General features: G+C 48.4%; 50 protein-coding genes (2 of these 50 cut by a window edge). 22 read left to right on the forward strand and 28 right to left on the reverse strand.

Features of this window, described 5'->3' with window-relative positions:
- Positions 1-429, reverse strand: the 5' portion of a protein-coding gene (gene tsaA / locus COW20_01130; GenBank protein ID PIW50913.1) for a tRNA (N6-threonylcarbamoyladenosine(37)-N6)-methyltransferase TrmO. Its footprint begins 276 nt before the window's first position; 429 of the gene's 705 nt are visible here — the first part of the coding sequence; the start codon lies at positions 427-429; its stop codon lies off the left edge, out of view.
- A 195-nt stretch (positions 430-624) separates the two neighbouring features.
- Between tsaA and COW20_01135 the strand changes: the two genes are divergently transcribed.
- A complete protein-coding gene (locus tag COW20_01135; protein PIW50853.1) occupies positions 625-963 on the forward strand; it encodes a peptidylprolyl isomerase in 339 nt (112 codons plus the stop codon).
- 63 nt (positions 964-1,026) lie between these two features.
- Here the strand turns inward: COW20_01135 and COW20_01140 are convergent, their stop codons facing one another.
- Complete coding sequence (locus tag COW20_01140) at positions 1,027-1,425, reverse strand: DUF2809 domain-containing protein (protein PIW50854.1); 399 nt, start codon at positions 1,423-1,425, stop codon at positions 1,027-1,029.
- 67 nt (positions 1,426-1,492) lie between these two features.
- Positions 1,493-2,395: a transcription termination factor Rho gene (locus tag COW20_01145; GenBank protein ID PIW50914.1), complete on the reverse strand. Its 903-nt coding sequence runs from the start codon at positions 2,393-2,395 to the stop codon at positions 1,493-1,495.
- 177 nt (positions 2,396-2,572) lie between these two features.
- Here COW20_01145 and COW20_01150 point away from each other — a divergent pair, with 177 nt between their 5' ends.
- The 6 genes from COW20_01150 to COW20_01175 all read left to right on the forward strand — a co-directional run bounded on the left by COW20_01150 (position 2,573) and on the right by COW20_01175 (position 10,888).
- The gene (locus COW20_01150; GenBank protein ID PIW50855.1) at positions 2,573-3,283 is read left to right on the forward strand and encodes a hypothetical protein; all 711 of its coding nucleotides are present in this window, start codon (positions 2,573-2,575) and stop codon (positions 3,281-3,283) included.
- A gap of 78 nt (positions 3,284-3,361) precedes the next feature.
- Complete coding sequence (locus COW20_01155; GenBank protein ID PIW50856.1) at positions 3,362-4,483, forward strand: hypothetical protein; 1,122 nt, start codon at positions 3,362-3,364, stop codon at positions 4,481-4,483.
- Positions 4,443-4,814: a DUF4440 domain-containing protein gene (locus COW20_01160; GenBank protein ID PIW50857.1), complete on the forward strand. Its 372-nt coding sequence runs from the start codon at positions 4,443-4,445 to the stop codon at positions 4,812-4,814. Before COW20_01155 ends, COW20_01160 begins: the two co-directional genes overlap by 41 nt.
- 270 nt (positions 4,815-5,084) lie before the next feature.
- Positions 5,085-8,747 (forward strand): hypothetical protein, encoded by a 3,663-nt coding sequence (locus COW20_01165; protein ID PIW50858.1) that lies wholly within the window; start codon positions 5,085-5,087, stop codon positions 8,745-8,747.
- Positions 8,748-8,857: 110 nt separating this feature from the next.
- On the forward strand, positions 8,858-9,208 hold the full coding sequence (locus tag COW20_01170) for a thiosulfate sulfurtransferase GlpE (protein ID PIW50859.1): 351 nt from the start codon (positions 8,858-8,860) through the stop codon (positions 9,206-9,208).
- A 12-nt stretch (positions 9,209-9,220) separates the two neighbouring features.
- Entirely contained in the window at positions 9,221-10,888 is a 1,668-nt protein-coding gene (locus COW20_01175; GenBank protein PIW50860.1) for a hypothetical protein, read from the forward strand.
- Positions 10,889-10,908: 20 nt separating this feature from the next.
- On the opposite strand, the gene COW20_01180 is transcribed toward COW20_01175, so the two are convergent.
- The 12 genes from COW20_01180 to COW20_01235 form a co-directional block, all read right to left on the reverse strand.
- Complete coding sequence (locus tag COW20_01180; GenBank protein PIW50861.1) at positions 10,909-12,414, reverse strand: nitrate reductase; 1,506 nt, start codon at positions 12,412-12,414, stop codon at positions 10,909-10,911.
- A gap of 59 nt (positions 12,415-12,473) precedes the next feature.
- The gene (locus tag COW20_01185; GenBank protein PIW50862.1) at positions 12,474-12,995 is read right to left on the reverse strand and encodes a GNAT family N-acetyltransferase; all 522 of its coding nucleotides are present in this window, start codon (positions 12,993-12,995) and stop codon (positions 12,474-12,476) included.
- A complete protein-coding gene (locus tag COW20_01190; GenBank protein ID PIW50863.1) occupies positions 12,988-13,707 on the reverse strand; it encodes a kua-ubiquitin conjugating enzyme hybrid localization domain protein in 720 nt (239 codons plus the stop codon). Before COW20_01190 ends, COW20_01185 begins: the two co-directional genes overlap by 8 nt.
- A gap of 120 nt (positions 13,708-13,827) precedes the next feature.
- Positions 13,828-14,958: an N-methyl-L-tryptophan oxidase gene (locus COW20_01195; protein ID PIW50864.1), complete on the reverse strand. Its 1,131-nt coding sequence runs from the start codon at positions 14,956-14,958 to the stop codon at positions 13,828-13,830.
- On the reverse strand, positions 14,955-15,812 hold the full coding sequence (locus COW20_01200) for a hypothetical protein (protein PIW50865.1): 858 nt from the start codon (positions 15,810-15,812) through the stop codon (positions 14,955-14,957). Before COW20_01200 ends, COW20_01195 begins: the two co-directional genes overlap by 4 nt.
- Before the next feature lie 7 nt (positions 15,813-15,819).
- Entirely contained in the window at positions 15,820-16,170 is a 351-nt protein-coding gene (locus COW20_01205) for a histidine triad nucleotide-binding protein (protein ID PIW50866.1), read from the reverse strand.
- A gap of 53 nt (positions 16,171-16,223) precedes the next feature.
- On the reverse strand, positions 16,224-17,603 hold the full coding sequence (locus tag COW20_01210) for a hypothetical protein (protein PIW50867.1): 1,380 nt from the start codon (positions 17,601-17,603) through the stop codon (positions 16,224-16,226).
- A 67-nt stretch (positions 17,604-17,670) separates the two neighbouring features.
- Positions 17,671-18,540 (reverse strand): hypothetical protein, encoded by an 870-nt coding sequence (locus COW20_01215; protein ID PIW50868.1) that lies wholly within the window; start codon positions 18,538-18,540, stop codon positions 17,671-17,673.
- 2 nt (positions 18,541-18,542) lie between these two features.
- Complete coding sequence (locus COW20_01220) at positions 18,543-19,436, reverse strand: hypothetical protein (protein ID PIW50869.1); 894 nt, start codon at positions 19,434-19,436, stop codon at positions 18,543-18,545.
- A 120-nt stretch (positions 19,437-19,556) separates the two neighbouring features.
- Positions 19,557-20,255, reverse strand: coding sequence for a hypothetical protein (locus tag COW20_01225; protein ID PIW50870.1), 699 nt, complete (start codon positions 20,253-20,255; stop codon positions 19,557-19,559).
- Between the two features lie 75 nt (positions 20,256-20,330).
- A complete protein-coding gene (locus tag COW20_01230; protein PIW50871.1) occupies positions 20,331-21,779 on the reverse strand; it encodes a 2-hydroxymuconic semialdehyde dehydrogenase in 1,449 nt (482 codons plus the stop codon).
- 3 nt (positions 21,780-21,782) lie between these two features.
- Complete coding sequence (locus tag COW20_01235) at positions 21,783-22,442, reverse strand: hypothetical protein (GenBank protein ID PIW50872.1); 660 nt, start codon at positions 22,440-22,442, stop codon at positions 21,783-21,785.
- A gap of 51 nt (positions 22,443-22,493) precedes the next feature.
- On the opposite strand from COW20_01235, the gene COW20_01240 reads away from it, so the two are divergent.
- The 3 genes from COW20_01240 (at position 22,494) to COW20_01250 (ending at position 24,302) form a co-directional block, all read left to right on the forward strand.
- Positions 22,494-23,054 carry a hypothetical protein gene (locus COW20_01240; protein PIW50873.1) on the forward strand — a complete coding sequence of 187 codons (561 nt, stop codon included), beginning with the start codon at positions 22,494-22,496 and terminating at the stop codon, positions 23,052-23,054.
- A gap of 69 nt (positions 23,055-23,123) precedes the next feature.
- Positions 23,124-23,630, forward strand: coding sequence for a cupin (locus COW20_01245; GenBank protein PIW50874.1), 507 nt, complete (start codon positions 23,124-23,126; stop codon positions 23,628-23,630).
- 105 nt (positions 23,631-23,735) lie between these two features.
- Positions 23,736-24,302: a hypothetical protein gene (locus COW20_01250; GenBank protein PIW50875.1), complete on the forward strand. Its 567-nt coding sequence runs from the start codon at positions 23,736-23,738 to the stop codon at positions 24,300-24,302.
- 57 nt (positions 24,303-24,359) lie between these two features.
- Here COW20_01250 and COW20_01255 read toward each other — a convergent pair whose 3' ends face one another.
- The 3 genes from COW20_01255 to COW20_01265 all read right to left on the reverse strand — a co-directional run bounded on the left by COW20_01255 (position 24,360) and on the right by COW20_01265 (position 28,317).
- Entirely contained in the window at positions 24,360-25,301 is a 942-nt protein-coding gene (locus COW20_01255; protein PIW50876.1) for a hypothetical protein, read from the reverse strand.
- Complete coding sequence (locus COW20_01260) at positions 25,301-26,674, reverse strand: hypothetical protein (protein PIW50877.1); 1,374 nt, start codon at positions 26,672-26,674, stop codon at positions 25,301-25,303. The genes COW20_01255 and COW20_01260 overlap by 1 nt, the downstream gene beginning before the upstream one ends.
- A 140-nt stretch (positions 26,675-26,814) precedes the next feature.
- Entirely contained in the window at positions 26,815-28,317 is a 1,503-nt protein-coding gene (locus tag COW20_01265; protein ID PIW50878.1) for a hypothetical protein, read from the reverse strand.
- A 319-nt stretch (positions 28,318-28,636) separates the two neighbouring features.
- Here COW20_01265 and COW20_01270 point away from each other — a divergent pair, with 319 nt between their 5' ends.
- Complete coding sequence (locus COW20_01270) at positions 28,637-30,862, forward strand: hypothetical protein (protein ID PIW50879.1); 2,226 nt, start codon at positions 28,637-28,639, stop codon at positions 30,860-30,862.
- Positions 30,859-31,662 carry an AmmeMemoRadiSam system protein B gene (gene amrB, locus COW20_01275; protein ID PIW50880.1) on the forward strand — a complete coding sequence of 268 codons (804 nt, stop codon included), beginning with the start codon at positions 30,859-30,861 and terminating at the stop codon, positions 31,660-31,662. The genes COW20_01270 and amrB overlap by 4 nt, the downstream gene beginning before the upstream one ends.
- Here amrB and COW20_01280 read toward each other — a convergent pair.
- The 6 genes from COW20_01280 to COW20_01305 are packed head-to-tail and all read right to left on the reverse strand — an operon-like array spanning position 31,640 to position 39,399.
- On the reverse strand, positions 31,640-32,860 hold the full coding sequence (locus COW20_01280; protein ID PIW50881.1) for a hypothetical protein: 1,221 nt from the start codon (positions 32,858-32,860) through the stop codon (positions 31,640-31,642). The two genes, amrB and COW20_01280, sit on opposite strands and share 23 nt — an antisense overlap.
- On the reverse strand, positions 32,857-34,509 hold the full coding sequence (lnt, locus tag COW20_01285) for an apolipoprotein N-acyltransferase (GenBank protein PIW50882.1): 1,653 nt from the start codon (positions 34,507-34,509) through the stop codon (positions 32,857-32,859). The genes COW20_01280 and lnt overlap by 4 nt, the downstream gene beginning before the upstream one ends.
- A complete protein-coding gene (locus COW20_01290) occupies positions 34,506-35,549 on the reverse strand; it encodes a hypothetical protein (GenBank protein PIW50883.1) in 1,044 nt (347 codons plus the stop codon). Before COW20_01290 ends, lnt begins: the two co-directional genes overlap by 4 nt.
- 4 nt (positions 35,550-35,553) lie before the next feature.
- A complete protein-coding gene (locus tag COW20_01295) occupies positions 35,554-37,242 on the reverse strand; it encodes a ribonuclease J (GenBank protein ID PIW50884.1) in 1,689 nt (562 codons plus the stop codon).
- Positions 37,239-38,138, reverse strand: coding sequence for a 4-hydroxy-tetrahydrodipicolinate synthase (locus COW20_01300; protein ID PIW50885.1), 900 nt, complete (start codon positions 38,136-38,138; stop codon positions 37,239-37,241). Before COW20_01300 ends, COW20_01295 begins: the two co-directional genes overlap by 4 nt.
- A 43-nt stretch (positions 38,139-38,181) precedes the next feature.
- On the reverse strand, positions 38,182-39,399 hold the full coding sequence (locus tag COW20_01305) for a hypothetical protein (protein ID PIW50886.1): 1,218 nt from the start codon (positions 39,397-39,399) through the stop codon (positions 38,182-38,184).
- A gap of 271 nt (positions 39,400-39,670) precedes the next feature.
- Between COW20_01305 and COW20_01310 the strand changes: the two genes are divergently transcribed.
- The 4 genes from COW20_01310 (at position 39,671) to arsC (ending at position 43,661) form a co-directional block, all read left to right on the forward strand.
- A complete protein-coding gene (locus tag COW20_01310) occupies positions 39,671-40,255 on the forward strand; it encodes a hypothetical protein (protein PIW50887.1) in 585 nt (194 codons plus the stop codon).
- Between the two features lie 80 nt (positions 40,256-40,335).
- Positions 40,336-41,652, forward strand: a complete 1,317-nt coding sequence (locus COW20_01315; protein ID PIW50888.1) for a hypothetical protein — start codon at positions 40,336-40,338, stop codon at positions 41,650-41,652.
- 138 nt (positions 41,653-41,790) lie between these two features.
- Entirely contained in the window at positions 41,791-43,299 is a 1,509-nt protein-coding gene (locus COW20_01320; GenBank protein PIW50889.1) for an aspartate aminotransferase family protein, read from the forward strand.
- 17 nt (positions 43,300-43,316) lie between these two features.
- On the forward strand, positions 43,317-43,661 hold the full coding sequence (gene arsC, locus COW20_01325) for an arsenate reductase (glutaredoxin) (protein ID PIW50890.1): 345 nt from the start codon (positions 43,317-43,319) through the stop codon (positions 43,659-43,661).
- Positions 43,662-43,674: 13 nt separating this feature from the next.
- Here the strand turns inward: arsC and COW20_01330 are convergent, their stop codons facing one another.
- The 3 genes from COW20_01330 to COW20_01340 all read right to left on the reverse strand — a co-directional run bounded on the left by COW20_01330 (position 43,675) and on the right by COW20_01340 (position 48,893).
- On the reverse strand, positions 43,675-45,699 hold the full coding sequence (locus COW20_01330) for a hypothetical protein (protein PIW50891.1): 2,025 nt from the start codon (positions 45,697-45,699) through the stop codon (positions 43,675-43,677).
- A gap of 105 nt (positions 45,700-45,804) precedes the next feature.
- Positions 45,805-47,874, reverse strand: coding sequence for a phenylalanine--tRNA ligase subunit beta (pheT, locus tag COW20_01335; protein PIW50892.1), 2,070 nt, complete (start codon positions 47,872-47,874; stop codon positions 45,805-45,807).
- Complete coding sequence (locus COW20_01340; GenBank protein ID PIW50893.1) at positions 47,874-48,893, reverse strand: phenylalanine--tRNA ligase subunit alpha; 1,020 nt, start codon at positions 48,891-48,893, stop codon at positions 47,874-47,876. The genes pheT and COW20_01340 overlap by 1 nt, the downstream gene beginning before the upstream one ends.
- A gap of 244 nt (positions 48,894-49,137) precedes the next feature.
- Between COW20_01340 and COW20_01345 the strand changes: the two genes are divergently transcribed.
- Entirely contained in the window at positions 49,138-50,073 is a 936-nt protein-coding gene (locus COW20_01345; GenBank protein PIW50894.1) for a hypothetical protein, read from the forward strand.
- Positions 50,074-50,299: 226 nt separating this feature from the next.
- Here the strand turns inward: COW20_01345 and COW20_01350 are convergent, their stop codons facing one another.
- Positions 50,300-52,543: an ATP-dependent RecD-like DNA helicase gene (locus COW20_01350; GenBank protein PIW50895.1), complete on the reverse strand. Its 2,244-nt coding sequence runs from the start codon at positions 52,541-52,543 to the stop codon at positions 50,300-50,302.
- A gap of 136 nt (positions 52,544-52,679) precedes the next feature.
- Here COW20_01350 and COW20_01355 point away from each other — a divergent pair, with 136 nt between their 5' ends.
- The 5 genes from COW20_01355 to COW20_01375 all read left to right on the forward strand — a co-directional run.
- Positions 52,680-53,645, forward strand: coding sequence for a DUF808 domain-containing protein (locus COW20_01355; protein ID PIW50896.1), 966 nt, complete (start codon positions 52,680-52,682; stop codon positions 53,643-53,645).
- Positions 53,646-53,728: 83 nt separating this feature from the next.
- Entirely contained in the window at positions 53,729-54,295 is a 567-nt protein-coding gene (locus tag COW20_01360; GenBank protein PIW50897.1) for an FABP family protein, read from the forward strand.
- A complete protein-coding gene (locus tag COW20_01365) occupies positions 54,288-56,312 on the forward strand; it encodes a hypothetical protein (protein ID PIW50898.1) in 2,025 nt (674 codons plus the stop codon). Before COW20_01360 ends, COW20_01365 begins: the two co-directional genes overlap by 8 nt.
- A gap of 30 nt (positions 56,313-56,342) precedes the next feature.
- The gene (locus tag COW20_01370) at positions 56,343-57,359 is read left to right on the forward strand and encodes a peptidase M48 (GenBank protein PIW50899.1); all 1,017 of its coding nucleotides are present in this window, start codon (positions 56,343-56,345) and stop codon (positions 57,357-57,359) included.
- Positions 57,360-57,376: 17 nt separating this feature from the next.
- A protein-coding gene (locus COW20_01375; GenBank protein ID PIW50900.1) for a dinitrogenase reductase crosses the window boundary here: on the forward strand, positions 57,377-57,671 show its start. Its footprint extends 794 nt past the window's final position; only the first 295 of its 1,089 coding nucleotides appear in the window; it begins with the start codon at positions 57,377-57,379; the stop codon falls past the right edge of the window.

The following is a 57,671-nucleotide window of genomic DNA, read 5'->3' on the forward strand; positions in this document are numbered from 1 at the left end:
GGGCTTGATATCAAAGATGGGGGTCTGGTCTAAGAGATCAGCTCCTGAAACATAGAGCACAGGGCCAAACTTTGAATCCAGCTCAATCCGTTTGAGTTTGACCGATGAAAGCCCGATCGCATTGGGGCGAAAGGGAGAACGCGTTGCAAAAACTCCCATTCTCTTTTCGCCTCCCAAACGGGGAGGACGTACCGTTGGTGACCAGTCTTTTCTTTCTGTTTCTGAAAATTTCCAAATCAACCAAAGGTGTGAAAATCCTTCTAAACCGCGCAGCGCATCGGGGTTGCGAAAAGCGGGTTCAAAAATAATCTGTCCCTCGGTTTCTTCTACAATTCCACTTTGGCGGGGAATTCCAAATTTAGAATGAAAATCAGTACGAATATGGGCAATAATTTTCATTTGATGCTGGTAGAGCTGAGGTTCCAGCATTGTAGTTGAATCTTCAGCTGAATCGCCCTGCTTTTGTTGGGTGTCCATTTTTTGGACCTCTTTGCGTAGTGTTTTCATTGTACCGATTCACTTCAAAACTTGGGGCAAAGAATCAAGATCCAGATTTCTCCCAATACTTGTAAAATAGTAGGCGTATAAACAGGCTAAAAACAGAATATTTATAGGATAGCGAAAATGCCAAGCTCAAACAAAGTCAAAATCGAAGATATCACGATAGGAGAAGGCCCTGGGGCAGAGGCAGGAGATTTCATCCGGGTACACTATATTGGCAAACTTGAAAATGGGAAGGTATTCGATAACTCCTACGAACGAAGCCACCCACTTGAATTTCAGCTGGGGTCTGGTGAAGTCATTCAAGGCTGGGATCTGGGCATGGAAGGTCTTCAAGCCAAGGGTAAGCGCAAATTGACCATTCCCCCGGCTCTGGGGTATGGAAAACGGGATATGGGAGAAATACCCCCCCATTCAACCTTGATCTTTGAGGTCGAACTGGTCGAAATTCTGAGTTTTTAAGCATCAAGTTGAACAATAGCTTTTTCAAAGCTGACACAATGAGCAGGAAAATGCTCAGAGCCGTTATTCGACTCCCATGGGTCTTTCCTGCTTTTTATTCAACTTAGATTCTAACCAGAGGATTAAAACGGCACCTAAAGTATAGCTCAGAATATCCAGCCAATCGAAGGTTGTGCCAATCAGAACTCGCACCCAAAAAAATTTCTCAAGGCGCAAAAGCCCAACCAAATTCAGGGCCTGTAAAAACTCTACCCCACAGGCAAACCCCCACACGCCCCAGAGAATGTTTTGGTATTTCACGCTTAGAAAACTTTGAAAAAAGCAATACATCAGAAAAACAACCAACATATCTCCTAAAAAGGGACGCACAAAATCATCGTGAACAAAAACAGCGATCAAGAATTCGATCCATAAGATTGCCCCAAAACTCAAAAAGTAAAAGGACTTAAATTTGAATTTCATGCTGTAAATCTTTATTCCTTCTTTCAACTATACGCTCAGAACACAATCCCGGCGACACGCATAGAGTTTAAGCAAAGTGCGCCAAAAGTTCTCGATTTGTGGGAAAGCGATCGATTAATTTTTGCAGGTTTTTCATCGCGGCGACGGGCTCTGAACGGTTTCCGCTTAAATAAGCGCGCAAAGCCTGACGGGAGACATTTTCACTGTCTGAAAAAAAGAGTTCCTCCCGCCGTGTACTGCTCTTAAACAGATCAAGCGCAGGATAAATTCTCTGCTGGGCCAATTCTTTGGATAGCACCAGTTCCATATTGCCAGTCCCCTTAAATTCCTCAAAAATAATGGAGTCCATTAAACTGCCTGTATCCACAAGAATCGTGGCAAGGATCGTAATCGATCCCTGCCCCTCCACATTCCGGGCTGCCCCAAAGATTTTACGTGGTAGCGTCAGGGCCGAAGCACTTAGGCCCCCCGACAGGGTTCGGCCTTTGTCTAGATTCTGTGTTTGAAAAGCACGGGTTAAGCGGGTCAAGGAATCTAATAGGATCAAGACATGCTGCCCTGCTGCCGCAGCAGCGAAAGCTCTGGGCATCATTTCTGCAACCACGGCCTGGTGCTGCTCAGCTGGCTGATCCAAAGAAGAAGCATAAACGGCACCACTGGCGTTGCGGCGAAAATCCGTGACTTCTTCGGGGCGCTCATCTATCAAAAGACAATATATCTGCATCTCAGGATATCCTTTGGCAACCGCACGGCAAACTTCCTGTAAAAGGGTAGTCTTTCCCAAACCTGGAGAGGCCACCAGCAACCCTCTTTGCCCACGTCCGATCGGGCAGATCAAATCCAGAGCCCGCGCGGCAAAAGAAGAACTCCCACGTTCCAAACAAATCTGAGGGGCAGGATATAGCGCAGATCCAGCCAGGAAAGACGCTTCAGCTCCCCCACCGGGAGGATTGTTAAAAGGCTGATTCATTGCGATTTTTTCCATTCTGCACTTAACTTAAGATGCAGCATTATAACTCCTCCCCAGAATACAATCGGGCTCTCCCCTGACTTTCTGAGCGGATCAAACTCACTTCACACGCTATTTTCTTTGGTTCAAAAGAGAGTTAAACTGTTTTACAAACATATAAGAAGATGGGTACCTGCTATGAAAAAGATCGTCATCGGCGTCTATGCTTTATGCAGTCTGGGAATGGGTTTGAATCTCAGCTTGTCAACCACGGCTGCCTGGGCCCAGGAAACCCCTCAAACCTCTCTTGATTGGATTGAAAAGGGCATCATCCTCTATGACCATCAAGATTACAAAGGGGCCTTGGAAGCACACAACCAAGCCATACTGCTCAATCCAAATCTGGCGCGGGCCTTTATTGAAAGAGGATTGACCTACCATGCCTTGGGCCAATACAAAGAAGCCCTTGCCGATTATGATCAGAGCCTGAAATTAGATCCTCAAAATGCCATGGCTTATAATAACCGGGGCTATACCTATCAGGTTCTCAAGCAATATCAAAAATCAATTGAAGATTTAAACCACGCTATTCAGTTTGATCCCAAACTTACGATTGCCTATATTAACCGTGGATTGACTTATTATTATTTAAAAGATTTAACGAAATCCTCCGCAGACTATTCAAAGGCCATTCAAATCAGTCCTCAAAATGCCAAAGCCTATAACAACCGGGGCTGGAATTTTTATCAACTCAAACAATACAAACAAGCTCTCGCGGATTTTGATCAAGCGATTCAAATCAACCCCAATTATAAAATTGCCCTTTATAACCGAGGAGATTGCTTCAAGGCCATGGGAAAACTCACCCAAGCCGAAGCAGATTATACGCGGGCCGAAAAGCTGAAATAAGCGAGAAGAAAATCTCTCCCAGTTCTGGTTTCAGGAGCAAATACCATAGATACTCAGCATGATCTCCCCAAGCCACGCTTGAAATCTTTCTATTCGCTGCAAAAAAAATTAGAGAACTTCTCTGATCAAGAAATGATTGCGCTGATAGATTTCTCTAATCTTCAAGCAGGATGGGGCTGGAACCAAACCCTGGAAATAGAGGGCCAGAAAGTCTTTGTCAAAGGCATTCCCCTGACAGCACGTGAAATGGAGAATCCCACTTCAACAGCCAACTTGTTTCAGTTGCCAGAATATTATCACTATGGGGTGGGTTCTGCCGGGTTTGGGGCGAGGCGGGAACTCTTGGCCCATCTGAAAACCTCAACAATGGCTGAAACAGGGGTCTGCGAAAATTTCCCCCTGCTTTACCATTACCGGCAGGTGCCCCGGCATCCAGAAGCAGGGAAGCAAACACAAAGCAAACCTGATGCCTATTTCAGCTACTGGGCTCAGAATCAAGCCATTCAAGAATATGTAAAGGCGCGAGAGCAGGCCCCTGCTGAATTGCTCTTGTTTATTGAATATTTTCCCCATTGTCTGCATCAATGGTTATCTGCGCATCAAGAAAAAACTCCAATGTTTTTGACCCAGATGGAAACCGCCTGTCACCACCTCAAAACCCAGGGCCTCTTGCATATGGATGCGCATTTTAAAAACATCATGACCGATGGAGAGCGCTTTGTGCTCACGGATTTTGGCATGCTTCTGGATCAAGCATATGAACTTGATTCCGTAGAACAGCAATTTATGCAGCGACACCGCGACTATGATTCCCATCAAATTCTGCTGAGTTTGGGCCTTGAAGCCTACCAAACCTTTCTCAGACTGGAGCAAAACCAGAAAATTCGGCTTCAACAAAAATTGAACCCTTTTTCCGAAACAGAGAAGACTGAAGCCGCCTGGTTTCTAGAAAATATTTCAGATCCTGAACTTCAGGCTATCTGTGGCATTGTGCCATTTTTAGCAGAGGTGCTTGGCACCCATCAAGCAAAGCTCCTGGCTTTTTTAAGTTTTTTTTCAGATCTGAGGGCAGACCCAAACAAGCAGGCACGGTATGATAACTACTTAAAAGCAGCCCCAGGCAGTCCATTGACCAAGAGCATTTCAGGGAGAAAAATCGATGTCGGAACTCAAAAACACTTATTTAGAACTGATTCATAAACTTTTTAAAACTTTTAAAACGCAAAACTACCATGAAGCAGCTTCCCTCCTGTCTCCTGAGTTTAAATTTACAAGCCCCTACAATGATGCCATCGACAAAACCAGTTATTTTGAGAGCTGTTGGCCGAATGCGCATTTATTGCAAGATCTCACCTTGGAACGGATCATGATCGACGGCCCCGCAGCCTTTGTCAGCTATGAAGCCAGCACCTCTGAGGGTATCAAATTTCGCAATACCGAATTTTTCAGCTTTGAAGGTGATCAAATCAGCAGCATTGAAGTGTATTTTGGAGCTGCTTACCAGAATGGAATTTTCAGCCGCATGCGCTGAACGCCGATTATCTGGCTAAAATATTTTGCCATAAACGCTTCGCGTTTCAGTTATAGGAACTCTTTTCTGATGGCGGGGTTCAGCAAAGTATTGCCTGAACAATCTAAACCCGGCATGTTCGGTAAATCACAGGTTAATTTTCGATTCTCGGTGAAAGGTTTCTGTTTCAGTTCAGAATTTTGAGACGTTCTGTGAATAAAAGAGTGGAGATCAGAAATTTTGCCCCCTGATTGGATTCAAACCCACGTGCTGGAATGGTATCGTGAATAAATGAGCGACGCAGATATTCACCCTTCACTTGAAGCAAATCAGCACAACGCAACAGAAGAGGCTGAACTGCTTGAGTTTCTGCTACGCGAACTCAATATTGATCAGGCAATTGTCGATCTCTTGCTTCAGGATCAACGCACACGCTTCGACAAAGCCCTCGAAAAGCTTCAGGGAATCGCCTATCTCTTCGAAGTGGAAAGCCGAACACTTTGTATACAGGACTATCTCAGCGGTGAAATTATCAACCAGATTCCTCTGATCGCTGAAAACAGCAGTGTTTTTTCGATGAGTGGCCCCCCCAGCTTAGACACAGAACACTGGGAAGCCTGGGCTTCTGCCTATTGTTATCTTGATCGCAGGAATGGAGATATTGAACATATCCACAAAGTCTCTCCCCATGCGCAATCACATCGTTATGGCCTGGTAAAAACAGAAAGCGCTTGTTTTCAATACACTTCACATCCCTATCAAACAGAAAGGCTGGCCCAAACCCGGCAGAGCCTTTTCCATCAAGTACATAAATCAGGCCCTTCTCAGACTGCCTACGATCTTTATTTATCAGAAGACGGTTTGTTCTTATGCCTCAGTGATCGCGAAGCCGGAATTTTGCATATTATTTCAACCGAGAGTAATCAATGGCTGGGTCAGGTCGCGATTCGCAATCCAGGCAGTACCAAGGCGCTTAATCTGGCCTTTGATTATTACGAACCCAAGGTCTATATTACGGATAACCAGTCGCCTGTTCTGTATTGCCTCAATCTTCAAAGCCTGGAAATCGAAGAAGTGATGCGCGGTTTTACCGGGCAAATATTTGGCAATATCGTGCGCTCACCCGATATTCGTTTTTTGTTTATGCTTCAGTATCATCCCGGTGTCACGCTCCAATATGTCAATATTGAAACAGGAGAATATGAAGAGGAGATTGCTTTAAAGGGCAACTTATTCAGTACCCAGCAAATCGATCCCTGTGATTTAATCACCCTGAGCCCGGATCTCAATTTGCTCTTTGTCGTCACCAGTCACAATGATCCCACCCCCTTTACGCCCCTGATCACCGTGATTGACCCCCACCAGTTCCAAGTCATGCACGCCCAAAGCATTCCCAATGCGCTCAAAGAACAGACCAAACCTTTGGGCTTGGTTTTTTCAATCCACAACCAGATCGTTCAAGAGCAAAAATCCGCACTCGAACTGCTGCAGAGAAGTGGCTGGATTCCCGCTGAGACCCTGCCAGAATTAAAAGACAAACACCAACTGCAGTCAGCACAAGATTTGGCAGAGACAGAACGTATTGCCTCTGAAAAAGGAGATTTGGGACAAGGCAATGTTCCTGCTCTGGCACCCGTTGAGGCCGAGTATATGGCGCTCAACGCCAAATTGGCAATTCCTGCGATTCTTTACGCTTTGAGTCAAAAGCTCTATCAACAGACAGAAATCGAACTCTCGTTTCACGATGAAGAAAATACCCGCTTTAAACAACTCAGTGAAGCATACCGTCAGACTTTAGAAACCCATGATCTGGTCGAAGTCCTGATTCCCGATATCCTCGGCGAACACTGTTTAGAGACGGTCTTGACCCGCCAGGACATTCTCAGCTTGATGGCCAATGTTTCGGCTGATACGCAACGTATCGCGCGTCCGCCCCATGCCTGTCCTGCCTGTAATACAGCCTTAAAAGGCAATTGGGACTGTCCGCAATGTTTTTTAGAATTGGAAAGCCCCCATCGCGCTGAGCGGAAAAAACGCTCCTCGCTCAATAGTTTGGGAGCCTTGCCCCGCTTTCACCTTTTGCTGGCCGATCCCAAACGCCGCCGCCTGCTGATCCTGGATGATCACAAAACCATTGATTGGGAACTCAGAGCCCAAGAAATGGAACAGGAGGGAGATGAGCGTAAAATCAATTTTTGGAATGCCCTGTGGCTGAATAAACAGAATATTCTCGTAGTTGATAAACTTGCCAACCAGGTGTTTGAATGCAGCCCCATGGGCACCATCAGTTGGTCAGTGCATCAGGAACTTTCTGAAGATCATGTGCTCAACCAGCCCGTTAAGGCCAGTTTTTACAGCGAAGAATACCAAGAAAGCAAAGGGCTGATCGAAGAGTTCCTGATCGTCGACCAGGGAAATCACCGCGTGCTGATCATCAACCGCAAACAAGAAATTCTCTGGCAATACGGCGTAAGAGGCGAAGCAGGGGCTGAAGCAGGTTATTTAAATACACCCTCCGATCTGCAAAAAACCTATGATGGAACCTATTTAATCGCAGATACAGGCAATCACCGGGTGATTGAGGTCAGAGATCAGGAGATTATCCGCAGTTATGGTTTTAAACAGGGTTTGAATTCTCCCATTTACGCGCAGCGCCTCTTGGATCAAGACACCTTGATTGTCGATGCAGGGCATTTTCGCTTGCTGGAAGTTGAGCTGGATGGCGAAATTGTGCGTGAAACCTATTACTATACCCACGAAATGCCCGCTGAAATGCGCATGGAAACGCCCAGCCGGGTCTACCGCAGAGAAAAACAGAGCATTGTTTTGATGGACGAAGACAAAGTAATTGAAATTCAGCCCCATCAACAGAAATTGATCTGGTCTTCTTTGCTGAAACACCTTTCTCGCCGGATCGAAATCAAACGCGATGCTTTCGATAAACGGGATTCGTATATTCAATCCTTTGATCATTACCGCCTGCCCACGCTTGAAGAACTATTTGAAAGGCTGCGAGAGACCAATCGGCTGCAAGACTCAAGCGGGATCGCAGAAAAAATCATGGAGCGCTTTCAAACCCTGCTCGAAATTCACCGCGAAAATGATCAACAACGTGAACGCAAAACCCAGGTTAAACATATCAATGACGAACCCCTCCAGGATGTCTCCATTTACGTCATCGATCGGGTCAACCACCAAATTATCCGAATCGACCACGCAGGACAGGATCATTGGCATTTTGGAACCGATCCAGCCCATCGCCTACAACGGCCAGGGCATATCTATGAAACCCCCAAGAGCTTGCTGATAGCGGATACTCTGCACAATCTGGTTTTAGAAGTTGCACTTGAGGGGCAGGAAGTGCTACAAATTTTCGGTGAAGAGGGAGAACTTTTAAGACCCCGAAGTGCCTTTCGTACCCTGATGGGCACCACGCTGGTGGCCGATCAGGGCAACCGTCGCCTGGTTGAATTCAATGCCAAGGGCGAAATCATCTGGGAATATAAAAAGCACAGGGAAATTGCCTCGCCTTACTATGCTGAAGCCCTTGGCCAAGGCACGATTTTATTTGTAGATCAGGGGCTGCATATGGTCAAGGAAATTACCCGTGAAGGGGAATTGATTTGGTCCTATGGCCAACCCAGCCGGATTGGCACCGAAGAAAATCAACTCACCAGCCCAGAATTTGCAACCCGCCTGCATTCAGGCGCGATTCTGATTGCCGATACGGGCAATAACCGCATCATCGAAGTTTCGCCCAAACGCAAATTGCTCTGGGAGTTTTCAGGGAATAAAAAACACCAGATCCAAAGGCCGATAGCCTGCCAACGCATGAACAATGGCAATACCCTGATTGTGTATAATTCTTCGCGCAATATGCTAGAGGTCAACCAGCTCGGAGAATCCTGCTGGTTTTTTGAATTGGGCCTTGAACCCATGATCCGTCTGGTATAGAGTTCAAAGCTTCTCGAATTCCCCCCCCTTTCACTGAAGGTCGATCTTCTGCTTGAATAAAAGAATCGACCCATGACCAGCAAGCAAGCCTGAATCAGATTGGAAAAACAATGAGCCCTGAAGAAATTCAAACCCTCTCAGTGGATGAAGCCAAGCCCCTCTTTGAAGATAATTTGGCGATTTTTATTGACGTAAGAGATCCACATAGTTTTAGGGCTGGGCATATTCCCGGCGCAAAACATGTCAACGACCACAATCTTGACGCATTCTTAGAAAATGCCGACAAATCAAAAGCCTATATTGTTTACTGTTACCACGGCTATTCCAGCCAGGGGGGAACCGCTTATTTTCTTGAAAACGGCTTTCAAGATGTGAAAAGCCTGGACGGCGGTTTTAGCGCCTGGCAACAAAAATTTCCGATGCTTACGCAGGCAAAAATTGAATCAGCAGACTCTCAGTGAGCGCACAGCTTTATGTCAAATACCGCACAATTAGAAGAGAAGTTGAAAATCTGTTTCACTCAAGGCCAGTGGGCCGAGGCTGAATCGCTGTGTTTGAAGTTGATCAGCCTGAATCCAGGGAGATCAGACTTTACGCTCAAGCTTGTTAAAATTCGCGCCAAACAGGAACGTTTTGAAGAATCTCTACAAACCCTTGAACCCCTGTTCAACGTGGAACCGAAAGCGGATCTCTATGCCCTAAAAGGACAGATTTTGGCCTTGATGGGGCGGAATGACGAAGCACTTAAAGCCTTAGAAACAGCACTGTCTCAAGGCTCCCATAACGCTGAGGTGCATTATCTCTATGGTCTTTTAACACTTGATCTGGGCAAACTCAACTTGGCCTGGCCACACTTGATTCAGGCCTGGAAATTACAGCCTGAAAACGCCTATTTTGGTTCAGTCGCCTTGTTTCACAGCCTTGCCTATCCAAAGATTGATGATACACAACGTGCTGAACTCTATAAAAATTGGGCAAATCAATATTTAAATCCCCTCACTCCTGCACAAAGCCACTTTAAAAACGCTCCCGATCCCAAACGCAGACTTCGGATCGGCTTCGTATCAGGAGATTTTTGCTCTCATGCGGTCAATACCCTGCTTCTGCCACTGTTTGAAAAACTCGACCGAGACCCTTTTGAAATTTTTGCCTATGCACAAATTTTTAGAAAACGAGATGAAAAAACCGCGCTCTTTCAAAAGCTGTCTGATCACTGGCTTGAAATCCAGAATTTAAGCTCTGATCAGGTCTTTCAAATCATCCAGTCCGATCAAATTGATATTCTGATCGATTGTTCAGGACACACAGAAGGTGAACGACTGGAGGTTTTTGCAAAAAAGCCTGCGCCTGTACAAATCACTGGATTTGGTTTTGTATTTACAACAGGTTTAAAGGCGATTGATTATCTCTTCTCAGATCCCATTGCGATTCCTCCTGAGCGAGAATCCTTGTTTGCTGAACGCATCCTGCCTTTGCCGAGTCAATTGCTTTGGTATCCCAGTTCAAGCCCTATCCAGCAACTTGAACTCACTCCTCTCCCCTGCGAAAGCAATGGCTTTATCACCTTTGGTTCAGGCAACCGACTTTTCAAATTAAATGAAACCGTGATCAAGCTCTGGTCTAAACTGCTCAAGAAGATCCCTCAATCGCGTTTGGTGCTTAAATCGAAAGAATTCGATCAAGCGTGGATTCGCCAGGTCTTTCAAGAAAACTTTGCCAGCCAGGGCATCTCACCCGATCGCCTGAGATTCTATGGAAAAACCGCTTTGACAGAGCACCTCAAGTTTTACAACGAAATCGATATCGCCTTGGATCCTTTTCCTTATAATGGCGGAATTACAAGCTGTGAGGCCCTGTATATGGGAGTTCCCGTGATCGTGCTGAATGATGGAGCACTGCGTACTGGCCCTTCGCTTCTCACGCTGACAGGCATACCTGAACTATTGGCCAAAAGCCCAGAAGATTATCTGAAGATCGCCACTGAACTGGCAAACAACCGCGATCTTCTGCGCGGTTATCGTCAAAATCTACGCACCCAATTGCTCAATTCACCTGTGGCAGACACCCAAGGCTTCGTCAGCCACGTGTCTTCAGCCTTACGTACTGCTTGGCAAACATGGTGTCATGAACAAAGAAGTTAAAATCAAGAAGTGCTGACGATTCATGCCTCTGCTTGGAGAGAAGCTGTATCCGCAGTTCTTTGGCCTAACATCAGCCCCGCATAAACCGCAAACGAAATGCCAAAGCTGATAAACCAGGCGTAATTGTACATCTGAATCCAGATCGGGGCGACCTGAAGCGTACCAATCGTGCCTAAAAAGCCAGGGATACAGGGCAGGATTCCCAAAACCAGAGCAATCACGGCCTTGGGATTAAAACCTCCGCCATACCAATAGGGGCCATTTTTGCGATAGAGCCCCGGCAAGTCCAGTTCAGTTTTGCGAATCACAAAATAATCGGCAATCAAAATGCCTCCGACTGAACCCAGAAGCGAAGAATAGGCCACCAACCACTTAAATATATAGCCAGTGGGGTCCGAGACCAGTTTCCAGGGCTGAATTAAGATCCCGATCACTCCAGTGATATAGCCCCCTGTACGAAAGGAAATCTTTTCAGGCCAGATATGGGCGAAATCATTGGCAGGGCTGACCACATTGGCTGCGATATTGGTCGCCAGGGTGGCAATACCCAAGGAAAGCATGGCAATCACAATCACAACGGGGTTGGTAAAGCGCGCAAGCAGTTCAACAGGATCCCAAATCGCTTTGCCGTAGATCACCACGGTAGCTGAAGTAACGGCCACGCCAATAAATGAATACAAACCCATGGTCGGAGGCAAACCAATCGCCTGCCCAATGATCTGATCTTTTTGAGAATAGGCGTAGCGGGTGAAGTCGGGAATATTGAGTGAAAGCGTGGCCCAAAAGCCCACCATGGCCGTCAAAGCAGGAAAGAAAAAGAGCCAAAATTGACCGGCCTTGGGCTGCCCCGCCGCAAAGGCTGAAGGCTTCGCAAACATCGGGCCAAAGCCCCCCGCAGCCACATAGGCCCAGGCCAAAAGCGCCAAGCCCAAAAGAATCAGGAGCGGCGCTTTGATATTCAAAAGTACGCGGATTGAGTCAATGCCCTTATAGATCACGAACATATTGATGGCCCAGAAAAACAGAAAACAGGCCAACTGTGGCAAACTGATTCCCAAAATAAATTTGGGCAGGGAGGCCCAACTGGGGTTATAGACTTCGAGCATTTTGTAGATCGCCCAGCCCCCAATCCAGGCCTGAATACCAAACCAGCCACAAGCCACCAAAGCCCTCAAAAGCGCAGGGATATTGGCACCCAGCACGCCAAAAGAGGCACGGCAATAGACAGGAAAAGGAATGCCGTATTTGGTACCGGCATGGGCATTGAGCACCATGGGCAGCAGCACAATAATATTGCCAAGAAAAATGGTAATAACTGCCTGCCACCAGCTCATGCCCTGCTCAATCAAGGAAGAAGCCAGCATATAGGTGGGCACACAAGCCGACATCGAAATCCAGAGCGCAGCGATATCTCGGGTGCCCCATTTGCGTTCACTGCGTCCTGTTGGCGCCATATCTGCACTGTAATAGGGAGAAGCACTGACGTCTTCTTTTAACTCTCGAATTTCATCTTGCGCTTGGGCCATGATCACCTCAGATTGCGGTAAATTTTTTACAGCATAGCATTTTTTTCAAAAAAAGCCACTCAGCCGAGCCAAAGATAACCTGTTTCTGCAATTTGGAACCCCGCAATCTGTAACTCACGTTCACGCAGAGCTTGCCCTCCCTGAAGGGCATAGAAGCGGGAAGCATGTAGATTCTCACGGGCGACCCAGACCAAGATTCCCTGATAGCCTGCCTTGTGCAATTCTTCAAACCCCTTGTAAAGCAGAGCTTTCCCAATTCCCAACCCCTGAGCTTCAGCCAGAAGATAGAGAGCATAGATTTCTCCCTGGGCCTCTGGCTCTTGCGAACGCTCAGGCCCGCCGCTGACAAAGCCCCAGATTTTGCCCGCCTTCTCAGCAACCCAAACCCAGGCCATGGCTTGAGATTCCAGCCAGTCCTGCCAGTTTTGCGTTCGTTTTTCAAGGGATTGCATCTGGAGCAGGGCGTCGGGCAAAATGCCCCGGTAGGTCGTTTCCCAGGAAGCGACATGTACAGCCGCAATCTGAGCGGCATCCTGAACTTGGGCAGGACGCAGCTTCACATTCAGAGCCGATTCAAACATCGGCACTCTTGGCGATGCCAAGCCGGGCTAAGAACTGCTCAAGGCGGTGAAAAAACTGAATTTTGTGCAAAAATGGATTCATCCAACCCGTGGTAATACAATAATATTTTGCGAAAGGAGGAGTATGGTGCACCTGGTGATGTTGGGTTTCCAGAATCAGTCGTTTCTGCTGTAAAAAGAGCATCCAAATGGGTTTTTGAGGACGATGGGCCCATTGGTGAAAGAGATTGGTCAGCACCAAAAAAAGTGCAGCGGTTGCGGCAAAGATCAGCCCAAGATCCGTAAACAAAGATTTGGGTAAAACGGCCCAAAGCCCGCCCATGCCAAGGCCCATGGGCAAGATCCAAATACAGACATGTCCGACGGTAAAAACCAAATTGCTGTGGCAGATGTCTTCAGGCAGATCATGGTGAACCCGAAACAATTCAATCGTGGGGCCAAAAACCGGCGTTTGGGGAGAGCCATAATTGTCAAAGAACCAATGGAAAAGCCCCGAAGTAAAATCACTGAGCAAGATACCCAGCAGCAGAAGCAAAGGTAGAGCCCAGGCCCACCCCCGCGCAAACAAATCCACTGCAGGAAAAAACAGACAAGCCGCCATCACAGGCCAGGTCAGCCAAACAGACAGATGCAATAGCAAGGTATAAACAGGATGGTTTTCTTCGACACGGGCAGGTGCCTGGAGATTTTCAGATTCACGGATGATAGACATGGCAAAACTCTTGCAAAAGGATTTAAAAATTATAACATAGGACTTTCCATGCAATTGAGACACCCAGGTTCCAGACGGCTTTAACAAACGCAATCAAACCAGCCCTGCCTCAGTAAGTTTTTATAAAAATCTGCCGGGTCGATTGCGAAACAAATTCAACTCAGCAGCAGGCTGCCCAGAAATCACCCAGTCTGCCACGGTTTCGCCAAGCGCACTTGCAAATTTAAAGCCATGACCGGAACAAGGGCTGACATACCAAAGCTTTGAAAATTCAGGGTGGGTATCGATCAAGAAATGGCCATCTGGGGTATTGGTATACATGCACACCGCTGATTTAACCAAGCGCGGCTTGAGTGCAGGAAAAAAGGGGTGTGCCAGCGCCAGCATATCAGCGACCTCAGTCTCAGTGACCTGGCTTTCAGCCAGGCGATCGGGCTGAATCGGCTGACCGGGCACATGAACTGCCAGTTTAAAACCCTCTCCCTCATCGGGAAAGCCATAGAGGTAGTGATCGGGCTGATACTCCAGCAGAAAAATTGGAAATTTTCCCAAAGCAAAGGGATTGGGCTGGGGGGTTTCAAACCAGAAAAGCGTCTGTCGGGTCACCTGCAAAGGCAAATTCAGTTCGGCCAGCCATTCTGAAAGCCAGGCACCTGTGCTCAGAATTAATTTTTCGCATTGGTAATCCCCCTGAGCTGTTTTCAAGAGAAAGCCGTCAGATTGGGCTTTCCAACTGAGCAGGGGTTCGTTCGTGCGAAGCTCTGCCCCCTGGGCTTGCGCCAAACGCAGGCAGGTCGCAATCGCTTTTTCAGGGTAGAGATAGCCTGCCCGTTGCTCTTCAATTCCACCAAAATGAGGGGGCAATTGAAAAGCCGGATAAGTTTGGGCCAGCAGATCTGCATTTAAGACCCGATACGGAATATTCCATGTTTCTGCGCTCGTTTGCGAGCCCTTCAGCAGAGTAGAATCTTGGGGGCCTAACATCAGACCCCCTGTCTTCTGCAAAAGCGTTTGGCCTCCCCGCAGCTCAAGGTCTTCCCAATTGCGGTAGGCCCTGCGCAATAGGGGAACATAATCCGGGTGTTCAAAATACGCTTCACGAATCACACGGGTCTGGCCATGCGAAGAGCCCCGATCATGGGGAGGGTCGAAACGATCCAGCCCCAAAACTGAAACACCCCGTTGGGCAAGATAGGCGAGTATCGCACTGCCTACAGCCCCTAAACCGACTACGGCAACCTCAGCCTTCATCCAAACACCTCCTGCTCTCGCGAATCCAACCACCACAGTATGGCATATCCCACACCTGCCATCAGCGCAAATTGAGCAAAATTCCAGGCAGGGTCAAAATGCCGGGTATGAAATAGTGCAGGGGTGCGAATCGGGGAGGGCTCATAACTGAGAATCAGAAAAGCAAAGAGATTGGTGGCCAAATGCCAGCCCATTGCCCGCTCTAGCCCCTTGTCTGTCAAAACCAGGAACCCCGCTAAAAGCGCGAAGAGAAAATAATAGCCCATAACCAACCAAGCTGTTGCAGAACCCATTTCTGGATTTTGCAGATGCACCCCAGTAAAGCACAGAGCAGCAAAAATCACTGCAAAAACAGGCTGAGGCCAGAGACGATAGACAAAACGGGGAACCAGGGTTCTAAAAAAAATCTCCTCTGCCAGTACCTGAATCGGAGTCAACAGGCAAACAGCCACGATATACGCGAATTGTTCGCCCTGCATCGCCTGGAATGAAATACTTTGGGGAAAGATCAGGGTTTCAATCAAGGTGCCCAAAATCAGCAAGCCACTCCAAAGGCAAAAGGCCTGAGTGAAACGTTCCCAGCGAAAGGGCTGCATGCCCAAGAGCAGAGAGAGCTTCTGTTTGAGAATAAAAATCTGCACCCACCCGGTGGAGATGAAGAAAAGAACAAAACCCGCATGCACAGCCAGAAAAAAATAGAGCGAAGAACCCGTAAAAAAGGTAACCTGCCAAAACTCCATCAACCCCAGGCTGGCTACACTGCCCAAACCCCACCAGGAAAATAGCACGAACAGGATTGATAATATCCACCGGCCCAAGCCGATACGCGGGTTCTGCTCTAAAAATTCAGCCATAAACGCTTTAGCCAGGAGGCCACTGCATTTGACGGCCCGCCAAGAGATGGGCATGAATATATTCCACGGTTTGCTGGCCGTCCCGGCCATGGTTAATCACCACACGGTAGCCATTTTCAGCCAGCCCCAATTCTCGGGCAACGCGAGCGACCCCCGTAAACAGCTGGCCACAGAGTTCAGGTGAAATATCTGCAAGCTGATCAAAGGATTGCTGTTTGATTTTGGGAATCACCAGGACATGCACAGGGGCCTGCGGATGAATATCGCGAAACGCGAGAATATGTTCGTCTTCATAGACAATATCAGCGGGAATTTCTTGGGCCAAGAGGCGATCAAAAAGCGTGATCGAATCAGACATAAACCACTCCTTCAGACAGATAGACTTCAGCCTATTGTACCTGAATTACGGGTTCAGTTTGCCTGGGGTTTTTCGCCTGACTCCAGAACAATATAGCCGTTCTGGTGCACAAGCTGTTTGACATAGCCCAGGTCAATGCCACTCATGCCATCAATCGCGACCCCGTTCCCATAGGGAGTGCCCGTTTTGACAAGCTTTTGAACCTTGCTGCCGACAAATCCGCTGGGAAGAGGAATAAACCCAAAGGCCTTGGGGCTGACAGGGGTAAACATGATTTTACCTGTATCGGTGCGATCAAATTGCAGATTCATGGAAACCGGAATTGCACCCAAGAGTTTTCCTTGAAGATGGGCACCATCTTTTTTAAGATTGGTATCAATCTCTGTGAAATCTTCTGTTTCACCAATCTCATCTTTAATCAATTCTTCAAAGCGCCAATCGGTAATGCCGACGAAACCGCTTTTGACCTGAATGCTTTTTTCCTCGCCCTGATAATTCAGATTGAGCGGGCTGCCGGGGGTCAGGTCATAGATATTGATTGCCCCATTTTTAACAAAGAAACCATCGATATAGGCATGTCCCGCAGTGGCTTTGACGAAGGCAGGCTCTTTGGCCTGTTTTTCACGCAAGGCACGGGCTGCGTCTTCAGGCGTATCGCCCACCACCAGATTGAGCCGACCCAAATGGGTGCTGATATCTCGCACGGTTAAATCCATGCCGGGAGCGCCATCCAATTGGCTGATGGTTTGTCCCAGATTCAGAACCAGGGAATTACCACTGGTATAGTAACCTTCGCTGGGGTTCCGCAGTTTCAGCAATTTATCAAGGTTCAGGCCCATCACAGACATCAGGCCATTTACAGGCATGCCTGCGACTTTGGCTTTGCCCAAGTCATAGCGAATTTCACCCGCATTGCCAGCTGAAACTGAACCCTTGACGGCGAAGGGCAGGTTCATTCCCAAGGCCTTTACCTTGCCTTCGACCCGAATCTGATTGTTGGCGTCAAAGGCGACGCGCAGATCTTTGACCGGTGAGGCTTTGCCCTTGCTTGCCGCACTGCGGTTCAAGAGTTTTTCAACGGTCAGGGTCGCATCTACATCTGAAACAGAAACAGCCCCAGAGCGCACATGCAGATTAAAATCTACTTCTTCAATATCAATCGGGTTTTCAGGGGTTTTATCGGTGAAACTGGCTTCAATATAGTCGGCCTTTAATCCGAGTGTTTTATCCAATAGGCGCAAACCGACGTTTTTGCCTTGGGCTTGAATGGTATTGTTTTGCGTGGTTTTCCAACTGTCAGAGGTATAAGGTGAATAGGCCAGATTGGAGGCAGGCCGAGGAATGGCCGCAGCTACAGCACGCTGTGGAGCCTGTTGAACAGGTACAGGTCTGAACTGAATTTGTGACAGAGTTGAAACGCTATTGACGTACACTGCGGGTTCCATTCTAAGGATGTTACGTCTTTATTATAGGTTAGGAATTGATTAAACTTACGTTAATTCAATTATTTTTTTTGGAAAGACAATTTTTACCCCCGCCCGTAAAAACAGTCTGGTAATTCCCAGTGTTTTGACGTTGGAGCACTTCATACCAACGCGCGGTGCGTGAGGTTCCCTGCAAAAGCAGTTTGTCAACCACGGGCCCCGTTGCAAACGAGCTGATAAAATCAAAGGCAAAACATTTCCCCTGATTCAGATCCGCTCGGTATTTTTCAACCCGCGTCAGATAACGTCTTCCCATTTTTTCAATTACCAAAAGCAAAGAATGGCTGGGGCATGCATTCGTGCCGCCCCCGATCACACTGCTGACGGCAAACTGTGTACTGGCCCCATTCTCCATTAAAAAGGGGGTGATTCTGCGAATGCGAATCTGATTGAGCAAAGCCCCTTTCACGCCATGACGGCGGTAGGCTTCGAGTGTCATTTTGCGGGCTTGCTGATCAAAATGATGGGATGGATAGGCCCCCGGAAATTTGCGCGGCCCAGGAAAACCCGCAGAGAAGGCCAGCAAGGGGGTCAGATTTTTATCTGCATGTTTAAACTTACCCTGAAAACTGCCAAAACTGCGACAATTTGGCGCAGGCTCCTGGTAAGGGCCCGTATAGAACATATTTTTGACTTCGCCATTCAGAAAAAGTTCAAGATCTGAGCCCAAGGGTAAATTCTTTTGAAAATAATCCAAGCTCTCGCGCAAATTTTCAGGGGGATTTTTAAGTTTCTGCGATTGCAGCTCCAAAAGTGCGACGGGTTCAAGACCTTCAAAGGGAATGGCTACATAGAGACTTGCTGCAGGCAAGGGTTCAGCAGCCAGGCCTTGTGTCAAAATGCCAGTCAGGCCTGCACACAGAACCGCCAGAAGCATACGCTTCATGTTTAGACTTCCTGAGACTGTTGCACGGCCTCGGGCTTTTGTAGACGCTCCTGCAGCCAGTTTGTCAATAATTGGGTGGTCTCTTTGGCTTGGCGATCCCCCAGGAGCGAATGACCCGACCCCTTGATAATATGAAATTCTTTATCCGAGCTGGCCAGAGCGTCAAAAACGGTTTTACTGAGTGCATTGGGGATCAGGCTGTCTTTTTCGGCCACAATCATCAAAGCAGGCGTATCTACCTTTTGGGCATATAGGACATTGTCCTGAATTTCCATCAGATAGGTGTAATTGTGCACAGAAATTTGAGTCATTAAGAGTTTCTGAGTTTTGGCACGGGCAATCGCTTCAGTACTTGTGTAAATATCTTTTGCTGTGACTTTATAGGGAATATAGCTGTGACGCCCTGTCAATTTGAGCCAGGGTTTGGCTGCATTTGAAAGAAATGCATAGGCCTGTTTCTCAATCGGTTGAACACTCTGGCGAATCTGATAGGGCGGCGCCAATAAAACAGTGGCCTGAACATGGCGGGAAACTCGGGTCGACAAAAAGCGCAATACCGCAGCAGTTCCCAGACTGTGCCCAATCAAAGCAGTTCGGTTTACGTCTACTTCGGGGCGATCGATCAGGGTTTGATAGGCTCTCAGGGTATCATCGAGATGGCTGTGTTCACTGACATAGCCACGGGGGCCTGTGCTTTCACCATGACCACTGAAGTCAAAACTAAGCACTGCAAACCCTTTCTGACAAAGGGCATGGGGCAAAGACATATATTCTTCTTTGCAGGAAGCAAAACCGTGACAGAGCAAAACCCCAGGAAAAACCCCCTCTTCCTGGGGAAGATAGAGTTTTGCCGCCAGGGTGGTCGGGCCAGGGATTCGAATATCTTCTACATGCATAAACAGCACCTCACTTCAGACTGAAAGCCGTTTCCCCAGTTTAAACGAATTCAGAACAAAGCGCAAAGCACCTTCAGACCCGTTTGGCCTGAAGGTGCTTGAAAGTGTGAGTAGGAAAACTCAGCTGACCTGTTGGGTATCCTGGGGTTGAGGAGGCCGATTCGCCAGACGATCTTGAATTTGCAAGGCCGGGTCATTGATCCGCGCCAGAATTGGATTTTCCAAACGCTCCAGCATTTTTTCCTGGGGGTCACGCAGGGTTTCTTGAGATGCCGTACGGGGCTGAATCACCAATTCAGCATGTGCAAAAGAAGAAACTGAGTCGGCATGAATTTCACGGCGATGGGCGTCTACCAAAAAGATATTATTGGGGTCGACCAAAGCAAAGGTTTCAAGAGCATCGCCCCGCTCAACGGCACGGGAAAAACTTTCGATATCCTGAACGCCTAAATTCTTGGCAAGATCAGCAAAGGCTTCGGGTTGTTCACGCAGAGACTGCAGTTTTTCCTGAAGTGCCACAGCGGCTCCTCGGCCATCAACAGGAAAAGCCACTTCCCCATCCAGGGGGGGCAAGGGTAGCCCTGCTTCCGGGGGCTTCACCGGATGCGCAGGTTTGGCTTGGGAATCCCGCCCCGTAAGCTCAACCTTATCTGCTGTCAGCTTGTCAGCAGCAAGATCCTGTTCGGGGGGAGCTTGTACAGGTGCAGCGGGACCCGCCAGAATAAGTTGATCCAAACGTTGACGCTCATTTTCACGTGTCTTGCTGGTTTGATCGTAGGCACCAGAAGAATTCACGCCACTGACACGATGCTGCTCCATTTTAAGCCTCCCTAATTATCTGAGAAAATTCACTTCTGTTCTTAGTATACCCAGTCTCTTCAGAAAAAAATCAGCTTAAGGGGGATAGGCCAAACAAATATTCTTGGCTTCGCTGAAAAAACGCAGGGCTTCCCATCCGCCTTCGCGTCCCAAGCCAGAATTTTTAACCCCACCAAAAGGGGTACGCAAATCACGCTCCATCCAGCAATTCACCCAGACCAATCCTGCCTGAAGCTTTTCTGAAAGGCGCAGGGCACGGGCCTGATCAGTCGTCCAAACAGAAGAGGCCAGTCCATAGTCCGTGCCATTGGCAAGTGCCAAAGCTTCAGATTCATTATCAAAGGCCTGCAAAGTCACCACTGGCCCAAAGATTTCTTCCTGATTGGTGCGACAACTGGCTGAAAGCCCTTCAAAAACAGTGGGTTGAACAAACCAGCCCTGGGCACAGCGCCCAGAAAGCTGAACACTTTGGCCCCCACAGAGCAAGCTTCCGCCCTCTTGCTGGGCCAAGTCAATATGCCTTAAAATTTTCTCCTGATGGGCCTGTGAAACAAGGGCACCAATACGGGTATCGGGTTCCTGAGGGTCTCCCACTTTCAGGGCTTTTACCCGAGCGACAAAATCGTCTCGAAAGCGGGAATAGAGCGAACGTTCAACCAAAATCCGGGACATACAGAGACAGATTTGGCCTTGATTTGTAAAGGCTGAACGCACGCTCGTTTCAAGCATATTTTCATAATCGCAATCCGCAAAAACCAAAGCTGCATTTTTACCCCCCATTTCCAGGGAGAGCTTTTTAAAGCGGGGAGCCGCAATCCTGGCGATCTCCGCACCTGTGCGTGTTGAACCTGTAAAGGAAATGGCTTTGATTTTGGGGTGGTGAATCAAAGCGGCACCGGCTTCGCTGCCCAAGCCATGTACCAGATTGAGTACTCCTTTTGGAAAGCCTGATTCAAGCAGAACCTCAGAAAGCAAGACGGCGGTCAAAGGGGTCACCTCTGAGGGTTTGGCGACCACGGTATTGCCCATGGCCAAAGCCGGAGCTATTTTCCAACTCAGCAAATACAAGGGAAGGTTCCAGGGAGAAATACAAGCCACCACGCCAAGAGATTGACGCAGCGTATAGTTTAAAAAGCCTGGCAAAGCATGGCTTTCACTTGAAAAATGAAGTAAGCCAGCTGCAAAAAAACGAAAATTGCGTACCGCACGCGGAATATCTACCTGGCGGGCGAGCCAGAGGGGTTTGCCCGTATCCAAGCTCTCAGCCTGGGCAAAGTCTTCAAGACGCGCTTCAATCTGATCAGCCACTTGAAAAAGGTATTTGGCCCTGTCATCGGGAGCCAACCCCGACCAATCAGCAAAAGCAGTCTCTGCCGCAAGCACAGCAGTTTCGATATCGTCAGCATCAGAACGGGGCAACAGGGCATAAACCCTGCCCTGGGCAGGATCCCAAACATCAAGTGTCTTACCGCTCTCAGCTGGCTGAAAGTGATTTCCGATCAAATTCAGCAGTTGACGTGCCATGTTTTAAGGGCTCGGCGTAGCAGAGGGAGACGCAGAATTCAAATCATCAGACTCTTGAAGTTCAGTGGGACTGGCAACAGGGGCCACAGGCACAGGTTTAGGGGCCGGAGGAGAAAAAACACGGCCCAGAACCAAAACCAACATGACGGTAATCAAAACCGTTAAGGCCTGATAGAGCCAAAATCTTGAAAGAAATTGGTTCACATTCTCAGTACTGGACTGAGCCCCAGAAAGACTGCGTTGAATGACATCAACCGTACGATTCATTTCTTCAACCTGGGTTTGAACTTTGGCAAGATTTTTCTGCTCTTTGACCATTTCGCCCTGGGTATTTTTCAAATGAAATTGCAAACTGACAATTCGCATTTCCATCTGACGCAAGGTTTCCTGCAAAGCCTGTTTGCTGTTTAAATTGCCTGCATCAGGTGCGGCTTTAGCGGGTGCAGCAGCACTTTCAGGTTTGGGAACAGCTCTTGCAATTTCATCGGCTTTCCGGCCAGCCGCATAGAGCGTTTTCACCTGTTTAAAATAGGGAACCCAGCTTTCTGTAAAGAGAGGTTGCCCCGCTTCATCTTTGGGCAAATCCAGGGCAAGTTCTTTTACCCATTGCTGGAGTTGCTCCTGAGACACCTCGAGTGTTTTTGCCAGATCCTGTATTTTCATGCGACCTCAACCACCATTTCATCCAGTTAGATCAAGTAAGATACATTGAAAATGTCTATCTACTTTCCCGAGAAACCTGCCCCATTGTACAGTACCCACCATAGATTTAACAGTCAAATTTCAAAAATTCACGGGAGCTCCCCCATGGGCCGAGACCTATTTTTTACCGCTTTGCTCTTCGCGCTCTTAGGCGGCCTGTGGGTTTTGAACAGCCCAGGTCAGCCAGAAAAGGCGAAACTCAAAGGATTCCTCAAAATCGCAGTCAATCTTTCTGGCAGTTTAATCGGAATCGCTCTGGGTTTGATCTGGGTACAAGCGATTAACCAGTCGGCCTATGAACCCATCATTCGCCCCGGAACCACCCGTTTAAACATCTCGGTTCAAGAATTTGGCAAAACCTGGCCCTTAACCCCCTCTTCAGGCACCTTAGAATGTCTTCCAGATAAAAAAATTGTCTTTCATACCCAAGGTAAAACCTATGCCGTCAATGGCATGGCCAAATTGATGAAACTTCCTCCTCTCGAAAAAATTGCCAAGCAAGATCTCTATATTCCCTCTGCTCGACAGGATTTAAGTAAAATTCACGCGCTGGGCTTGAGATTGTGTCAATAAGTGCTGTAAAAGTGTTACACTGTGCCTTTAATGGCCCATTGATCTAAGCAAAAGACAGGAACTTTTTCCATGAGTGAGAATCAGTCTTTACCCCCCATTGTCAATCTCAAGGATATTGAATTCACCTTGCAACAGCAAGGAGACCATTACCATGCTCAATTTGCACAGCTCGGACAAAAATTGGGATCCCAAAAATTGGGTTCACAGCTGGTTATTCTACCCCCCGGCAAAAAAGCCTGGCCCCTGCATGCCCATTATGTAAATGAAGAGTTATTTTTCATTTTGGCAGGAGAAGGCCTGCTGCGTCTGGGAGAAAAAGAGTATTTGCTTACAAGTGGCGATTTAATTTCGATTCCTCCAGGCCCAGAGTATGCCCATCAAATCATCAATACGGGTTCTGAAGATATGACCTATCTGGCTGTCAGCACCATGGAAGCCCCAGATATTATCGTTTATCCCGATTCGCAGAAAATCAATGTCGTTGCAGGTTCACCTCCTGGAGGCGATCCACACAAGCGCAATTTAAATTATATCGGCCATCTTGAACAGCAAGTGGAGTATTGGGACGGAGAATAAGCCATTTTCAAACAGATTTTCGTTTGACAGGATGTTTTTCGAGAGTTAAAATAAAGTTAAGAGATTGTATTTTTATCTTTAAACTCTTTTTCAGGGGAATCCTCTATGCCTAAATTTTCATTCAAACTTCTTTTACCCATTCTGGCAACCGCTCTTTTGCTGCCTTCCTGCCAACAGGCTCCACTTCTCAACTCCAGCATGCAAATGACGCAACTGCAAAGATTCTCTTTGCCCAGAAGCCCACGAGCAGCCAGTGATTTGGTTGAAGCCCCTGGTTTCAAGGCTGGCGACAATCTCAATGTCAAAGGCCCCCTGTGGTATAGCGGTTCAGGTAAAGTTCATACCCTGACCCCCGATGCTTTTAAAATTGAATTTTCAATTGCCAGCTACCATTTGATTGTTTCTGCTGAACGGATCAACGCCACCCAAGCCAAATTTGTAACCGTAGATGTCAAACAAAACCGCACAGTTGAAGCGATTGGAACCTATTCTCGTGTGGGCTCTACCACGATTTTTGATATGGGCAAGGGCTCAGAAGTTGAAAAACTCACGGTTAAAAATCAACGCAATGGTTATTTTGAAACCGATGTCGTTCAACCCGGTAAATTGAGCCTATTGTCTGAAAATGGCGATCCCAAGGGCAATGTCAATTTGAAATTTACCCGTAAATAATTTAGGCAATGTAAAAGCCCCTGGTTGAATCACCAGGGGCTTTTGCTTTTTAAAGCCTTAATAGCGAGTTGAGACCACCTGATAGACAAAGCGATGAAAATGCTGACCCTGCTTGCCCTGTAAATAAGCATTGATATCATCTTCAATCGCTCGGCGCAGGGTATCTTCGCCAGAATACTGCCAGGCCATGGCCTTATAGACAGGTTTCATGCCTGCAAAACGAGAACGGGCCATTTCCATCGGATAAATCCCCGGATCGACCCGTTTGAGTTCCTCAAAACGAATCCGGAAACGGTGTTGCCAATGCCCTTTTTTCAACTGCATCACGGCTTCATAGAGCGGCAAGTTGCAAAGCCCCCCACTGATCACCTGGTGTTCATACAGTTTCATTTGATCAAAATAACGCAATAAATCGGGATCATCCAAAATTTCCAAGGGCAGTTCCAATTCAGAAATGGAAGTGGTACGGTTCACGACTGGGCCATCATACTTGGGTTTGGCTTCAGGCATGACCGGTTGAATCATGTCGACAGCACGTGAAGCGCTCTGCAAGGTAGAGAGGGTGGTGACCTTGGGTTTTTCGATTTTGGGCTTCTGCGGCTTCGCAGGTGCTTTGGCGGGTGTTGCCTGTTTGGCAACGGGGGCCTGAATCGGAGCTACAGGCGCGACAATATTGGGCACAGGCGCCTTGGGCGCCAAAGGAGGAACCCCAGAAGACGTGCGTGGAGGAGCCACGAGATCCTGATCGATCAGGCCACCGCCTTTTTTCTTGCTACCAAAAAGATAATCAGCAGCATCGTTGACCAGATTGTCAAGCTTGCCAAAAACATTGTCGACAACTTTTCCCACCTGTTCAGGTACATAGTCGTCAGCTTTGGGATCTTTGGCGGCCGGTGCGGCAGGCTTCGCAGGAGCCACTGGTTTTTTGGCTTGGTCACCTGCCTTGGCTCGTACAAAAGAGTCCTTGTGATATTCTGTGAACTCTTCTTCTATGGACATCAGCGCCCACCTCTTTCTTTCAGAAACTCGGAGAGATCCTCCATGCGGTGCTCTAAAGTCAGTTCATCGTCTCCTATATTATGTCGTTGTAGGTGCTTATTCTGCAAGGGTTCTAGATGTACAGGCACAGCATCGGGGGTCAATTCTTCCTGCGATAAGGTTTTCGTTTCAAGAACTGCATTGGGCAAACTCAAGCCAGCCAAGCGTTTCAAGGGATTATCAGTTTCAGGCTTGGGTTCGGGTGGCAGCAGTGTCTTGACCTGAGGAAAGAGCGTCCCATTGAGCAAATGGCCCGCCCCCTTTTCAAGTCGGCTCTGCACTTCAGCAAAGGCAGGGGTATCTCTCTCAATCGCCACCAAGGCCTTTTCTTTCAAATGCTGGTAAGATTCATCATAGGCCTGCCAATCTGTAAGCTTGTTCCGTGTGGTGAGAACTTCTCGCCGGTAATCTACGGTCAAAGCCAAAAGATCATCTTTGCTCAAATTTTTTGCAGAGCTTTCAGCTGGGGTCAATTTTTCATCTTCAAACATCAGGCTTTCTAACAAATCGGGTTCGGCAATCTGAATTTCGGCTTCTTCGTCGGTCAACGAGAGCAAACGCAGTGAAAGTGAATCATTGACCAAATCAAGGGCATAGCGGTTATTGGCTGAAAGTGAAATCCGGTCACGCATCAATTCTTTGGTTAAGGAGCGAATCACCAAAGGAGAAAAGAAAATGCCCCGTGAAGCAGAAGAGAGCATAAAACGGGTATCCTCATTGAGTAAATCATAATAATCTCGTTTGTTTGAATCTGAAATGGTTGAGGTGAGAAAGGTAATAATAAACCAATAGGATAAATCCTGCACTGCATTGGCATAAAGCTTGGGATGCGCCTCTTGAATCGCACTGAGACCTTCACAGATACTGATGCGCGCACGCAACTCCCGCTCAGATAGGGTCATTTGCAAACCTGCATAATTGCTAAAATCTATCGCGTGCTGCATTTCATGCAAAAGGATCAACTGCAGCAGATAAACATCCTGAAGACTGATTTCAGAAATTCCCACATGCGGCCTGCGTGTTTCAGTGGTATAGGCCTGGGTGCCCAAACCAAAGCGGCTGGCAATATCCGAATAAAAATTAAACCAGATTTTGCCCTTGCTCAGAAACGAGACATTGAGATGCAGACGCTCCGTCATCCAATCCAAAAGAAGCTGGTAGCGGTGCGCAGCATTGGCCACCAATTCGTCCCGTTCTTCAGGATAGGTACCTGCGGCTGCACCAAACTCGTCAGCTTCTTTGAGAAACTCATAGTATTCACGGTAATAGTGATCAGGATAAATAATACAGGGGTGGTGAAACCCCACCATTTGAGCCCTTAAATTGCGTTTCACGCAGCAAGCTCACTCCTTTAAACTCATTGGCTGATTTTCAGTAAGTTGCCTCTATTTTAGCAGAAAGCAGACAAGATGCCGGAGTTCAAAACAAAGACCCCTGCCGAAGCAGAGGTCTTTGGGTTAGAACAGGGATAAACTTACTCTTTGGCGATCGGTTTATCAGCTGCAGCAGGGGGCGCAGCAGCTTCCTTGGCATCATTGTTTTTATAATAGGCATAGGCTCCGGCTCCGCCAGCAACCGCCACAGCACCCAAGGTCAGGAAGGGATTCTTGACAGCGAATTCAAATACCGGTTTGGCAAAATTCTCGCCTACAAATCGCAGCGATTTTTCACCCATGGTATTCAAAATAGGAATATCAAAGGCATTGCCCAAAACAGCCGCGCTACTGGCGCCGGTTACAAATGACAGGCCAGCCTGACCTGCGGCATTGACCATATTGCCATCTTTGGCTTCAGCCAAAGCACTCGCGCCCATCTTATAGGAAGTCACTGCCAGACCGGCACCCAGAACGGGTTTCCAGCCTTTGGTAAAGGCATGATCCAGGGCAGAAACACCGAGTTTATCTGCAAGCAGCTCGACGCCACCCAAACCAGCCAGGGCTGCACCGGCACCCGTTGCGGTATTCATATAGGTCAAGCCATTTTTGTCGACACTGTCAACGGTATATTTGCCCAGGGCTGCGGCGGTACTTAAGGCTGCTGCTGCGCCAATAAATTCAGCGCTCTCTGGCAGCGCGCTCTTCAGCTTTTCTGAGCCTGTCGCCATGCCCACCAAAGAAACGCCTCCGGTTGCAGCTGTTACACCCGCGGTGACTTCAGCAACGCCAATCGCATCATTCAAAGCACCTTTTCCAGTGGTCAAACGGCGAACACCATCGGCAGTCGCACCGACACCTGTTAAGGAGACAGCGCCACCCGCCACAGCCAAGCCTTTACCTGAGGTAAACACCCGGCGGGGAATGCCTGTTAAGGCTTCTTTGGCGACTGGAATATTGAACTGACGGCCAATCAACTCTGTGCCACCGAGTAAAGCAACAGAACCACTGGCAGCATAAGCTGCCCCTTTGACGGTATGGCCCTCAGAGATTTCATCGATGCCCTTTTTAATCGCAAAGGCACCCCCGGCCAGCGTACCGGCGCCGACCACAGCTTTTGAATTATCGCCCAGAAAATCGACGGTTTTGGTCAAGGCACGATTCACGCCAGGAATATCAAACTGACGGCCCACCAATTCAACCCCGCCGAGACCAGCGACGGCTGCACCGGCTGTTTCAGCAATGGCTTTGACCGAACTGCCTTCTTTAAAACTTTGGGCAGCATCTTCACCCAGGACATAGGCCGCACCCAGCGTAACACTCCCGGCCAATAACTTGCCGTTATCCACAAAGGCAAATTTTAAAGCTTTTTCTACCACGGGGACTTTATCTGCAATCTTGGCAACACCCGCAAGGGCGGCTGTTCCACCGACCAGCGCACCCGCGCCAGCAGCAATATAGTGGTCACCCACCAGGGTTCCCTTTTTGGTATTGTCTTTGACCCAATCTACGCCTTTATCCAGCGTAGTTTGAACAGGAGCCTCCGCTTTAGGGGCTGGGGCTGCAGCTCCTGTAAGGGGCGTAGGGTTTTTTCCGATCTGCATATCTGTTTTCGGTTCCTTTCGTTGTTCTGGGTGCTCAAGACTGTTTTGAAGACAGAATTCCAGGCATCCATGATTCTTATCGACAGCAAGCCTTAAAGCTTACTTAAAATTTACATAAATTAAACATAATATTGCCAAATCAACAAGAAATTCTCTCTGAGAATATCATCTCACAGTCGCAGAACGGTTTCAACTTCAGATTGAATTCAGGACCACGATTCATGGCCTTCATGCATCAAGCATTTGAAAGAAACCCAGCTTTAACGCTATGATAGTGTAAACGCAGCACAGAAATTGCAAAGGCTGAAAAGGAAAGCTCATGGAAGAAAATCCCCGCGCCAAAGAACTTCTGGACAAAGCCATCCTCTCACTCAGTGAGTGGAAAGAATTGGTAGGCCTATGCCCCCACCTGATCCGCAGTGCGCCACAATATGTCATGGACGCGCTTGAACACTTCGGAATCAGCCATGAAGTACGCTATGGCAGACGTTATACCACCCTCAAGGCATTGCAACTCTCCGATAAACCCGATGAACGCCTAATTGGGCATGGCTTTATCCAAACCCGAATCTATGAAATCTTAACCACGCTCTGCCGTGACAATACCAAAATGATCCTGCTTCTGGGGCCCAATGGCTCTGCCAAAAGTACACTTTGGAACGCGCTTTCCTATGCGCTTGAAGCCTATTCAAAAACACCCCATGGGGCCCGTTTTACGATCGAATGGGTCTTTCCCCATGACGATGATCAGGGCAAAAGAGTGGGGTTTGCCAAGGCCTTGGATGCGATCTTTGATGAACGCCCAACCTTCGCCTTTATGGACGATGAAAAGCTCGATAAAATCGTCGATGACGCTGCCTGTTCACCAGCCTGGCTTTACGAACCCGAAGCGCGAAAAAAATATTTCGTCGACAGCCCCAGCAAATATGTTCTGGATAACAAGCTATCCCCCCAGGCCTACCGTATTCTGCAAGAAATTATCAATGTCTATAAAACCAAGACCAAGCTGGTCACAGAATATTCCCCGGATGAAGTTCTGCGCTTGGCTGAGCGCCATATTCGCATTCGCCGAACCTATATTTCCAAAACCTATCAGGAAGGCTTGGCGGTGATCGACCCAGGTACCAACCCGATCTTTTTAACACAAAAATCGCGCCAGCCCTTTATGTTCCAACGAAAAAAATTCCCCTATATGTTGAAAAACCTGGAATTGCCTGAACTCACGGGCCCACTCTCCAAGGCCTCAAATGGCCTGATGGTCATGGAAGATTCGCTTGAGGGCATTTTGCAGTTTGTCAGCCAGTTTTTCAATGACAAACGCAAAATCAATATTGAAGGCGAACGCTATACCCTCGATATCATGGTCGTGGGCAGTATCAACCCTGAAAAATTCAATCTTTTGCGTCAGGATCCAGAATACAACCGCTTTCGCACGCGTCTGGAAATTATCAATGTGCCGTATTTGCTTGACTATAAACTCGAAGAAGAAATTTATCGCACCAAGCTCGATGATTTGCGTGCCTGGTACCACGTCGCCCCGCATACGGACGAACTCTTCGCACTTTTCTCAGTCATGAACCGGCTGGAGCCCATCATGCAAAACCGGCAATACAATGGCTATGAGCAAAATCCTGAATTGATGCAGATGAAAGACAAACTGAAAAAATTCAGCATGTTGGACAAGGCCAAAATCTATCAAACCCAACGCGTGCCCGAAGAGGTGGCCAACCGACACCAATTGCAATCAGAAGAGATCAGTCTGATCAACCGCTCTTTGGATTTAATTTACGATGAAAATCCTGATGAGGGCCGCAGCTATAACTTCTCATACCGCGAAGTAGATGCAATCATTGACCGGGCCATGATTGACGCCCCCCATGGATTTTTATCGCCGATTACCCTGATGAAAAAACTGCGCGATGTGATTCGCCATGAGCGCGAAGACTATCCTTTTCTCAAGGACTCCAAAAAAGATTATGAGGAACTGATGGTCATGCTCGAAGACGAGTATTTCAGAATCATCAATACTGAAATGCGGGATGTTTTCCGTTTTGATTATGAAGATCAAATTATTACCCAAACTGAAGTCTATCTGGTTCAGGGCCTCAAAACGCTCTATCTGGAAAAAGTAAAAATCAGGGACCAAGCGGGCAATGATGTCACAGAACGCTTTCTACGCGACAAAGAAAATCTGATCTTTGGTAAATCGCTGAATAATGAAGAACGTGAAAAATTCTGGTATGAATTTACAGCCCGCGTTCAACCGGGATTAAATACCAAGCAGAATATCAAACAAATTTTTGAATCTCAGATTTACCAAGCCAAAAATCGCATGTACCAGGAAAAACAATCCGAGATTGAAAAGAAACTTGAATACATGCTGCTCTACTTGGAAGGCAGCAAACTGGCTGCACTGACCTCAGAAGAGCTGGATGAAATCAAAACCAATGTCGATAAATTGATGCAAAAAGGCTATAACAAAGATTCAGCACATGAATTGGTAGGCTATCTGAAGAGCAATCTTGAGAGGTTGGTCAAACCATGAGTTATACACGCTACCCTGCCGTCGCAGGACGATTTTATCCCGATAACCCACAGGTTTTGACGGAAATGGTGGATGGCTATCTTGCAAAAGCCGCTTCCCCCGATAAGGCGCAAAACCTGCGCGTGGTTGTCGCCCCCCATGCCGGTTATATTTACTCTGGCCCCGTGGCTGGGTACAGTTACCGCCAGTTGGAAAGCCTTGACCCCAAAACCCATTGGAAAATCTTTATCCTGGGCCCCTCTCACCGCTATCCCCTGCGGGGCGTTTCAGTCTGTGCTTTTGATCAATATCAAACCCCGCTGGGCATGATTCCCGTCTCTCCGCTGGCAAAAGAATTGGCTGAAAAATTGGGCTTTATACCAGAGGCGGATTTGATGGAGCATTCGCTTGAAGTTCAGCTGCCTTTTTTACAAAGAGCCCTGAAATCCTTTGAAATTATCCCGATTGTGATCGGAGCCGCCCCCCCCAAACAACTTGCACAGATTCTGCTGCCCTATTCCCAGCAAGCCGATGTGCTGTTCGTCATTTCAACCGACCTGAGTCATTATCACAGCTATGAAGAAGCACGGCGGATTGATGCCATTGCAAACCATGCGATTCCTGCCCTTGATTTTCAGGAAATGGCAGATAAAGGCGATGCCTGCGGCATGATTGGCGTATTAACTGCCATCGAAATCGCACGGATTGAAGGGTGGCAGGGGCATTTTCTCGATTATCGCAACTCAGGCGATACAGCGGGCCCCCGCGATCAGGTCGTGGGCTATGGGGCCTACAGTTTTACGGCCCCGGTTCAGAATTAGGCCACTGCCAACGCGCCAAAAGCGAGAGCTGAATCAAACAGGCCTCTTTGCGGGTCGTCTGCAAGCGTATCACGCCTTTGGGGGAATAATCCTGAACCAGAAAAGCATAAATCTGATTCAGCCCCGCTTCGAGATCCGTTCGTAAGAGCCGTGAACCGTGCTGAGATCGAAGATAAAGCGCATACAGTTGAATCAAGAGCGCGCAAACACCCCAAAACATCGTCTCTTGAAGCAGATTCAAACTGCCCTGGCTTAAAAACCCATGCAAAAGCAATTGGGTTTGCAGCCAGGCATGGCTAAAGGCTTGTAACTCCTGCGCTTCAGAGGCATTCATTTTCCAGGCCGACATGCTTTCGGGCTGCATCAGCCAATGGAGGAAATCTTTCAATTCAGGACGGGGCTGCAGCAGAAAAAGCACCAAACCCTTGAGAAAATGCTGAATTTCATGGGGCTTCAAAGCAGTCTGGTCTTCAAGCGGCTGAAGATTTTCGAAAATCCCCTCAACGGCGATAAGGTCTGAAACTTGGGGGCCCTGTAGCAATGCCGTCAGGGCCTGAATTTGAAACTGGATCCATTCTGAAAGGTTTTTCGACTGTTCAAGGGTGTCTAACTGCAAGCCGATCCAGGCGATAAAGCCCCCCAGGTTCAAACTTTGGTCGCCAAAAACCTGCAAAACGGGTGGCCCCCCCTGAGACGCCAGGTCTTTCCACTGATAGCGCAAAACCCGTTTGGAAGTCAGTTTTTGCGCAACATCGGTACAACTTCCCGCCAGCCCATAGGCCTGAAAATGTTCTGAAGCAAGTGCACTGGCAGTATGGGGAAAGCGTTGGCAAATTTCAGGTTTGGCCTCTGCCCCCCATTGGGAATGAATTTTGCAGAGTTTATTTTTATCAAGGAAAATACAGTCAAAACTGCCCCTTTGTTTACGCAGTGAAGCATAGCGAAAAGGAGTGGGGGCCTTTTCAGGCTGAACAATCTCTTGCAGGGGCAAACAGAGTAAGTCAGACAGCTTTTCGCCCCAAGTTTCGAGCCAGGCCTGGCTGATATGAACTGCCCAGGGCCGATCACAGGCATGCCCACATCTCAGGCAGTGATAAGCATCAAGATCATCCCACCAGAGCTGAATCCCCTGCTGGGGTCGTTTTTGAATTTCCTGCGCCAAAGCTCGAAACAATCGAAAATGGGCACTGGCCTTCATACTTCAGAAAGATCTGTCTGGGCTGAGATTTTGTTTTTCGCCACAAAAGCCAGAATCAGCAGTAAGAGCATGCATAAATAGGTAAACCACTCTCCCCAACGGGTATACAGGGTTTGTTCAGAGCGAATGGCCTGCGCGGGATCCAAAGCATAATACAAATAGGTTCGTTCCATAGGGGCAGATTGAATCCGAATTCGCCCCCAGGGGTCAATCACACCGCTGATACCTGTATTGCCTGCACGCAGCACATAGCGACTGTTTTCAAGCGCACGCAGCACTGCGTGGGCATTGTGTTGGTAGAGCGCAATCGCATCGCGGTACCAACCATCATTGGTGATAATTGCCAGAATCTGAGCGCCTTCTGAAACCGATTGACGGGCGACATGGGGGTAAACCGATTCAAAACAAATCAAAGTTCCCAATTTGCCCAAAGGGGTCTCCATCAAGGAGGCGCTGGTGCCAGGGGCGACATCGTCTTTCATGGGATTGAGGGCAGAAACCAAACTGCCAATCACAGGCAATTTGCCCAAAAAGTCGCGGAAGGGAAAGAATTCTCCAAAAGGAACCAATTGACGCTTATAATACCAGGATTTCATCTGACCTTGGGGGTCAAAGAGCACCGCCCCATTAAAAGAAGGGCTATCCCAGATTTTGCGGTCAAACATGCCCGTCAGGAAAAAGATTTGATGGGTTTGGGCAAATTTTTCAAACTGCTTTTGATGCTCCGAAAAAAAACGAACGGGTACCGGCACGGCAGACTCAGGCCAAATCACAATTTTCTGCTTGGCAGGGGGGGCTTTTTTGAGCAAATCCTGAGAAAGATCAAAATAAATCTTTTCAATCTCACCCACATTTTGCCAGAATTCTTGAGGGGTATTTCCCCATTTTTGCCCTTGCGGAATACTGCCTTGAACCAAGCCCACCAATACGCCTTCGCCGGGTTCGGCAGGCTCTGTCGAAGGCGCACTTGCCAAACGATTCCAGCCATAGCCATGCAGAGCCAAAACAAGCATGACGAGCAAGGCCAAGGGTTTAAACGCAGGATAGTGCCAGTATTTCCGGGGCTGGGGATCTGGAGCGAACTGGTCGATAAATTGAGCCAAAGCCACATTAAAAGCCACAATAATACCTGCAATCAGAATCGAACCAGTGATCGGTACAATTTGTAAAAGCGGCAAATCTTGAAACTGCGTGATCGCCAGACGGGCCCAAGGCAAAGAAACATCCCCCAGTTCCTGTGCCCATTCAAGGCAAACCCAAAGCAAAGCAGGAAGCGCAACGCGTAACCATCCCTGGGGATTAAGCCAGCCCAGAATCGCGCCAAAAAGGGCAGGCCAAAAAGACATGACCAGGCTGATGCCCAAAATTCCCCCGTAGACGATCAAAAGACTGAGTTCATTTGTTACCCCTGACAACCAAGTCAGGGGGTGTAATTCCTTGAGCCAATGGATAATGCCGATATAAAAGCCCATGCCAAAAACCCAGCCCAAAAATGCCCCTCGGCGCAGGGTCAGCGGCTCACGGTAGAGCACATGAAAAAAAGGGATCAAGGCAAACCATATCAACCAACCCGTCGAAAGGGTTGAAAAAGAAAGCGCTGCCAAAAGCCCAGAGACAATACAAAGGGGAATTTGAAAACCTTGTTTCATACAAAGTCTGCAAATTTGGCTTCTAAGAGCGGCCTGACCGTTTCAACATCTTCCTGACGTTTAACAGGTAAAAAACGTTCTGAACGCTCTACCAGAACACAGAGCGGTCTCAATTCACAGCTCAAATCGCCAGCGAGGTGTTCAAACTGAACCACATGCTGACCCTCCACGGTTTTTTCAACCGCATACCAAGGCAAGTGAAAATGATGCGTCAGTACGGCAGCCGTAAAAATATACGAAGCCGTATTGAAGACCTGAATCTGATCTTGATCGAAGTTCTTGGGAAAGAGAAACTCTTCAACCAATTGAAGGCGATGGTTGACCCGCGCAGGGGCTCCTCCCTTATCACCACTGGCCTTGGCAGCCACTTCAATCGTCATTTCACTTTCTTTTTCAATATGCAGTCCCAGCAAAAGGGAATCTGGGGTAGCTCCCAGATTGTCAATATTTGAAAAAAGCAGGTAACGTCCCCCATTTTTCAGAAAATGATCCATCAAACCCGATTTTTTAAAAGCCTCAACAAAATCCCCATGGCCACTGGTAGCACATTCTATCTGGTCGTGCAGATAGCGCACAGAACCATCACGGTAAATCCGGGGCAGATGAAACTGTTGAAACAGCTTGATTTGCTCGCGGTAACCAAACCAATCATGCGCCTCTAAAAAGTTTTCAATCAGCGCATGGGTGTGAAAACTGGTCATCAAAAACAGGGGAATATTCAGCGCTTTTAAGCTCAGGATTTTCAGCTCCAGAAAGGTTTTTTCTGCCAAGACAGGAAAAAGCGCCTTGGGCAATTCATAGGCGAAACGTGTAGCCATACCTCCAGCCAGAACAATCGCGCCGACCTGGCTGTTTTGCAAAGCTTTCTCCCCCAGAGAGATATAGCTATGGCGTTGGCTCTCGCTCAAGCTGTGAGGGTCGAGAATATCTCCGGCCTGGGGCGGCCCCACAGGCACTTTCAAGCGCAAATTATCGGGTTGTAATTCTCCCGATTTAAACTGCTCCATCAATTTTAGAAAAAGTTCAGACGTATCTGGCATGGGTTTATTCTCCTAAATGATGCACCAGGGGCACAATCACGGGCCGCCGACGCGTGAGACTGTAAATAATCCGTCCTAACATGTCTTGAATCAAGATTTCTCCTTTTTCAGAAGTTAGGGTTACGTTTTCATGCTTTTGCATATAATTGCGCAAAAGACTGGCCAATTGTTCACCCGCATTCTGGTAGAGCGTTACGGGATCGTCTTCGATAATAAAACCTTTGCTCATCAAGCGCGGAACAGATGCCAATTGCCCCTTTTCATCCAGGGTGCAAGAAGCGAAAAGGACACCGTCTTTGACCATTTTATGCCGCTCGCGCAATTCTTTGGCATCGAGGTAACCATGGCCCCGCCCGGCCACCATGATCTCACCTGCCGTCACACGTTCACTGACCTGGGCTTCAGATTCTGAAACCAAGAGATGATCGCCAAGATCCAAGAGAAAAATATTTTCTGAAGCAATGCCCACAGATTCGGCCAATTCTTTGTGGCGGGTCATTTGCCTGAATTCACCATGGGTGGGAACAAAATAACGGGGTTTAGTCAAATTCAGCATCAGCTTGAGTTCTTCCTGACTGGCATGGCCAGAAGCATGCAACCCCTTGCGGGAATCATAGAGCACCTGCGCCCCGCGTTCGATCAGCTTGTTGATATTCTGATAAATCGATCGTTCATTGCCCGGAATCGGCGTTGCCGAAATGATCACGGTATCACCCTGGCGAATCTGCACCTGATTGTATTTGCCGCTGGCCATGCGACTAAGGGCAGCCATGGGTTCGCCTTGGCTGCCGGTGGTGATAATCGCGACCTTGTCGGCAGGCAGGCTGTCGAGCACTTCCAAACTGACCACCAAGCCCTCAGGATAGGTCAAATACCCCAACTCATAGGCCTTGGCGGTAATCCGCTCCATACTGCGACCGACAAAGGCCACCTTGCGATCAAACTCAGCACAGCGATTGACCACCTGTTGAATGCGGTGAAGGCTGGAAGCAAAGGTCGCCACAATAATCCGGCCTTTGGCCCGATAAAAGGCATTGACGAAACTTTCTGCCACTTCTTTTTCAGAAATGGTATAGCCCGGCTGGGTGGCATTGGTACTGTCGGCAATCAAGAGCAAAACGCCCTGCTCGCCCAATTCTGCAAATTTGAAATAATCAGTGGGTTTTTGATCAATCGGCGTGGGGTCAAGCTTAAAATCCCCTGTAAAGACGATCGCCCCATCCGGAGTATGCACAGCCAACCCCACGGCTCCAGAAATACTGTGGCAGACATGCATAAACTCAACTTTGAAACTGCCAATCTCGGTGATCTCGCGCCCTGTAATCGGGTGAAAGAGTGATTTGTAACCTTCTTCAATATCCGTCACCCGCTCTTCGAGCAAGCCCAAAGAAAGCTCTGTGGCATAAAGGGGGGGCGGAGAATCCAGTTTTTCCATCAGAGGCACCAAACCGCCGACATGGTCTTCATGGGCATGGGTTAAGATAATGCCCGCCAGTTTTTCCTGGTTCTCAATCACATAGCTGAAATCTGGGAGCAAATAATCTACGCCATAGAGGTCTTCCCCTGGAAACTTCAAGCCACAGTCAATGATCAACATCTGCTTCTCATTGCTGACCAGCCACATATTTTTTCCGATTTCACGAATTCCCCCCAGGGGAATCACGCTGTACTGTTCTTTGATTTCTTCACTCATGCGGAAATACGTCCTTCCTGGCAGAAGGATTTCCAAATACCTTCAAGCACTTGCTTTTCTGAATCATTTAAATCAATTAAAGGCAGGCGAACTCCGCCTACGGGTTGCTCACACCAGGCCAAGGCAGCCTTGACGGGTGCCGGACTGGGAGCGCTGAAGAGGGCACGGGTTAAAGGCAAGAGCTGAAAATTTAAACGCTGAGCCGTTGCCATATCGCCTTCGGCAAAGGCCTCAATCAAGGCTTTGACTTCACGCCCTGCAAGATGACTGACCACACTGATCACCCCTTGGCCCCCCAAGGCCAGAATCGGCAGGGTCAGCGGATCGTCGCCACTGAAAACACTAAACTCAGGCAAACGGCGCAGCAATTCAGTAATAAATACCAAATCACCTGAACTGTCTTTGATCGCCACAATATTTTCATGCTCTGCCAAACGACAGACCGTTTCAACGCTCAGCGAAACCCCTGTGCGCCCCGGATGGTTATACAGAATCAGGGGGATAGAGACAGCCTGCGCAACCGCACTGAAATGGCGATAAAGCCCCTCTTGAGAGGGCTTATTATAATAGGGATTTACGACCAGCAAGGCATTTGCGCCAGCGGCTTCAGCCTCCTGTGAAAGCTGAACAGCTTCTGCTGTCGAATAGGAGCCCGTCCCTGCAATCAAGGGAACACGGCCCTTCAAGTGCTGGGAGAGGGTTTCAAAGACTTTCAGCTTTTCAGCATGGCTCAGGGTCGGGGATTCTCCCGTTGTGCCCACAGCGACCAGGGCATCAGATCCCTGGGCTATCAAATAGTCTGCGAGCTGGCACAGGCGTTCTGTATCCAATCTCAGCGCTGGGTCAAAAGGAGTAACCATGGCAGTACAAAGCTGCATATTGAGTTTCAGGCTCATGGTTTTATCGTGCCTCTTAAATTTTCGTTTTCGATCTTAATAATCAGCTTTCTGCCTCAGCCTCCAGCAAACTGGTTACTTTCAGGTCCCGATGGGTCTGAAGCAGGGTATAGTTAAATTCCATCATTTCAATCAAGGTGCTTTCCCGCTCTTGAGGCGGGCAATTTTTTAGTTTTTCGGTTAGGTTTTCAATCTGGGTAAAGAGGTGATTTTCCATATAACTCACATACTCCAGATCAGAGTCATGCTCAGAAATGCGGGGGCGAAAAAAATCACTGAGGTCCACTTCATCTTCATTGCGAACCAGATGGACGCCTCTTTGTTCAAGAATACTGCGTTGCCCCCAAAATTCGTTCAGCAAAAAACGCAGGGTCATGAGCGAGCCATGGGGCAAAAGATAGGGAGAACGCATGACCAGATACAGGGCTTCGCGAAAACTGATCGTATCGGGAACCTCAGTCAAAACCAGACTGCTTAAAGCAAAGCTGGAATCCATGGGCAGATCTTTCAGCAAATCGCGACACAGCCCTTCGACAAAGGCAAAAAATCCGGCATTCATGACGCTGTGCTGCCATTCTTCAATCTCATCTGAAAGCTCAGAGGTCATGCCCCATTCCAGCAGGGGCAAAAAATGGATAAAGAAATCAATCACCGCCCCCTGAAGGGCTTCTGAGAGTTGAAGCTCTGGGGGATGATACAACTGATGAAAGACCTGAAAGCGCTCTTCAAAGAGCTTGCGCGCATCGGGCATCAGAAAGCGTGCCAATGCGAGAAACAAATGACCTGCACTGAGCAGTTTCTGAATATCCTCAACTTGGGCACGTTCGAGGGTCAGAGATTCTTTCTGCTTGCCCATCGTTTTTCTAACAGACTCTTGATCCCGGGCCTGCTGTTTAATAATTTCATCCAGGGCCTGCTTGGAGATCGCACCCATATCAACCAGCAATTGCCCCAAGGGCTTCCCCGCCGGGCCAGTTTGCATCTGAATCGAGAGAGCTTGATTCAATTGTTCACGTTGAATCAGATTTTTTTGAATTAACAATTCACCCAAAGGTTGTTGAATGCCAATGCGGGCCTGCATAAAGGTTTCAAATTCAGCTTGGGTGAGAAAACCAGATTCAACCAGAATTTGGCCTAAAAGTCGCTCAGGATTTTGTTTTTGCATCGAAAGCGCTTGTTCAAGCTGATTCTGGGTCAGCAGGCCACTTTCTAACAATTGCTCGCCAAGGGGCTTGAGCGTATAGACGGAGAGGTTGTGCATGGCGAAAAACAAATCCTTCACGGCAAAGATGACACGGTAAACGCATCGGAGAACTGAATCAGTATACCCTGAGTCGGGGCTGCACCAAAGAGGGTCAGGGGTTGCAGGACTTCTGGCCCCTGTAGGCAGGTGTAAATAAAGCATCATTCTTGGTTGTTATGCTTCAATTCCCCATGATTTTTCAAAATACAAAGCCAGCCCTGTTACAATTAGAAAAAATGGGAAATGACAAAGTATGCATAGCCACCGTACTTCACTGAAAAGTCTTCTATTGTGTATAAGCCTGCTTTTCACTGCCTGCCAGGTCAATCATTCTCAGCAAACGCAACCCTCCCCCAGCACTGGTGAACTGAAATGGTATACCACTTGTGGCGCACCCGTCTGCGGTGCGCCCAACAGCACTCCTGGAGCCAATACCTGTGGCGATAAACAGGAAGGAATGGCCTGTAGCCAAGCAGGAGCGAGCTGTGATCTTGGCAATGATTGTCAGCAGAAACTGGTCTGTGCCAGCTCAGATCCCAAACTTCAACCCGGTGGTTGCCCGATTTCAAAGGCTGAATTCAAACACAAAATTGAAACAGTAACCCCTGCTGCACGGGCCCGTCTGGCCCAAAAACTGCAAAATTTACCCCTGGTCACCTGGCAATACCGTTTTGAACCCCAAGGCCCCCAAAGACTGGGTTTTATGATCAACAAGCACACGCCGCAGGAACTGGTCAAGCCCGATGGCAACAGTGTCGACCTCTATGGCTATCTGTCTTTGGCGGTGGCGGCGCTCCAAGAGCAGCAAAGTCAAATTCAAACTTTAGAAAACCGCATTCAGACCCTCGAAAAGCAGCTCAACCCGCCTAAATGAATATATCTGAAACGCATGGATTGAAGCAATCACACATTCCTAAAATTTTCATCCAATGACACAACTAAAGGCAAAAACTGATGCGGATTGATGCTCAGACACTAAGAGAATTAGAACTTTTCGAAGGACCAGAAGGGGGAACATCTATCTTTGATGGTTTTATACGTACTTTAACGAAAGGGGGGGAGCGTCGTCTTCGCAAGAGGTTTGAAAACCCATTGAAAACCCTTGATGAAATTCTCACGGTTCAACAAACACTACGCTTTCTCCGCCATGAACCTGAGGCCTGGCTGCCCTCTCTCTCAGGACGCCAGGAGCGTCTGATCGAAGAGTATCTATTTTCTGGCATAGAGACAGTGTCAAGCGGATGGCGTGCTCTGGCCGCTATTCAGGGATTGAAACAAACCTTTATTTATCGCCATTTTGACCAGATTGAAGTGGGTTGCCAAGAAACTTGGCGGTGCCTGAGAGATTTTCATCAACTTTGGCAACGGCATCGCCCACGTGAAAAAACGCCCTTACTAGAGAAGATTTGGGGGCAGGCAGAAATACTTTTTTCGGATCAGCAACTTCAGGCTGTTTGGAAGCCAAAGCCAAGCCTCAGTTTTGGCGATATTTTTGTTTTTGACCGCCTATTCCGGGCAAAATGTTTTAGCCAAGTCAAACAATTGATTGGACTCATTTTTGAACTGGACGCATTGACCTCTATGTCCCAAATCTGTAAGGAACTGAGACTTAATTTCCCAGAGTTTGAAAACCATTCTGAACCTCAATTGGAAATTGAAGCATTGGTACACCCGCGTTTGATTCAGGCCATTCCAAACAGTATCAAGCTCGATTCAAAGACACATTTTTTGGTTTTAACCGGCCCCAATATGGGAGGCAAAACGACCTTTCTAAAAGCTTGCGCTCTTGCTGTATATCTTGCCCACCTTGGAATGGGGGTTCCTGCTCAGAGGATGAAGCTCACATGCTTTAAGGGCCTGATGACAAGTTTGCAAAATCACGACAATCTTGAATTGGGATACAGTTATTTTTACAGCGAAGTCCGACGCGTCAAACAAGCTGCAGAACTCATTCGACAAGAAAAGCAAGTATTGGTAATCTTTGATGAACTTTTTCGCGGAACAAATTTGCAGGATGCCTTTGATGCTTCCCTCGAAATTATTCGCCGATTGAGCCTATTTCCGCAGGTTTTGTGCATACTTTCAAGCCATCTTATTGAATTGGTACCACAGATACAGAATTTGCCTGGCATGCAATTTTTCTGCTTTAAAGTCACAGTTCACAAAAACAGTTTTGACTTTGATTATCAGCTGTATCCAGGTATTTCCGAACACAAAATAGGTTTGGCGATACTCAAAAGTGAAGGCGTTCTGGAATTGCTCGAACCCTAACTAATTTTATTTGCTGTGTGATAATGCCAAAATGGTTTTCAGACCCACGTGAAAACGCACTCCGTCTTTAAATTTTGCAGACTCAGCCCGACACTCCAAGATAGCCCATCCTGCCAGGGCAAGGTAAAATAGAGAAAAATGCCCAGGAAACCAGCCATGACTTCATCTTCTTTTCAATTGCCCAAATCAGGCCGCACAAAGGCCGATCTCTTTCAGGACATGCACAAAATCAAAGAAAAGGACGTGAACTGGAAAGAGGGCAAAGTCTTCAGTCTGGTTTTTTATGCCGGAGAAGATATTCTCGAAGTGCTGAAAGAAGCCCACCAGATGTTCATGTCTGAAAACGGCTTGAACCCCGGAGCCTTTCCCAGTTTGCGCAAATTTGAAGCGGAAGTGGTCGCCATGGTGGCAGGCCTCTTGAATGGGGATTCAGAAGTGGTAGGCAATATGACCACCGGCGGAACCGAGAGCATTTTGCTGGCAGTTAAAACAGCCCGTGATTATGCCCTCAGCCGCTTTCCCGATTTAAGAGAACCCGAAATCGTTCTGCCTCTCAGTGCGCATCCTGCCTTTGAAAAAGCCTGCCATTATTTCAACCTCAAGCCCGTGCATATTCCCCTGCGGGACGACTACCGTGTTGATATTTCGGCCTTTCAACGGGCCTTGAGCAGCAAGACGGTTCTGGGCGTGGGTTCGGCCCCAGCCTATCCCCACGGTGTAATGGATCCGATTGAAGAACTTTCAGAAATTTGCCGGTCACGGGAGATTCCCTTTCACGTCGATGCCTGTGTCGGCGGGCTGATGTTGCCCTTTGTACGCAAACTGGGATATCCGATTCGTGAGTTTGATTTCCGCCTGCCCGGTGTCACCTCGATTTCAGCAGATTTACATAAATACGGCTATGCGGCCAAAGGGGCCTCGACCGTCCTTTACCGCTCAGCAGAACTCTGGCGGCATCAGTTCTATGTCTATACTGACTGGCCAGGCGGCATTTATCCCTCTCCCACCATGACCGGAACCCGTGCCGGCGGAACCATTGCCGCGGCCTGGGCTGTCATGAACTATCTGGGGGAAGAGGGCTATCTGCGCATCGCCAAAGAGGTCATGGAAGCCACCCGCTGGCTGATGCAGGAAGTGAATAAGATTGAGGGCTTACATGTGATCAGCAATCCCGAAATGAGCATTTTCGCGATTGGCTCAGAGGAATTGGATATCTATGCCGTGGGAGACGAAATGACCGTTCGGGGCTGGCATTTGGATCGCCAGCAGAATCCAGCCTGTTTGCACATGACCGTCAACCATGGCCATGTCCAGAGCACACGACAGTTTATCGCCGATTTGGAAGCTTCGGTGGCCGCAGCGCGAAAGCTGAGCTGGAGCAATGTCTCTTCAAAAGTGCAAGTCTCTTTGGTAAGAGGCCTCTCTCGCCTGCTGCCAGAAAAAGTATTCAGCCAGGTACTCTCCAAATCCAATTCGGCCGGCCCCAAAGGGGGACAGGTTCCCAAGCGAACAGCCGCCATGTATGGCATGATTGGCTCCTTGCCCAACCGGGGCGATGTGGAAGAAATGGTTCTCGACTTTATGGAAACCACCTACCGGCCCGACCCCCCTGAAGGCAAAAAAACACGTAAAAAACCCACGAAATAAACAAGGAATTTTGTAAGATGCAAATTTATCACAATCCCCGCTGCAGCAAAAGTCGTGAAACCCTAGCTCTTTTACAGGAAAAAGGTGCAAAGCCCGAAATTATTGAATACCTAAAAACACCCCCCAGCGCAAGAGAACTGGATCAGATCTGCCAAAAACTGGGAATAGAACCTCAAGCTTTGATTCGCAGCAAAGAAGCGCTTTTCAAAGAATTGGGGCTCAGTTTAAAAGATACACGCAGTCGCAACGAGTGGCTCAAAATCTTGGCGGAGCATCCCAGTTTGATCGAACGCCCAATCGTAGTGGCGGGTTCGAAAGCGGCACTGGGTCGCCCTCCTGAAAATGTACTGGACTTGATTTAAGCTTTTACTTCGGCTATCCGTTCGTTTCAGAGACGGGCACCGCCAGAAGAGTAAAACTAAAAAAATCTACTTCTTTCTGAAAATCCTGGCTTGAAAATTGTTCAGTGATAAACTCAATCAGCTCAGGTTTGGCAAACCCCTTAAAAATATGCATAAGAATGGGATAACTGAGAAAGTCTGCCTCAGGTGGATAATAGCTTGTCTCAAAGGGCTCCGTTAAACTTCGCACAAAGGGAGAATCCTTCTCAGGGAGACGGTGTTTATGAACAGCCTGCACCTGATAGCCCTGGTTTCGTAAAGCACTGTCCAGGGTTTTCAGACTAAAACGAAACAGACTTTGGGTTTGTTCCAAACTGCCACCATGGGTTTCCCAACCTTTAAGCAAAGCCACAAGCCGGGCCCAGGTCGCTATATTTTCAACAACCAGGAGAATGGGTTTTCGCCAGGAGCGAATTCTGGCCCAGGCCGCTGAAGCAAAACCCAGTTTTTCTAAGGTATGGGTAAGCAAAATGAAATCTGCAGAAGTTTGCTCTGGCAGTGGATCTGCCCAAAAGAGGCTTTCAAGACTATAATCCTGTTCCAATTGGTGTTGCAGAGGCATATCTCCCCTGTGAATCTCAGTGATACGCGAATTTACAGGAATCATTTGTCGTATCGCTGGAGCCACGCAATTTTGAAAATAATACATCTGAAGACATCGAAATACTGACTGAATCATAAGATGAAACGAAGAGCGGCGTTTAAGAGAAACAAAGGTCTCTTGGTGAAATTGAACCAACTCATCCAGACTATAATATTGATTAAGATGCAGATATTGACCTGTTTCAAGCGATTGATAGCTGAAGCTGTCCCAATTTTGATACTCAGCATCAATCAGTCCGCGCTCCTGTGCTTCAGCCCAAACAGCCGTTCCAGGCGTAGCGATCAAGGGAAAAATACCTGTCACGGGCATGATTGGACGGTTGCGATCAATAAACCAATAGGTTTTCGCCAAATCTTCACGGCTTTCAGGCGGCGCCCCAATAATAAAATACCCCCCGACATGAATTCCATATTTTCGACAAAGGTCTAGCGATTCCTGATTCCTGGCGACTGTCGATTTTTTATCTTTGAGATACCGTAAAACTGGGTCAGAACCCGCTTCAAAACCAAAAGACATGACCGCAATATTCATGCTTTTAAGAATTTGGCAATATTCCTCATCGAAAAAACTTGCTTTGGACATACAACCGAAGGTAACGCGGGTATGAAGTTTTTCAGCGCGAATTTGATCGGCGATTTCTTTAAGACGGGATTTTTTCGTCACAAAAAGATCGTCTGTAATGCGTAAATGGGTAAGATTGGGAAAGCGTCTGAGAATATCTTCAATATCCATCATGACCCTGTCTACTGAATGGTAGCGCACCAGATTGGCTGTTTTGCTGTACATGCAAAATCCACAGGTAAAAGGACATCCCCTCGAAGTTGAGAGTGCGGGCATCCAAGAAATAGTCTCATTTTCTTCGGGCCAAAAGGCTGACATCAGGGAGCGATCAGGCAAGGGCAAAGCGTCAAGGTCTGGGATGCGTTGCCCGCAAGAGGAACGCTCAAGTTGACCTGCTTCATTCCAAAAAATCAAACCCGGCAGGCTGCGAAAGGCAGTCGGATTCCATTCATTCTTCAGAAAAAGCTTGACCAGCTCTTCCATGACAAGCTCTCCCTCACCGATTACCCCCAAATCCATGCAAGAATCAAGGTTTTCAGGCAAAGAGGAGATATGGGGCCCACCCAATAAGATCGGAACTTCAGAGCCCAAGGCATTGCGAATACGTCGTGTCCCTTGCAAGGCCTGACCATAGGCATAAGTAAAGGCAGACACGCCCACCAGATCAGGTTGGCGTTGGATCAGCAAATCAGCATCGAGTTCCATAAAAATTTCTTCAATTTCAGGAAACTTCAGCTTAAGATATGCTGCAATATATCCCAAACCCAAACTGGGACCACTGTATTTGATGGTCGGATCACTGTAGCTCCCAGGCGCATAAAAGCCAATTTTCACGTTAAACTCATTACAGAACAGAATGCCTTAACTCTAGAGCAAGCAAGAGCCAGAAGACAAGCAAAGTCTGAATTTTTCAGCTGTTCAAGCGTGAATCAAAACCAACTAGCCCTTGCGTACCAAATAATGCTGAGACTCCAGTGCAGCAATCACCCCATTTTGCAGAGCTTCAATCTCTTCAGGCCCCAGGGTATGATCGGCAGCCGCAAACGTCGTCGTAAACGCCAAGCTTTTTTGATCTGCGCCCAGGTTATCCCCTCGGTAGATATCAAAGAGTTTGACCTGTTTAACCCGTTCAGGGGAAGAAGCCTTGATACAGGCCTCGACATCGGCAATCAAGGTTTTTTCAGGGCAAATCAAAGATATATCAAAGGGAACCGTAGGGTATCTCTGAACCCCAGCAAAATGGTAACCGGCCTGGGGCAGGGTCAACAGAACGGAAACATCCAGTTCCAAGAGTCCCACACCCGCTTTGATGCCAAAATTTTCTGCAATTTGGGGGTGAAGCTGAGTTAATTGGCCTATTTGGGTCTGCCCCAGAAAAATTTCAGCCGTGCGGCCAGGGTGGCTCCAAGGAGAAAGAGCATCGGCTTTTGCGGGAGGATAAACTTTCAGTTCTCCCGCCAGATTGAGTTGGGCAAGCAAATGCTCAGCCTGGCCCTTGATGGCATAGAAGGCTTGATCTGAGCCCCCTTTCCAAGCGGCATCACAGAGCAGGGCGCAAAGCGCAAAACTTTCATGTTCAAAATGCGTATTGGCCTTGGCTTCAAGCTGAAAAATACGATCCACTTCATAAATCGCAAACGCTTTCTTGAAGCGTAAATTTTCAGCTGTAATTTTGAGCATATTCGGAACCAAAGAGGTACGCATCAGGTTCTGATCAGAGGCCAGCGGATTGGCCAAAGCCAAATGCCCTTCTGACGTCAGCCCACATTGCTGCAAGAGCTTTTCACCCACAAATGCGTAATTATACACTTCACTGAAGCGCAAAGACCCAGAAAGAATCTGGCGCAAGCGCAGAATCAGCGTGTGCAGGGCACTGGGCTGAACGGGTTCAACTGGCGTGAGCGGGGCCAGCGGCGTAATATTGTCATAGCCAAAAACCCGACCGACTTCTTCGACCAAATCTTCAGGAATCGCGATATCACCCGTGGCCCGCCAGGAGGGAACACGCACCTGCAGTTGATCTTCCTGAGTTTCAACGCCAAAACCCAAACGGGTGAGAATGCCTTCAATCTGAGCTGAGGGCAGCTCTGTTCCCAGTTTGCGGTTGATCCAGCTGTAGCGGGTTTCAATCAAAGGTGTTTCATGGCTGGAACGATCGTGATCCGCCAAAGCACTCACCACCTTGGCCTGGGGACAGATCTTTTTCAGCAATTCTACAAAACGACGCACACCTGTTTCGGTCTGAACAGGATCCAAACCCTTTTCAAAGCGCATTGAGGATTCTGTGCGAATCGCCAGCTTAGCAGCCGTACGCCGCACACTGGTGGGGTGAAAATTGGCAGATTCAAGCACCATGGCTGTGGTGGAGCTATCCACTTCACTGTTGGCTCCGCCCATCACACCCGCCAAGGCCACCACCTTTTCCTGGTCGGCAATTACCAGCATATCCGAACTCAGGCTGTGTTTGCCTCCATCCAGGGCTTCAAAGGCTTCAGCTTCGGTGGCCATTCGCACCCCAATCGCGCCTTGAAGTTTGCTGCGATCAAAAGCGTGAAGGGGTTGCCCCACTTCATAGAGCACGTAATTGGTAAGGTCGACAATATTGTTGACCGATCGTGCCCCCACCGCTTCAAGACGCTCCACGAGCCAATCAGGTGAAGGGCCTACCTCAATGCCGTCTATCACCAGGGCGTTATAGCGCGGACAGAGATCGGCTGGGGCCAAAACTTCAACCGGATAAACAGGCCCGGAAGCTGGGTCTAGCACAGCCAAAGCCATGGGTTTGAGCGGTTTTTCATAGATCGCAGCGACCTCACGGGCAAAGCCATAATGCCCCCAGAGATCGGGTCGGTGGGTCAGCGATTTATTGTCGATATCAAAGACAGTATCGTTGCCATGGGCCTCACTGCCTTCGATTTCAGCAGTGGCCATGGTCAATTTCAACCCCAAAGGTTTGGGGGCATCAGGAATTTCAACGTATTCAGCAAGCCAGTGATATGAAAGTTTCATTAGAATTGCTCCAGGAACTGCAGATTTCCGCTTTGAAAATAGCGGATGTCATTGATGCCATAACGCATCATTACCAGGCGATTGAGGCCCAGACCAAAGGCAAAACCTGTATAGACTGAAGGGTCAATATCACAGGCTTTGAGAACATTGGGGTGAATCGCGCCACAGGGCAAAAGCTCCACCCAACCTTCATATTTACAGACCGGACAGCCTTCCCCGCCACAAATCAAGCAGTTAATATCCAATTCAAAACCAGGCTCCACAAAGGGAAAAAAGCCTGGCCGCAGACGCACCTTGACTTCACGCTGAAAGATTTCTTTGAGCAGTACTTTCATAACATAGATCAGGTGAGCCACGGAAATATCCTTATCCACCATCAAGCCTTCCACCTGGTAAAAGGTATTTTCGTGAGAAGCATCGGTCGCTTCATAACGAAAAACACGTCCCGGTGAAATACCGCGCAAAGGCGGAGTTTGCCCCTGCATGGCACGGATCTGGATCGATGAGGTATGCGTACGCAAGAGACGGCCATTGGTCAGCCAGAAAGTATCCTGCATATCTCGGGCCGGGTGATCGGCAGGAATATTCAGGGCTTCAAAATTGTGATAGTCATCTTCGAGTTGGGGGCCATCAAAAACCTGAAAGCCCATGGAACGGAAAATCGTTTCAATTTCGTATTGGATTTGCGTAATTGGATGCAGGTGTCCTTGCGGAGGTTGTATCCCCGGTGCGGTGACATCGATCCATTCTTTTTGATCTAGATCTGTAAACTTATTGGCTTTGAGTTGATGTTTGCGGGACTCGAGGGCCTCCTCCACGGCCTGTTTGAGGGCATTCACCAACTGTCCAGCCACAGATTTTTCTTCGGCACTGAGCTTGGCCATTTCCTGAAAAAAGGCCCGCACAGCTCCTTTTTTGCCCAGGTAATGAATACGCAAGGCTTCAAGGGTGGCTTCATCGGAAGCCGATGTAATTTCGGCAAGGGCTTGGGTTTGAAGGGTGTTGATCTGTTCTTTCATAGGGGGGTATTTTACCATGAGTCGCCTAAGATACGTGAAAATGAAACCCACTCAAGCGTGAAGACCTGAAGATGCCTGAAATAAAATATCCAGTTCATCGTTTGTTTCACGGTCGGGTAGAGCCTGTAAAACCCAAAATACTTAAGCCCAGGTTATTTTTTTTCTAACTTTAGCTTTAAACAGGCAATATTCAAACCTGTTTTTGCGATGAAATGATTATTCCAATAGCGTAGGAGATTTTCACATGAAAGTATTTGCCCGTTTACTTCCCCTGGCCCTCTTAACTGCCTGTGCAGGTCAAACCCTTCCTCCGGCCATGACCCAAGCAGCCCTCAACCCCAGTTTAAATCGCTTTTCTACCCCAGCCTTGCGCAGTTTCAGTGCGGGCACCAGCCAACGCAAATTTCCCCACGGCCTGGGATTGAACCTGCAAGGCAGTCAGCCCATGCGTGAAGATGGTCAAACCTTCTCTATTATGGCCAATCGCCCCCAAGTGGTCGATTTGCGCCCAGGATTTTCTCCCATTTATAACCAAGGGGCCACCAATGCCTGCGTCGGATTTTCTTCAATCGGAGGCTTCGGTGAATACTTCGCCCGCAAACGCGGTTGGAATATGCGTTTTTCTCCCCGTTTTCTCTGGAATATGGGTCGCAAAATGGAAGGCACCCTGGCCGAAAACACCGGCATGATGATTTCTGATGCCCAACGCATTCTGGATGCCTATGGCATGATGCCTGATCAATCCTTCCCCTTCCCTGTGCTCGATCCTGAACAGAATCCTGCCCTTTTCAACCAGTTGCTGACAGAGCAACCCAATAGTGCTCAAATTGCAGAAGCCAAGAAATTCAGATTTTCTCAAGGTTGGAAGCAAATCAATACGGTTTCAGCCATGCGTACGGCACTGGCCGATGGCAAACCCGTCGTCTTTGGGATTGCTGTTTTCAGAAGCATTGGCATGACAGGCCCCGACGGTCTGATTCCCAATCCGGGTCCCAACGATGAGTTCTTGGGCGGACACGCAGTGGTGGCAGTGGGTTATGACAATACCCGCAAGGTCTTTATTATTCGCAATTCCTGGGGCCAGGAGTGGGGAGACAAAGGCTACGGCTATCTCTCCTACGATTTCTTCCGTTCTGTTTTGAAAGTTGCTCCGGCCTACGCTGGCTTTACTGTCAAATAAATTACAGCTACTGAAAAATTCAATACCAAGAGGCTCTTTCGGGGGCCTCTTGATGTATGCATCTAAATCTAAACTATTCTCCTGATTTCAGAAACAGAAACTGCTCCACGCAAAACAAATCAGCAGGTTGCTCAACCGATTATGAATACTAATTTAGTGGGTTCTTTATGCTTGAACCTGCTCAATCAAAGCTGAGCTTTAAAAAGCGAAAAAGTTGAGCGATGATTTACAATTCAAGTTCAGCAAGGGCCTTCAAGCTATTTAAACGCTCTCCCAAACGGGTGTTTCGGCGGCGCAGCCGATCATTTCTGACCGCAAGCTCCACCGCCTGCGGATCCCCCAAAAGGATCAACAGGCGTTTGGCGCGGGTCATGCCTGTATAGAGCAGGTTGCGCTGCAACATGACATGGTGCTGACGGGTCAAGACCATGACCACCACAGAGAATTCAGCCCCCTGGGCCTTGTGAATGGTCAAAGCATAGGCCAAATCCAGTTCCTGCAAATGCTCGTCTTCTAAGATTAAAGTCTTGTCGGCAAAGGCCACTTCCAGTTGCCTGTTCTCAGCATCCAGGCTAAGAATCTTGCCCAAATCCCCATTAAAAATTTCCTGATCATAGTTATTTTTAAGTTGAATCACCCGGTCACCCGGTCGAAAGACATGGTTGCCCAGTTTTAATTCGGGTTTTTCAGCAGCGGGGGGATTCAAAGCCTCCTGGAGCACAAGATTGAGAGCTTGGGTACCGATTGGCCCCCTGCGCATGGGGCACAGCACCTGCAGATCATCGAGGGCATGACCAGCTGCGGGCAAACGGCGCGAAACCAAATCCTGCAATTGGGCGAGTGTCTCCTCAGGAAACTGGGTAGGAATAAAAAATGCATCTTCCTCACGGTGACGTCCTGCTGGTGGCAGGAGCACAGGCGCTTCGCCATGGTTGACCCTGTGGGCATTGCTGACAATTCGACTGGCCTGGGCCTGGCGATAAATTTCTGTCAAATGCACTGAAGGCACTCCCCCAGAGCCAATCAATTCAGCCAATACAGCCCCAGGCCCCACAGAGGGCAATTGATCGGCATCGCCAATCAGAATCAGACGGGTTTGATCCGTGAGGGCCTGAAGCAAATCCGCAAAGAGTTCCATATCCACCATCGAAACTTCATCCAAGAGAATCAAATCGGTACTGAGTGGATTGCTGGCGTCGCGCTGAAAACTGCGACTGTGGGGGTCAAACTCAAGCAATCGGTGAAGCGTTAAGGCCTCTTCTCCCGTCACCTCACTGAGACGTCGGGCCGCTCTTCCGGTGGGAGAAGCCAATTTAAACCTGCGCTTGTGGTCCTGAAACCAGGCGAGGATCGCCTTACTCACAGTGGTTTTTCCGGTTCCAGGCCCCCCTGTTAAAATAAAGACCTTGTTTTGAATCGCCTCACGAATGGCTAATTTCTGGCCTTCAGCAAACTGCATCTGATGGGTTTGTTCGTAGGTCTGCACCCAAGTTTCAAAGGCCTCTGGCTCGAGGGGTTCTGGATGGGCCAAAAGCGCCATGAGTCGCTCAGCACTTTCCTGTTCGGCCTCACCATATTTCATTAGGTAAATATCATACAGTGGTTTTTGACCCGCTTCTGTTTTGCGGGGCTCAGGCCAAAGTTCGCGTTTTTCCATCAGCAAATCAAGCGCTGGCACCAAAGCGACCGGTTTGACACGCAACAAACGTTCACCACTTGCGATCAGGTTTTCAAGTGGAAGATAGAGATGCCCCTCTCGACTGGCCTGGTGTAGTAAATGCTTCAGCCCGGCCTGAACCCGTTCGGGCTGCTCGGGTTGCCAGGGAAGCCCCTGTCTTTCAGCCAGATTCTTGGCGAAGGCATCCGCCTTTTCAAAGCCAAGGCCCCAAAAACGACTCAAATCATAGGGGCGGGTCTGTAAAAAATTGAGCGTTCCGGCTCCGTACTCTTTAAACAGACGGGGGCCCAAGCTCGCAGAGAGACCATGGGCCTGTAGAAACTGCACGATCGGATGCAGACCCCGGTGCGCTTGCCAGCTCTGCATAATCTGTTCGCGTTTGCGCGTACCAATCGAAGGCACTTCTTCCAGTCGCTCGGGTTGAAGATCCAAAATCATCAAGGTCTCTTCGCCAAAATGGCGCACGATTTTATGGGCCGTTGCGGGCCCAATGCCTTTGATCAAGCCCGTTGCCAAGAAATCCTCAATGCCCTCAGAGCTGGTGGGCATGACGGTCTCATAAAACTGAACCTTGAATTGTTTGCCAAAACGGGGGTGGCGAATCCATTGTCCTTGAAAGCGCAGCAGATCTTTTTCTTTGACCAGGGGCATTTCACCCACCACGGTGACCACCACCTGGGTCTCCAAATCTTTGCATTGCAGCACGGTATACCCCGATTCTGGAGATTGAAAACTGATCTCCCGAACCCGGCCCTCAAAAGTATGGAGAGTAGCAGATGAGACTGGGGACATGGTATTCACTATAGCGAAAAACAGCAGGCTGTACAACGCTGTATGCAGAGAAAGACGGGCAGAATTTTCTCAGGTATACTGATGCAACAAATAGCAAGCTCAAGAAGCGAAATTTTTCAATGAGGAAACGTCCCCAATGGCCGGAAGCAGTCTATTAGCTCTGATTGATGATATTGCCACGATTCTGGATGACGTGGCCGCCATGACCAAGGTCGCAGCCCAAAAAACAGCAGGCGTTTTGGGAGATGATCTGGCTCTGAACGCAGAACAAGTGGCAGGTGTACGTGCAGAACGCGAACTGCCTGTGGTCTGGGCTGTTGGGGTCGGCTCACTCAAAAACAAAATTGTCCTGATCCCCCTTGCGCTTTTGATCAGCGCCTTCGCTCCCTGGGCCGTCACCCCCCTGCTGATGTTGGGAGGTGCCTATCTTTGCTACGAAGGTGTTGAAAAACTTGCACATAAATTTTTACACAGCGCAGAAGAAGACGCCGCGCATGAAGCTGAATTGGCCGAAGCACTTGAAGATCCCCAAGTGGATCTGGCTGCACTCGAAAAAGAAAAAATCAAAGGGGCCATTCGCACCGATTTTATTCTTTCAGCTGAAATCATTACGATTGCACTGGGAACCGTTGCCACAGCCCCATTTATGAGCCGTCTGCTCGTCTTGTCAGGGGTCGGCTTCTTGATGACGATTGGCGTCTACGGGATTGTCGCTGGCATCGTTAAACTCGATGATATCGGGCTCTATCTCTGCAAAGACACCCCCAAGGGGCCTGCCCCGGCGTTTAACCGCATGATCGGCAAAGGCTTGGTTCTGGCAGCCCCCCGCCTGATGAAACTTCTTGCGATTTTGGGAACCATTGCCATGTTTACGGTCGGGGGCGGAATCCTGACCCATGGGATTCACAGTGTACATGACTGGATTCATGCCTTTGCGCATGGAACTCATGAGATTCCCCAAATTGGACATTTCCTTGAAGGGCTGTTGCCAACGGTTCTGGATGCCCTTTTTGGTATTGTGGCTGGCATTGTGGTTCTGCTTGCGGTTACTGGCCTGAGCAAAATCAAAGCAGCAGGCAAAGCAAAACCGTCCCAGAGCTAAGCCAAGCCAGTTCACAGCCTGAAGCCCCGTTTCAAAGCTCTCGGGTATAATAGGGATATTGAAAGTGAATTGAGGAGTTGCCCATGACAGAAGATTTGCGTGCAAAACTTGGCCCTTTAGCTGCTCTTGCCGGCGTATGGGAAGGCAGCAAGGGAGACGATATTGCCCCCAGTGATGACCGTGGCATCGAAAACAATAAATACCGTGAGCATCTTGTACTTGAACCCTTTGGCCCCGTCGACAACCATGAACAGCAACTCTATGGCCTGCGCTATACCACCATGGCCTGGCGTCTTGAAGCACAGGATTCTTTCCACGATGAAGTGGGCTATTGGCTTTGGGATCCTGCCGAGAAACAGGTCATGCGCTGTTTTATCGTTCCCCGTGGCGTGACCGTTCTGGCTGGGGGCACAGTGGAGCCCGATGCCAAAGCTTTTAAACTCAGTGCCGAGCTGGGTTCCGAAACCTATGGTATCTGTTCCAATCGCTTTCTCGATCGCGAATTTAAAACCCTTCGCTATGATTTAAGCGTGACCGTTCATGAAGATGGCAGTTTCAGCTACCTTGAAGACACCCAAATGAAAATGAAAGGCCGTGATGAAATTTTTCATCATACCGATCAAAACACCCTGAAAAAAATCAGTGACTGAATCCTTCTCTTTTCGCCTGATGGAAGATCAGGCGAAAATTCTCAAGCATTACCAGGGGGGCCACTGTGCTGTTCTGGCAGCTCCAGGGGCGGGTAAAACCACCTTGATTTCCCATTTGGTGGCCGATTGGGTACAAAACAAAAAAATTCCTGCCCGCCGAATTCTGGTCTTGACCTTTACCGAAAGTGCGGCAAGCGAATTTGAAACCCGCACCCAAAATCTCTTGCAGGGGCAAATTGCCCAGCCTGTATTTTCAACGATTCACGCCTTTTGCAATAAAATCTTAAGGCAGCTGCATTCTGCCTATAGCCAGAGGGAAGTCTTAACCGAAGAGCGCAAATATGCGCTGGTTGAAGAAATTCTGGCCCAACTGCATTTGGGGCACTCTCAACTGGACTATGTGCGCATGACCGCAGATATTCTCTTGCCCCGCTATCGCCACAAACCTTTCAGAAAACCCATTCATGCCCTTGAAGAAGTCGGGGATCTGACAGGGGTTCCCAGTGAACACCAGGAATTGCTTTTTTATCTGCCACAAATTTTAGAAAAATATCAAATTTTACTCGCCGAAGCACAGTTCATTGATTACGATATGATGATCACAGAAACCCACAGACTGCTGCTCGAACATCCCTTTGCGCTTCAACATTTGCAGGTGCGTTATCCCTGGATTATTGAAGACGAAGCTCAGGATTCAAATCCTACGCAAAGTGCAGTGCTTGAACTTTTAGCTGGAGAAAAGGGCAATCTTTTGCGCGTGGGTGACCCCAATCAAAGCATTTATGGTTTCAATGGCGCAGACTATCGCCGTCTGACTCAATTTGCCGAGCGCTCAACAAGTTTTCCCATGGGGCAGAGCAACCGCTCCTCAGCCCCTTTGATGGCCCTCGCCAATGCCTATTTGAAGCACTATGCTCAAGCCTTTCCTTCGCAGGTTGAAATTCGGGCTGGCCTTAAGAATCCTGAGCCAGGCTGGATATGGATCAAAGAGTATCCCAGCCTCAACAAAGAAATTACGGCCCTTGCACAGGCTTGCCAAACCCTTCTGGAGCAAAACCAAACCCTGGCCATTCTCTGCCGCACCAATCTGAGCTGTGTCTGGCTTCAGCAGGAACTCAGTCAGGCCCAATTGCCCCTTCAACTACACAATGAAAGTCTGGGACATTTTTTTCGCTCTCCGCTGATTCATGTCTTGCGGGATCTGTTCAAATACCTCTTAAAACCTGATGATTTTCCCAACCTGCAACAATTTCTCTGTGGCTGGGGTTATCCCCGAGCAGCCTTGAATGCACTTTTTGCAAATCACAGTGTACGGGAAGGACTTGAGGCCTTGGCCCAGGGCAGCCTCTATACCCCTGAGTTGGAGCGCGAAAGTTGGCAAAGCTTGCAGCGCTTGGCACAGGATCTTTTATACCTGATTCACCATCTGCATTATCCTGTCTCCTATCTCTTGGAATGGATCGCTGGCCATCTGCTTTCAGAGAACCGGGACCAATTTCAAATAAGACTCTTGCATCAACTCTGGCTCAAAACCCGTTGGAACAGCTCGGCACAATCACTTGAAGCATTTTTACATTGGTTAGAAAAAACGGGCCTGCGTAAAATTCGACAGATCATGGCCCCTCAAGAAGAAGAGGCGCAACTGACAGCCCCTGGCAAGGTTCATTTATTAACCGTCCACCGCGCCAAGGGCCTCGAATGGGATGCTGTCCTCATGCCCCTTTTCCAATTTGGTCAGCCCTTCAGCTCGCAGGATCAGGAATTGCGAACCCTGCTGGCGGCACTTCAGGAGGGCCTTCCCTACCAAGCGATGTTGGATACGCTCGCCCTCGAAGAAGAAACAGAAAGTATCCGCTTGGTCTATGTCGCACTCACCCGCGCGAGGCGTTTTCTGATGCTAAGTTGCAGCCGCGAACGTAAGCCAGAAGCCGGGCTGTGGCAAGCTCCAGCCTCGCCCCTGTTTCAAAGCCTGCGTAACTGGTATACAATGCACAAAGCGGATTCAGACCAATCTTAATTCGTACCCAACCTTGCGGAGGTGATCTTCATGAGTCAGACAGAAGCAGATATTCCTGCAGATGCAGAGCGAAAACGCCTTCGTTGCCGGTATTGCCACAAGAATAATGCCTATTGGGATAATCATGATAAGGCCCCCAACTGCCGGCGTTGTAAACTTCCCCTTTCTGAAGAACCGCATTTAAAATGGCAGTTTGTGGATCCCGATGCCTATGCCCATCCACTCGATCGCCAGGCCCTTCAAGCCCTGCGTCAGATCCCCGGCATCGATATGATCTTGAAAAAACTTTTGGCCCTGACCGTTGAGCGCATGATACGTGTAGCGTGCAATGCCAACAGTCTTCAAGTGGGGCCCGATCAATTCCCTGATTTGGATGCAAAACTTGAGGTTGTCTGTCAAACCCTCAATGTGAGAAAACCAAAACTCTATGTTTCTGTCACCGATAATTTTGGTGGCATCGCCATGAATGCCGAGACTTCTGGCACTGAAGATCCCTTTATCATCATTTATGCCGGACTTTTGGAGCGCTTAAGTGATGAAGAATTACTGGCCGTTTTGGCCCATGAAGTCGGCCATATCCACTGCCAACACCTGCTCTACCGCGCTGCGGCGATTACCTTGCTGCTGATCACCCAAGGTGTTTTAAATGCGGCTGGAATTGGCGCTATTTTAGGCACAATTGGCATGCCGATCCAAATGGCACTTCTCATGTGGAGCCAAAAAGCAGAACTAAGCTGTGATCGGGCTGCCTTACTGGTAACCCAAAACCCCCGTGTGGTCATGAGCGCACTCATGAAATTGGCAGGGGGAAGCCTCAAGGGAGAAGCCAATCTGGATGCCTTTATCAAACAAGCCAAAGAATTTGAACGCGCCTATGAAGAGGATTTTCTGGATAAGTTTTGGACTCTGATGCTTGCCAGCCGTTCCACCCATCCCTTTCCCGTCTGGAGAATATCTGAAATTATCAAATGGACCGAAGATCTTTCGCCCAAAAGCTACCAGGCCTTGCTGCGGTCTGAAAAACAAATTCTTCCCCCTGAGCCCTGAACCCAGTAAACTGGCGTATGCTTAAACATTCGATCGAAAATCCTGAGCGCATTCAAAGCGCATTGACGGGCTGTCTTTTGGGCACTGCTTTAGGCGATGCACTGGGCTTGCCAAGCGAAGGCCTCTCCTATCGGCGCCAACATGCCATGTTTCCTGACCTGGAGCACTATCATTTTATTTTTCGCCGTGGCATGTTCTCAGATGATACGGAACATCTGACCTTGGTGGCCCAGGCCTTGATTGGTGCCCAAGGCAACCCAGCCGTATTTGCACGCAAGCTTTCCTGGAAACTGCGCTTTTGGCTCTTGGGCT

This window comes from bacterium (Candidatus Blackallbacteria) CG13_big_fil_rev_8_21_14_2_50_49_14 (assembly GCA_002783405.1).
Taxonomy (GTDB): Bacteria; Cyanobacteriota; Sericytochromatia; order UBA7694; family UBA7694.

Coding starts and splice junctions, on each gene's coding strand:
- COW20_01135 (PIW50853.1), top strand. CDS start 625: ATGCCAAGCTCAAACAAAGTCAAAATCGAAGATATCACGATAGGAGAA.
- COW20_01140 (PIW50854.1), bottom strand. CDS start 1,425: ATGAAATTCAAATTTAAGTCCTTTTACTTTTTGAGTTTTGGGGCAATC.
- COW20_01145 (PIW50914.1), bottom strand. CDS start 2,395: ATGAATCAGCCTTTTAACAATCCTCCCGGTGGGGGAGCTGAAGCGTCT.
- COW20_01150 (PIW50855.1), top strand. CDS start 2,573: ATGAAAAAGATCGTCATCGGCGTCTATGCTTTATGCAGTCTGGGAATG.
- COW20_01160 (PIW50857.1), top strand. CDS start 4,443: ATGTCGGAACTCAAAAACACTTATTTAGAACTGATTCATAAACTTTTT.
- COW20_01165 (PIW50858.1), top strand. CDS start 5,085: ATGAGCGACGCAGATATTCACCCTTCACTTGAAGCAAATCAGCACAAC.
- COW20_01170 (PIW50859.1), top strand. CDS start 8,858: ATGAGCCCTGAAGAAATTCAAACCCTCTCAGTGGATGAAGCCAAGCCC.
- COW20_01175 (PIW50860.1), top strand. CDS start 9,221: ATGTCAAATACCGCACAATTAGAAGAGAAGTTGAAAATCTGTTTCACT.
- COW20_01180 (PIW50861.1), bottom strand. CDS start 12,414: ATGGCCCAAGCGCAAGATGAAATTCGAGAGTTAAAAGAAGACGTCAGT.
- COW20_01185 (PIW50862.1), bottom strand. CDS start 12,995: ATGTTTGAATCGGCTCTGAATGTGAAGCTGCGTCCTGCCCAAGTTCAG.
- COW20_01190 (PIW50863.1), bottom strand. CDS start 13,707: ATGTCTATCATCCGTGAATCTGAAAATCTCCAGGCACCTGCCCGTGTC.
- COW20_01195 (PIW50864.1), bottom strand. CDS start 14,958: ATGAAGGCTGAGGTTGCCGTAGTCGGTTTAGGGGCTGTAGGCAGTGCG.
- COW20_01200 (PIW50865.1), bottom strand. CDS start 15,812: ATGGCTGAATTTTTAGAGCAGAACCCGCGTATCGGCTTGGGCCGGTGG.
- COW20_01205 (PIW50866.1), bottom strand. CDS start 16,170: ATGTCTGATTCGATCACGCTTTTTGATCGCCTCTTGGCCCAAGAAATT.
- COW20_01215 (PIW50868.1), bottom strand. CDS start 18,540: ATGAAGCGTATGCTTCTGGCGGTTCTGTGTGCAGGCCTGACTGGCATT.
- COW20_01220 (PIW50869.1), bottom strand. CDS start 19,436: ATGCATGTAGAAGATATTCGAATCCCTGGCCCGACCACCCTGGCGGCA.
- COW20_01225 (PIW50870.1), bottom strand. CDS start 20,255: ATGGAGCAGCATCGTGTCAGTGGCGTGAATTCTTCTGGTGCCTACGAT.
- COW20_01230 (PIW50871.1), bottom strand. CDS start 21,779: ATGGCACGTCAACTGCTGAATTTGATCGGAAATCACTTTCAGCCAGCT.
- COW20_01235 (PIW50872.1), bottom strand. CDS start 22,442: ATGAAAATACAGGATCTGGCAAAAACACTCGAGGTGTCTCAGGAGCAA.
- COW20_01240 (PIW50873.1), top strand. CDS start 22,494: ATGTCTATCTACTTTCCCGAGAAACCTGCCCCATTGTACAGTACCCAC.
- COW20_01245 (PIW50874.1), top strand. CDS start 23,124: ATGAGTGAGAATCAGTCTTTACCCCCCATTGTCAATCTCAAGGATATT.
- COW20_01250 (PIW50875.1), top strand. CDS start 23,736: ATGCCTAAATTTTCATTCAAACTTCTTTTACCCATTCTGGCAACCGCT.
- COW20_01255 (PIW50876.1), bottom strand. CDS start 25,301: ATGTCCATAGAAGAAGAGTTCACAGAATATCACAAGGACTCTTTTGTA.
- COW20_01265 (PIW50878.1), bottom strand. CDS start 28,317: ATGCAGATCGGAAAAAACCCTACGCCCCTTACAGGAGCTGCAGCCCCA.
- COW20_01270 (PIW50879.1), top strand. CDS start 28,637: ATGGAAGAAAATCCCCGCGCCAAAGAACTTCTGGACAAAGCCATCCTC.
- amrB (PIW50880.1), top strand. CDS start 30,859: ATGAGTTATACACGCTACCCTGCCGTCGCAGGACGATTTTATCCCGAT.
- COW20_01280 (PIW50881.1), bottom strand. CDS start 32,860: ATGAAGGCCAGTGCCCATTTTCGATTGTTTCGAGCTTTGGCGCAGGAA.
- lnt (PIW50882.1), bottom strand. CDS start 34,509: ATGAAACAAGGTTTTCAAATTCCCCTTTGTATTGTCTCTGGGCTTTTG.
- COW20_01290 (PIW50883.1), bottom strand. CDS start 35,549: ATGCCAGATACGTCTGAACTTTTTCTAAAATTGATGGAGCAGTTTAAA.
- COW20_01295 (PIW50884.1), bottom strand. CDS start 37,242: ATGAGTGAAGAAATCAAAGAACAGTACAGCGTGATTCCCCTGGGGGGA.
- COW20_01300 (PIW50885.1), bottom strand. CDS start 38,138: ATGAGCCTGAAACTCAATATGCAGCTTTGTACTGCCATGGTTACTCCT.
- COW20_01305 (PIW50886.1), bottom strand. CDS start 39,399: ATGCACAACCTCTCCGTCTATACGCTCAAGCCCCTTGGCGAGCAATTG.
- COW20_01315 (PIW50888.1), top strand. CDS start 40,336: ATGCGGATTGATGCTCAGACACTAAGAGAATTAGAACTTTTCGAAGGA.
- COW20_01320 (PIW50889.1), top strand. CDS start 41,791: ATGCCCAGGAAACCAGCCATGACTTCATCTTCTTTTCAATTGCCCAAA.
- arsC (PIW50890.1), top strand. CDS start 43,317: ATGCAAATTTATCACAATCCCCGCTGCAGCAAAAGTCGTGAAACCCTA.
- pheT (PIW50892.1), bottom strand. CDS start 47,874: ATGAAACTTTCATATCACTGGCTTGCTGAATACGTTGAAATTCCTGAT.
- COW20_01340 (PIW50893.1), bottom strand. CDS start 48,893: ATGAAAGAACAGATCAACACCCTTCAAACCCAAGCCCTTGCCGAAATT.
- COW20_01345 (PIW50894.1), top strand. CDS start 49,138: ATGAAAGTATTTGCCCGTTTACTTCCCCTGGCCCTCTTAACTGCCTGT.
- COW20_01350 (PIW50895.1), bottom strand. CDS start 52,543: ATGTCCCCAGTCTCATCTGCTACTCTCCATACTTTTGAGGGCCGGGTT.
- COW20_01355 (PIW50896.1), top strand. CDS start 52,680: ATGGCCGGAAGCAGTCTATTAGCTCTGATTGATGATATTGCCACGATT.
- COW20_01360 (PIW50897.1), top strand. CDS start 53,729: ATGACAGAAGATTTGCGTGCAAAACTTGGCCCTTTAGCTGCTCTTGCC.
- COW20_01370 (PIW50899.1), top strand. CDS start 56,343: ATGAGTCAGACAGAAGCAGATATTCCTGCAGATGCAGAGCGAAAACGC.